This is a genomic window from Flavobacterium sp. MR2016-29 (genome assembly GCF_015350695.1).
Classification (GTDB): Bacteria; Bacteroidota; Bacteroidia; order Flavobacteriales; family Flavobacteriaceae; genus Flavobacterium.
Window position 1 is genome coordinate 288356 of record NZ_JADKPU010000001.1, and the last position, 57671, is coordinate 346026.

The 57671-nt window shown below is 33.7% G+C and carries 48 protein-coding genes (2 of these 48 running past the window's edge); 25 read left to right on the forward strand and 23 right to left on the reverse strand.

All coding sequences use genetic code 11. The annotated features are described in order from the left end of the window. The 6 genes in view from IR010_RS01355 to IR010_RS01380 are tightly spaced (at most 18 nt apart) and all read left to right on the forward strand, a layout consistent with a single transcriptional unit that may run on beyond the window. A protein-coding gene (locus tag IR010_RS01355) for a methyltransferase domain-containing protein (RefSeq protein WP_194600907.1) crosses the window boundary here: on the forward strand, nt 1–440 show its 3' portion. Its footprint begins 274 nt before the window's first position; the window shows 440 of its 714 coding nt (coding positions 275–714); its start codon lies beyond the left edge, outside the window; its stop codon occupies nt 438–440. After that, nucleotides 437–1489 carry a type III polyketide synthase gene (locus IR010_RS01360; RefSeq protein ID WP_194600909.1) on the forward strand — a complete coding sequence of 351 codons (1053 nt, stop codon included), beginning with the start codon at nt 437–439 and terminating at the stop codon, nt 1487–1489. The genes IR010_RS01355 and IR010_RS01360 overlap by 4 nt, the downstream gene beginning before the upstream one ends. Before the next feature lie 18 nt (nt 1490–1507). Beyond that, a complete protein-coding gene (locus tag IR010_RS01365; RefSeq protein WP_194602422.1) occupies nt 1508–1945 on the forward strand; it encodes a 3-hydroxyacyl-ACP dehydratase FabZ family protein in 438 nt (145 codons plus the stop codon). Further along, a complete protein-coding gene (locus IR010_RS01370; RefSeq protein ID WP_194600912.1) occupies nt 1942–3216 on the forward strand; it encodes a beta-ketoacyl-[acyl-carrier-protein] synthase family protein in 1275 nt (424 codons plus the stop codon). The genes IR010_RS01365 and IR010_RS01370 overlap by 4 nt, the downstream gene beginning before the upstream one ends. Nucleotides 3217–3223: 7 nt before the next feature. Next, a complete protein-coding gene (locus IR010_RS01375; RefSeq protein WP_194566284.1) occupies nt 3224–3478 on the forward strand; it encodes an acyl carrier protein in 255 nt (84 codons plus the stop codon). Continuing rightward, nucleotides 3475–3981 carry a 4'-phosphopantetheinyl transferase superfamily protein gene (locus IR010_RS01380; RefSeq protein WP_194566286.1) on the forward strand — a complete coding sequence of 169 codons (507 nt, stop codon included), beginning with the start codon at nt 3475–3477 and terminating at the stop codon, nt 3979–3981. The genes IR010_RS01375 and IR010_RS01380 overlap by 4 nt, the downstream gene beginning before the upstream one ends. A gap of 86 nt (nt 3982–4067) precedes the next feature. Here IR010_RS01380 and IR010_RS01385 read toward each other — a convergent pair whose 3' ends face one another. The 7 genes from IR010_RS01385 to IR010_RS01415 form a co-directional block, all read right to left on the reverse strand. After that, entirely contained in the window at nt 4068–5495 is a 1428-nt protein-coding gene (locus tag IR010_RS01385) for a glycosyltransferase family 2 protein (RefSeq protein WP_194566288.1), read from the reverse strand. A gap of 4 nt (nt 5496–5499) precedes the next feature. After that, the gene (locus tag IR010_RS01390; RefSeq protein ID WP_228515049.1) at nt 5500–6375 is read right to left on the reverse strand and encodes a hypothetical protein; all 876 of its coding nucleotides are present in this window, start codon (nt 6373–6375) and stop codon (nt 5500–5502) included. Continuing rightward, nucleotides 6323–7537: a YaiO family outer membrane beta-barrel protein gene (locus tag IR010_RS01395; RefSeq protein WP_194600919.1), complete on the reverse strand. Its 1215-nt coding sequence runs from the start codon at nt 7535–7537 to the stop codon at nt 6323–6325. The genes IR010_RS01390 and IR010_RS01395 overlap by 53 nt, the downstream gene beginning before the upstream one ends. Continuing rightward, the gene (locus IR010_RS01400; RefSeq protein ID WP_194600922.1) at nt 7534–7902 is read right to left on the reverse strand and encodes a response regulator transcription factor; all 369 of its coding nucleotides are present in this window, start codon (nt 7900–7902) and stop codon (nt 7534–7536) included. The genes IR010_RS01395 and IR010_RS01400 overlap by 4 nt, the downstream gene beginning before the upstream one ends. 79 nt (nt 7903–7981) lie before the next feature. Next, entirely contained in the window at nt 7982–9970 is a 1989-nt protein-coding gene (locus IR010_RS01405; RefSeq protein WP_194566296.1) for an ATP-binding protein, read from the reverse strand. A gap of 264 nt (nt 9971–10234) precedes the next feature. Next, nucleotides 10235–12508: a catalase/peroxidase HPI gene (katG, locus tag IR010_RS01410; RefSeq protein ID WP_194600924.1), complete on the reverse strand. Its 2274-nt coding sequence runs from the start codon at nt 12506–12508 to the stop codon at nt 10235–10237. Nucleotides 12509–12721: 213 nt separating this feature from the next. Next, a complete protein-coding gene (locus IR010_RS01415; RefSeq protein WP_194600927.1) occupies nt 12722–13744 on the reverse strand; it encodes an LLM class flavin-dependent oxidoreductase in 1023 nt (340 codons plus the stop codon). Between the two features lie 321 nt (nt 13745–14065). Here IR010_RS01415 and IR010_RS01420 point away from each other — a divergent pair, with 321 nt between their 5' ends. Then, nucleotides 14066–14293: a hypothetical protein gene (locus tag IR010_RS01420; RefSeq protein ID WP_194600930.1), complete on the forward strand. Its 228-nt coding sequence runs from the start codon at nt 14066–14068 to the stop codon at nt 14291–14293. Nucleotides 14294–14368: 75 nt separating this feature from the next. Here the strand turns inward: IR010_RS01420 and IR010_RS01425 are convergent, their stop codons facing one another. Next, entirely contained in the window at nt 14369–15877 is a 1509-nt protein-coding gene (locus IR010_RS01425; RefSeq protein WP_194600933.1) for a DEAD/DEAH box helicase, read from the reverse strand. A 273-nt stretch (nt 15878–16150) separates the two neighbouring features. On the opposite strand from IR010_RS01425, the gene IR010_RS01430 reads away from it, so the two are divergent. After that, the gene (locus IR010_RS01430; protein ID WP_194600936.1) at nt 16151–16732 is read left to right on the forward strand and encodes a TetR/AcrR family transcriptional regulator; all 582 of its coding nucleotides are present in this window, start codon (nt 16151–16153) and stop codon (nt 16730–16732) included. A gap of 54 nt (nt 16733–16786) precedes the next feature. Then, nucleotides 16787–17266, forward strand: coding sequence for an acyl-CoA thioesterase (locus IR010_RS01435; RefSeq protein ID WP_194600940.1), 480 nt, complete (start codon nt 16787–16789; stop codon nt 17264–17266). A 298-nt stretch (nt 17267–17564) separates the two neighbouring features. On the opposite strand, the gene IR010_RS01440 is transcribed toward IR010_RS01435, so the two are convergent. Continuing rightward, complete coding sequence (locus tag IR010_RS01440) at nt 17565–18545, reverse strand: YheT family hydrolase (protein ID WP_194600943.1); 981 nt, start codon at nt 18543–18545, stop codon at nt 17565–17567. A 160-nt stretch (nt 18546–18705) separates the two neighbouring features. Continuing rightward, a complete protein-coding gene (locus tag IR010_RS01445; protein WP_317174411.1) occupies nt 18706–20067 on the reverse strand; it encodes an MFS transporter in 1362 nt (453 codons plus the stop codon). A 337-nt stretch (nt 20068–20404) separates the two neighbouring features. Between IR010_RS01445 and IR010_RS01450 the strand changes: the two genes are divergently transcribed. From IR010_RS01450 to IR010_RS01495, 10 genes are all read left to right on the forward strand, one after another. Beyond that, nucleotides 20405–21145, forward strand: coding sequence for a transporter (locus IR010_RS01450; protein WP_194600948.1), 741 nt, complete (start codon nt 20405–20407; stop codon nt 21143–21145). Between the two features lie 11 nt (nt 21146–21156). Beyond that, entirely contained in the window at nt 21157–21309 is a 153-nt protein-coding gene (locus IR010_RS01455; protein WP_194566310.1) for a hypothetical protein, read from the forward strand. A 149-nt stretch (nt 21310–21458) separates the two neighbouring features. Further along, a complete protein-coding gene (locus IR010_RS01460; protein ID WP_157494962.1) occupies nt 21459–21749 on the forward strand; it encodes a hypothetical protein in 291 nt (96 codons plus the stop codon). Nucleotides 21750–21854: 105 nt separating this feature from the next. Then, complete coding sequence (locus tag IR010_RS01465) at nt 21855–22343, forward strand: hypothetical protein (protein ID WP_194566312.1); 489 nt, start codon at nt 21855–21857, stop codon at nt 22341–22343. 153 nt (nt 22344–22496) lie between these two features. Then, complete coding sequence (locus tag IR010_RS01470) at nt 22497–24080, forward strand: FAD-dependent oxidoreductase (RefSeq protein WP_194566314.1); 1584 nt, start codon at nt 22497–22499, stop codon at nt 24078–24080. Nucleotides 24081–24132: 52 nt separating this feature from the next. Further along, nucleotides 24133–24615 (forward strand): STAS/SEC14 domain-containing protein, encoded by a 483-nt coding sequence (locus IR010_RS01475; protein WP_194566316.1) that lies wholly within the window; start codon nt 24133–24135, stop codon nt 24613–24615. Nucleotides 24616–24726: 111 nt separating this feature from the next. Further along, entirely contained in the window at nt 24727–25275 is a 549-nt protein-coding gene (locus IR010_RS01480; RefSeq protein ID WP_029270012.1) for a DUF421 domain-containing protein, read from the forward strand. Between the two features lie 333 nt (nt 25276–25608). After that, nucleotides 25609–27567, forward strand: a complete 1959-nt coding sequence (locus IR010_RS20035; protein ID WP_228515051.1) for a PAS domain-containing sensor histidine kinase — start codon at nt 25609–25611, stop codon at nt 27565–27567. 9 nt (nt 27568–27576) lie between these two features. Further along, nucleotides 27577–28017 (forward strand): response regulator, encoded by a 441-nt coding sequence (locus IR010_RS01490; protein ID WP_194566320.1) that lies wholly within the window; start codon nt 27577–27579, stop codon nt 28015–28017. A gap of 40 nt (nt 28018–28057) precedes the next feature. Further along, entirely contained in the window at nt 28058–29338 is a 1281-nt protein-coding gene (locus IR010_RS01495) for a hybrid sensor histidine kinase/response regulator (RefSeq protein ID WP_194566322.1), read from the forward strand. 167 nt (nt 29339–29505) lie between these two features. Here the strand turns inward: IR010_RS01495 and IR010_RS01500 are convergent, their stop codons facing one another. Further along, nucleotides 29506–30930, reverse strand: coding sequence for a SusD/RagB family nutrient-binding outer membrane lipoprotein (locus tag IR010_RS01500; protein WP_194566324.1), 1425 nt, complete (start codon nt 30928–30930; stop codon nt 29506–29508). An 11-nt stretch (nt 30931–30941) separates the two neighbouring features. Then, nucleotides 30942–34118: a SusC/RagA family TonB-linked outer membrane protein gene (locus tag IR010_RS01505; RefSeq protein WP_194600952.1), complete on the reverse strand. Its 3177-nt coding sequence runs from the start codon at nt 34116–34118 to the stop codon at nt 30942–30944. 579 nt (nt 34119–34697) lie between these two features. Between IR010_RS01505 and IR010_RS01510 the strand changes: the two genes are divergently transcribed. Further along, nucleotides 34698–36305: a class I SAM-dependent methyltransferase gene (locus IR010_RS01510; RefSeq protein WP_194600955.1), complete on the forward strand. Its 1608-nt coding sequence runs from the start codon at nt 34698–34700 to the stop codon at nt 36303–36305. Nucleotides 36306–36456: 151 nt separating this feature from the next. Here the strand turns inward: IR010_RS01510 and IR010_RS01515 are convergent, their stop codons facing one another. The 11 genes from IR010_RS01515 to IR010_RS01565 form a co-directional block, all read right to left on the reverse strand. After that, entirely contained in the window at nt 36457–37902 is a 1446-nt protein-coding gene (locus tag IR010_RS01515) for a serine hydrolase (RefSeq protein WP_194600958.1), read from the reverse strand. Nucleotides 37903–38180: 278 nt separating this feature from the next. Beyond that, nucleotides 38181–38633, reverse strand: a complete 453-nt coding sequence (locus tag IR010_RS01520) for a hypothetical protein (protein WP_029270001.1) — start codon at nt 38631–38633, stop codon at nt 38181–38183. 121 nt (nt 38634–38754) lie between these two features. Further along, on the reverse strand, nt 38755–39510 hold the full coding sequence (locus IR010_RS01525) for a hypothetical protein (protein WP_228515052.1): 756 nt from the start codon (nt 39508–39510) through the stop codon (nt 38755–38757). Nucleotides 39511–39792: 282 nt separating this feature from the next. Beyond that, on the reverse strand, nt 39793–40314 hold the full coding sequence (locus IR010_RS01530) for a DUF3347 domain-containing protein (protein ID WP_194600961.1): 522 nt from the start codon (nt 40312–40314) through the stop codon (nt 39793–39795). Further along, nucleotides 40311–42752, reverse strand: a complete 2442-nt coding sequence (locus tag IR010_RS01535; RefSeq protein ID WP_194600964.1) for a zinc-dependent metalloprotease — start codon at nt 42750–42752, stop codon at nt 40311–40313. The genes IR010_RS01530 and IR010_RS01535 overlap by 4 nt, the downstream gene beginning before the upstream one ends. Before the next feature lie 5 nt (nt 42753–42757). Next, a complete protein-coding gene (locus IR010_RS01540) occupies nt 42758–44182 on the reverse strand; it encodes a RagB/SusD family nutrient uptake outer membrane protein (RefSeq protein WP_194600967.1) in 1425 nt (474 codons plus the stop codon). Nucleotides 44183–44186: 4 nt separating this feature from the next. After that, nucleotides 44187–47831, reverse strand: a complete 3645-nt coding sequence (locus IR010_RS01545; RefSeq protein ID WP_194600970.1) for a SusC/RagA family TonB-linked outer membrane protein — start codon at nt 47829–47831, stop codon at nt 44187–44189. 135 nt (nt 47832–47966) lie between these two features. Next, complete coding sequence (locus IR010_RS01550; RefSeq protein ID WP_194600973.1) at nt 47967–49097, reverse strand: FecR family protein; 1131 nt, start codon at nt 49095–49097, stop codon at nt 47967–47969. A gap of 194 nt (nt 49098–49291) precedes the next feature. After that, nucleotides 49292–49861: an RNA polymerase sigma factor gene (locus tag IR010_RS01555; RefSeq protein ID WP_194566336.1), complete on the reverse strand. Its 570-nt coding sequence runs from the start codon at nt 49859–49861 to the stop codon at nt 49292–49294. A gap of 251 nt (nt 49862–50112) precedes the next feature. Beyond that, nucleotides 50113–52137 (reverse strand): M56 family metallopeptidase, encoded by a 2025-nt coding sequence (locus IR010_RS01560; RefSeq protein WP_194600976.1) that lies wholly within the window; start codon nt 52135–52137, stop codon nt 50113–50115. Continuing rightward, complete coding sequence (locus IR010_RS01565) at nt 52134–52496, reverse strand: BlaI/MecI/CopY family transcriptional regulator (RefSeq protein ID WP_029269983.1); 363 nt, start codon at nt 52494–52496, stop codon at nt 52134–52136. The genes IR010_RS01560 and IR010_RS01565 overlap by 4 nt, the downstream gene beginning before the upstream one ends. Before the next feature lie 241 nt (nt 52497–52737). Between IR010_RS01565 and IR010_RS01570 the strand changes: the two genes are divergently transcribed. From IR010_RS01570 to IR010_RS01590, 5 genes are all read left to right on the forward strand, one after another. Then, entirely contained in the window at nt 52738–53130 is a 393-nt protein-coding gene (locus IR010_RS01570; protein ID WP_051662678.1) for a hypothetical protein, read from the forward strand. A gap of 254 nt (nt 53131–53384) precedes the next feature. Then, nucleotides 53385–54122, forward strand: a complete 738-nt coding sequence (locus IR010_RS01575) for a hypothetical protein (RefSeq protein ID WP_194566340.1) — start codon at nt 53385–53387, stop codon at nt 54120–54122. 427 nt (nt 54123–54549) lie between these two features. Then, on the forward strand, nt 54550–56091 hold the full coding sequence (locus tag IR010_RS01580; protein ID WP_194600979.1) for a hypothetical protein: 1542 nt from the start codon (nt 54550–54552) through the stop codon (nt 56089–56091). A 106-nt stretch (nt 56092–56197) separates the two neighbouring features. Continuing rightward, nucleotides 56198–56827, forward strand: coding sequence for a DNA-3-methyladenine glycosylase (locus tag IR010_RS01585; protein ID WP_194600982.1), 630 nt, complete (start codon nt 56198–56200; stop codon nt 56825–56827). A 649-nt stretch (nt 56828–57476) separates the two neighbouring features. Then, nucleotides 57477–57671: the 5' end (the start) of an ATP-binding protein gene (locus tag IR010_RS01590; RefSeq protein ID WP_194600985.1), read on the forward strand. Its footprint extends 1311 nt past the window's final position; only the first 195 of its 1506 coding nucleotides appear in the window; its start codon is at nt 57477–57479; its stop codon lies off the right edge, out of view.

A 57671-nucleotide genomic window follows, 5' to 3' on the forward strand; every position in this document is an offset into this window, starting at 1 on the left:
TTGGTATAGATGCTAATGATTTTACGATAAATTATGCGACGAAATTATCAACAGCATATCCCAATATCGAATATCAATGCGTAGATATTTTTAGTGAAAATTTTAAAACTATGAAATTTGATATTATTTTATGTACGCTGACCCTGCACCATTTTACGAATGAGCAAATATTAAATATAATTACTATCTTTAGGAATAATGCAGAAACTGGCATCATAATAAATGATCTGCATCGAAGCAAACTGGCCTATCGGCTTTTTGAATTGATCTGTATTATTTTTAATCTGAATAGAATGTCGCGTGAAGATGGACTAGTATCTATCTTGAGAGGATTTAAGAAAAAAGAACTCGAAGAATTCTCTAAAAAACTAAATTTAAAAAACTATACCATAAGCTGGAAATGGGCTTTTCGCTACCAGTGGATAATTACAAACAAATGAGTGTAAAAATAGTAACAGTTGCCAAGCAGCTACCACAATATTCCCGCGAAACAGCCGATATACTTCCAATGCTGGAAGTATGGCTGGAAGGGCAAGATGATCGTTTTATAAAAAAAGTCAAAAAGATATTTGAAGGCGCGGCTGTAGACAAACGGTATTCTATAATGGATCCCGCAGAAGTTTTTACTGCCACATCATTTGAAGAAAAAAACGATATTTATTCTCACGAAGTTATTATTCTGGGTGAACAGGTGCTAAAAAAAGCACTCGAAAAAGCAAATTGGGATCCGCAGACACTGGATTACATTATCACTGTTAGCTGTACCGGAATTATGATTCCCTCTTTAGATGCTTATCTTATCAATAAAATGAACCTGAGACAAGATATTGTTCGGCTTCCGGTAACGGAAATGGGTTGTGCCGCTGGAATTTCGGGTATTATTTATGCGAAAAACTTTCTGAAGGCAAATCCTGGGAAACGAGCTGCAGTAATTGCAGTCGAATCTCCAACGGCGACATTTCAGCTTGATGATTTTTCGATGCCAAATATTGTAAGTGCGGCTATTTTTGGAGATGGATCTGCCTGTTGTTTGTTATCTTCTTACGAAGAGGATAAAGGTCCGGAAATAGTAAATGAAGAAATGTATCATTTTTACGAAGCCGAGCATATGATGGGTTTTAAACTTACAAATACAGGACTTCAAATGGTCTTAGACATCGAAGTTCCAGATACTATTGCCTCTCATTTTGGAGACATTATTCACCCTTTTCTTCAAAAAAACAATTTACAAATCAAAGATATAGATCACATGATATTTCATCCAGGCGGAAAAAAGATTGTTACTACTGTTGAAGCACTTTTTTCTGGTTTAGGAAAGAATATTGAGGATACAAAAGAAGTCTTAAAACAATACGGAAATATGTCGAGTGCAACAGTACTATACGTTTTAGAGCGAATTATGGATACAAATCCAAAAGAAGGTGAAAAAGGATTGATGCTCAGTTTCGGACCTGGATTTTCAGCACAAAGAGTTTTATTGCAATGGTAATTTTTTAGAAGATAAATGATGAAACTGACCGATATTACAGCACAGTTACCTTACAGCAAACCTTTTTTATTTGTAGATGAGCTGCTTCACGTTGATGAAAATAGTGTGAGCGGTACTTATACTTTTAATGAAGATCTTGATTTTTATAAAGGTCATTTTAAAGATAATCCGGTAACTCCAGGCGTTATTTTAACAGAAACAATGGCACAAATTGGAATGGTCTGTCTTGGTATTTATTTATTAGGTGATGCTTTTAATAGAGATACTGTAATTGCTTTTACTTCAGCGGATATGCAGTTTTTAAAACCCGTTTATCCTAATGAAAAAGTAACGGTAACTTCTCAAAAATTATTTTTCAGGTTTGGAAAATTAAAGTGTGATGTCATTATGAAAAACGAAGCCGGACAAGAAGTTTGTAAAGGCATTTTGGCTGGCATGATTACGAATAAATTATGAGCAAGCGAGTTGTTATAACAGGTTTAGGCGTTGCTGCTCCAAACGGAGTTGGAATTGAAGCGTTTAGCCATTCCATAAAAAACGGAATATCAGGAATTCGGCATGATGCACAGCTGCAGGAATTGCAGTTTTCTTGTCAGATAACAGGTCAGCCTCAAATATCTGAAGAAATTAAAGCACAATATTTTACAGAACTTGAACTGCGCGGATTCAATAGCACAGGTATTTTGTACGGTGTTATTGCAGGAATGGAAGCCTGGAACAATGCTGGATTATCAATAGAAATTAATGACGAACCCGATTGGGACAACGGCGCTATTTTTGGAGCTGGTACTTCTGGAATAGATAAATTCCGAGAAAGCATTTATAAAATTGACGAATTACAAGTAAGAAGATTAGGCAGTACTGTTGTAGCACAAACTATGAATAGCGGTATCAGTGCTTATCTTGGCGGAAAATTGGGACTTGGAAATCAGGTTACTACAAATTCGTCTGCCTGCACCACAGGAACAGAAGCAATACTAATGGCCTACGATCGCATACAGGCCGGAAAGGCAAAAAGAATTTTAGCAGGAAGTACCAGCGATAGCGGTCCTTACATTTGGGCAGGATTTGATGCGCTTCGTGTCTGCAGTTCAAAATATAATGATAATCCCGAAGCAGGTTCACGGCCTATGAGTGCAACAGCTGCTGGTTTTGTACCAGGAAGCGGCGCCGGAGCATTAGTTATAGAAGATTTAGAAAGTGCCTTAGAACGAGGCGTAACCATTTATGCAGAAATATTAGGAGGTGATGTAAACTCGGGAGGTCAGCGCGGCAATGGAAGCATGACTGCTCCTAACAGCACTGCTGTTCAACGCTGTATTACAAATGCAATTCATAATTCAGGTATTTCGCCAGATGCTGTTGATGCCATAAACGGACATCTTACTGCAACCACAAAGGACAGTCTTGAAATTGAAAATTGGACAAAAGCTTTAGGCCGAAAAGGAACTGAATTTCCATATATTAATTCTTTAAAAAGCATGACAGGTCACTGTTTGAGCGCGGCAGGAAGTATTGAAAGCATCGCAACTGTTTTACAGCTTTATGAAGGTTTTATATTTGGAAACACAAATTGTGACGATCTTCATCCTGATATTACGGCGCTTATCGATTCTTCAAAAGTATCTTTAAAAACAATAAACAGTAATCCTGCTATAATTGCTAAAGCCAGTTTTGGCTTTGGTGACGTAAATGCTTGTATAATCTTTAAAAAATTTGAAAAATAATCCTATTATGAACAAAGAAGAACTTATCGCTAAATTAAAATTAATCATCAAACCATATACTACAAATACAGAAGCATATGACAACCTTACTGAAGATACTGATTTTATTAATGATTTGAGTATCAACTCGGCTAATCTGGTAGATATTGTACTTGATATCGAAGAAGCTTTTGATGTTGTAGTTGACAATACAGATATGGAACGAATGCTTGACGTTAAGACCGCTGTAGAAATCATCGAAACCAAATTGGCACAAAAATGATTGGTAATGACGTGATAGATATTAAGCAGTCACGCGAAGAAAGTAATTGGCAGCGAGAAGGTTTTATAGAAAAAATATATACTCGTGAAGAACAATTGCTTATTTCTAACGCATCTAATCCTGAATTTATGGTTTGGATTCTTTGGAGCATGAAAGAAGCTGCTTATAAAATTTATAATCGTCAGACAAAAGTTAGAGAATATATTCCTAAAAAACTGATTTGTTTTATTGAACTGCACAACAAAAATTTTATAATTGGGAAAGTTAGTTGCAACGAAAACATATACTATACAAAAACAACGCTCTCAAAAGATGAAATTCATACGGTAGCGGTCAGCAACTTAGAGGATTTAAAAAAGGTAATCGAAATTGAAAAAAAATCTATTTTAAAAGACAACGACAATATTCCATATTTAGATACTTCGTTACAAAATACAATTGGGGATGTTTCTGTAAGTCATCACGGAAGGTTTGAAAAAGTAGTAACAATTATGGCATTTTAATTTTAAAATATACTTTTTAAAGCCGGATTGATTTGTTCAACAATTGGAAATTAACCTTTAAAAAAGCAATATAATATCTATTAATATTATTTGCTAAAACCTTTGCGTGTCATCTCACCCCAGCTATTAGTGCCCTTAATTTTTTCTTTATAACCAATTAAAGCAGCATAAACTGAAATAGGATGAAAATAAAATGGCTCTATAAAAGCCGCTAAAAGCAATTTAAAGAAATCCGTTTGTTTTGGGTATTTGTGGTACGTTCGTTCTTCACTGTATAAAGCAATTACCGAAAACATTACAGCAAAAAAGTAAACAAAAAGTACAAGTAACAAAAAAAAATGCCAATTAAGCAATCCAAATATAATAAATAGGAAAGTTAGTAAAAGACCTGTAAATTCTATAGCAGGCGCCAGAAATTCAAATAATGCCCAATACGGTATACTAAGCATTCCCAACATTTTATACTTTGGATTTAAGAACATTTTTTTGTGAAAAATCAATGTTTCAATTGTTCCTCTCATCCATCGGCTTCGCTGTTTTTTAAATATTTTAAAATCTTCAGGTGCTTCTGTCCAACACAATGGGTCAGGTATGTAGGAAACAGAATAAGGGATTTTATTCTCTAACATATACCGACGCATTCTTACTACCAGTTCCATGTCTTCACCTACAGTTTTTGTATTATACCCTCCTGAAAGCAATGCTATTTCTTTATCGAATGCTCCAAATGCTCCGCTGATCAGCAATAGACCATCAAGCCTTCCCCATGCCATCCTGCCGAGTAGAAATGCCCTTAAATATTCTAAAACCTGTATTCTTGGCAACATAAGATCGGGAATGTTTACCTCAACCAAACGACCATTTTTAATAACGCATTGGTTTGCAATCCTTACAACACCGCCAGTAGCAATAATGCGTTTTCCATGAGATTCAAGAAAAGGTTTTGCGAGTTTAAGAAGTGCGTCCTTATCAAGAATACAATCAACATCGATACATACAACGTAAGGATTGTGCGCAATATTTAATCCTACATTAAGAGCATCTGCCTTACCTCCATTTTCCTTGTCAACTACAATTAATTTTTTATATGCAGCATTTCTAGAAGTATAAATACCCTTAATTTTTTTTGTTTCAATTTGATGATGAAAGTTAAGGTCAGTAAGCAACAGGTCGTAGGTTTTAATAAGTATTTCCATGGAATCGTCTTTACTGCCGTCATTTACAACAATTACCTGGTAGTTATTATAATTTAGTGAAAGTAGGGATTTTATATTCTCTTCAATAGTAAAACTTTCATTATAAGCAGGCGCAATTAAAGAAAGTCCGGGTGCAAATTCACTTGTAAGCAATACATCATAATCTACAAAACTATTTTTTTTAAGATATTCTCTTAGTTCTCTAACAGAGAGATGAGCCAATAGTAGGTAAGAAGACATAATCAGGATGGCATACCCAAGAATGAGGATCATAAAAATATGAGAGAATATTGTTAGTTCATTATTTAAAAAAGTCATTTGCTTAAGCTCTTAAAGTTTGCAATACATGTTGGGCTTCATATTTTAAAACTGCATTTGGCGTTGTATCAGACAAATGAGCTACAAATGGCATTTTTTGTGTAAGCTTCAGTTCTCTAATAAGTTTTAGCCCCAGAGTAACTACTGTTGTATTTTGTGATTCGAGTAAAAACTCAACACCTTCAGTATCTCCTATGTCATGTTTTTTAAAAGCATTTATAATATTAACCTGAGTCCAGTCATCAATAGGGTAAGAATGCTCTGTGAGATGAACAATACCTTTTACTCCGGCAAGTTTAATACACGCGTTTAAAGCCGTTATTTTTAAAGTTTTGTTTTGTGCTTTAGAAATTGTAATAATGCTGTCAAAAACTTTAGTAATATTCATTTCTGCAAGCTCAGTAATTCCTTTGCATTTTATTTCCCATTTAGAGCTTCTGAGTTTTTTGAAAGAATCTTTTATTAGTCCTGATTTTTTATAGAATTGTTCAAGTCTCTTTGCATAAATGCCTTCGTAGTTTTTGTGCAGATTGATAATCGACTTGGTCATTACCTGTCTAAATAAAGTATTATTAATGAGTCTTTTAAAATCTATATCTTCTTTCGTTTCTGCTATTGTAGTTTCCTGAAAAATAAGAGCGAATATTATTTTTTCAGTAATGATCTCATATTCAATGGTTCGTCTTTCTTTTTTTATATTCCTGCTTCGGCTGGTAATAATCAACAGGTAAAGTATAAAACACACTGCTATAAAAACTCCTATCGACACAATTAGGAAAGATTGCACCCATACACCACTTTTATAAAACTCCCAGACCTCTTTCATATCAAAAACGTTTAGTAATAATAAGCTGTGCGCTAAACCTGTTTCTGTATTCATCAGGCAAATATTCTTCATACTCATAAAGAAAAACAGGACGTACAAAAAATGAACCGCCAAAACGATTCTGATACTGTATTCCTACTCTGTATGCCTTTAAAGGAGTAACAAAATTATTGTAGAGATAAAGGTATGGCACATTACCATATTGAAATTCCAGCCTTATTAAACTCTCTTTTTCTTCATTACTAGTCTGTACACTTAAAACATGAGAAAATAATTCGTTTGATGTATCATAAAAAGGTCTATAAGCTAATGTATAACTACCTGCACGATATCCAAGCTGTCCTGTAAGCAATGTTACATCGTCTGTTTCGAAATGCATATATTTAAATCCCAGAGAATAATCAAATCTTTTACGAGGAGCAAAAAAATACTCTGCACCAGCTTTTGCGACAGGAAATATGGTTTGACCGGTTGAAACGCCTCCATTTACATACAAGTAATTTCTTTTTGAAAAGGTCTGATAATAATCTGCTTCAAAAAGCATTTGCGTATCATTATTGGCATAACCTAGATTTGCTCTTCCTACAAGTGCCGATTTGGTAAATTTATGAGAATACTCAACATAGCCATAATGAAGCGGCGATTGTCCGGGATTTGAAGTAGAAACATTTAAATACGAAAAGGCCATTGCATTTTTTGCCTTTCGACCAATAAGTGTTCGAAGACCTGTAATAGCCTGAGTGCTATTATCAGTAACAGATACTTTGTCTACAATTGCCAATGCTTCTTTATCGCGACCCAACTTTTCAAGACATTTTGCCTTCGTTATTATAACGTCTGTTGAATTGGGTTCAATTACTAAATACTGGTCACAATATAAAATACATTTATCAAACTGCTCTGACCAAAAATAGGTGTTAATAATTGCCAATAAAGCATCAGGGTTTGGATTTGTTCTATCTGTTAAAGGGGTCAGTATATCTATTGACTTCTTGTATTCTTTTTTCCAGCTGTATACCCGGCCTGCAAAAATTTTCATCTCTTCATTTTCAGGAAATCCAACAAGCAGAGGCTGAATAAGTGATAACGCTTTGTCGTAGTTGCCTATCTCAGCTTCATGTCTGGCCTCGGACATTCTAGTATCTAAATTAATTTCCTGTCCCAAACAAGTCTGGGAAATAAATAACAGTAAAAGTAAGTAGTATATAAACTTCATGAAGGGCGTATATTTAGCAGTTTGTTAATTCTTATTAAAAGAACAGCGGGACTGACTGGTTTAGCTATGAATTCATTTGCTCCAATATCAAATGAATCCAATTCAGTCTGTTCTATTCCTGAAGAGGTAAAAATAATTATCGGAATATCAGAACCCATTGCTTGTCTTACATATTGTGTAATTTCCATCCCGCTTATTCCGGGCATATTGATATCTGTCAAGATTAGATCATAATTGTTTTTTTCAATAGCATCTAATGCCTCTTTACCATCCGAAAACTGATCAACGGTAAATCCTTTAGACTCTAAAAAAAAAGATAATGATTTACGCAGGATATCATTATCTTCTGACAAAATTATTCTCATAGGTTAGATATTTAATTGAAAATAACTCAATTTTATAAAATTAAGTACATAAGTAAAGCTAGCGCATATTTATCTTTTATCATAGTTCATTCAAAATTTTAACTATTTCAGCAATTTGATAATCGAGTGTTTTGATTTCACTTTGAGTTCTAGAAGTAAGTATTCCTCTTTTTGCTTCATCTTCAATAATAGATAAAAAATTAGAAAGATCTTCTAATAGAAACATATCTAAACTTGATTTCATGTTATGCGCTAATTTCTCTAACTTCTCTAAGTCATTATCATTAAATGCTTCTTCTAGCTTTGTTACTTCACTTGGAATTTTTGCTATAAAAAGATCAATCATCTCTTTCTTAAAGTTTAGATTACCACACGAAATTTCGTCTAAATATGATAAATCTATACTTCGTTCGTGTAGCTGTTTATTATTTTTAGTTATTGCGGTTTTTATAGCTTTTAAAAGTGCCGGCTGTTTAAAAGGTTTTGGAACATAACCGTCCATCCCTACAGAAAAACAATGTTCTTGTTCTCCTACAAGAGAGTGTGCTGTCATGGCAATAATAGGAATACTTAGTTTCATTTCGTTTCTAATATACTCAGCAGTTTGATAACCGTCCATTACAGGCATCTGAAGATCCATTAATATTAAGTCGTATGCATTTTTTGATAAATAGTTTATCCCTATTTCACCATTTTCAGCAACGTCTAATTCAAATCCGAAGCTGTCCATAACACTTTTAATAAGCTTCTGATTTAATATGTTGTCTTCACAAAGAAGTATTTTAAGTTTACCTAGATTTTCTACCGGTGTTTTCTCTGCTAGGGTTTCAGCATAATTTACTTTTCTGTAATTAAATACAAAGAAAAATTCTGAACCCCTTTCTTTTTGGCTTTTTACATGAATTTCGGCACCGTGCAATTCTACAAGCTGTTTTACAATGCTAAGGCCAAGTCCTGTACCGCCAAATCTTCGTGTAGTACTTTCTTCGGCTTGTGTAAATCGCTCAAAAATAGTTTTAAGCTTATTTGATGGTATTCCTATACCTGTATCCTTAACTGAAAATCTTAGTGAATATTGATCTTCTGTCTCGCCAACTTTTTTGACTGAAATTGTCACTTCACCTTCTTCAGTAAATTTAAGCGCATTGCCGGTTAGGTTAACCAATATTTGATTTAATCTTCCTTGATCACCAATAACAATTTCAGGCATATCGGCATCCAGAAAAAGATTAAATTCTACATTTTCAAGAGCCTTAACTTTTAAAAGATCATAAATATGTTTAAGTGTTTTTTTTAAATTGAATGGCTGATCTTCAATAGTCAAATTACCAGATTCTATTTTTGAGAGATCTAGAATATCATTCACGATCAAGAGTAAATTTTCTCCCGCTACTTGCACACTGTCCATATAATCACGCTGAATTCTATCAAGTTTTGTCTGTGCAAGAAGATCTGTAAACCCAATTATAGCATTTAACGGCGTCCTGATCTCGTGACTCATATTGGCTAAAAAACTATCTTTTGCCAAAACTGCACGATCAGCAATTTTTTTCTGAGTATTAAGTTCTATATTTTTTGTTCTTAATTCCAATTGATTTATAACGTGCTTTGCAACAATCGAAAGTGCATTTCTCTGATTTTTATCTAGTTTTTTACTTACATGATCTGCGGCACATATAGTTCCTATGTTATAACCATCAGGTGTTGTAAGAGGTACACCAGCATAGAATCTTACTTTAAAACCACCTTTAACATTGGGATCATCTTTTAACGTTTCATGTACGTGAGTATCTTCAATTTCAAGCATTTCCGATTCCATTATAGTATAACGGCAAAAAGAAATTTCTCTCGGCACTTCAGATACACCCACTCCAATTTCAGATTTAAACCACTGTCTGCTTTCATCTATAAATGATATATGAGCGATAGGTACACTACATATGTACGAAACTAGCCTTGTTGCGTCATCAAAAGCATCCTCAGGAAGCGTATCTAATATATTGTAGCGCTTTAGCGCTGCGAGTCGTTTTGTTTCGTTGGCTGGTATTGGATTGTCTAGACTGCTCATTTTTTCAAAGTATATCTATAAATGTAAGAAAATGCATTAACTAAATTAAATATATTAGCATTTTTTTATAATTGCATTTTGTTTGTTTTTCGAGCTATGGGATCAAAATTAAAATAGTATAGGAAAAAATATCAAACCATTATTTTGAAGATATTTTAAAAATTGATCTCCAAAATACCTATTAAAAAGAACAACCTCCAAAACTATTTTTTCTGGAGGTTGTTTTCAATTATTTGAAATGTTTTATTAACTATATAGAAATTATTAAACTAAATCAAATCTATCCAAATTCATTACTTTATTCCATACAGCAACGAAATCATTTATAAATTTCTCTTTTGCATCAGCACTTGCATAAACTTCTGCGATCGCTCTTAGTTCTGAATTAGAACCAAAAACAAGATCGGCACGCGTTCCTATCCATTTAGGCTGTCCAGTGTTACGATCGTTTCCTGTATATAATTCTTTATCATTAGAGACAGCCTGCCACTGCGTATTCATGTCAAGAAGATTTATAAAGAAATCATTGGTCAACTGGCCTGGTCGATGCGTAAATACACCATTTTTTGTATGATCAGCATTAATATCTAATACGCGCAATCCACCTAAAAGAACAGTTAATTCTGGTGCAGTAAGAGTTAGTAAATTTGCTTTATCAATAAGAAGTTCTTCTGTAGAAACTGTTGATTTTGTTTTTCTGTAATTACGGAAGCCATCTGCTTTAGGTTCTAAATAACCAAATGACTCAACATCAGTCTGCTCAGCTGATGCATCCATACGGCCTGGAGAAAATGGTACTTTTACTGAAAATCCTGTTTCCTTAATTGCATTTTCTACCCCAACAACTCCTCCTAAAACAATTAAATCTGCCAATGAAACTTTTTTGTTTTGTGACTGTGATGCATTAAACTCTGATTGAATGGTCTCAAGTTTGTCTAAAACTTGTTTAAGATCTGCAGGATTATTTACCTCCCAATCTTTTTGTGGCGCCAACCTTAAACGTGCACCATTAGCGCCACCACGCTTATCCGATCCTCTAAAAGTAGAAGCAGATGCCCATGCTGTTGCAACTAATTGTGATATTTTTAATCCAGAATCTTGTATTTTTTCTTTTAATTGGTTCGTATCGTTTTCATCTATTAATTCATGATTTACTTCTGGAATTGGATCTTGCCATAACAACTCTTCCTGCGGAACATCTGGTCCTAGATAACGTTCACGAGGTCCCATATCACGATGTGTTAGTTTAAACCATGCACGTGCAAAAGCATCCGCAAATTCATCAGGATTTTCAAGGAAACGACGCGATATTTTTTCGTAAACAGGATCTAATCTTAATGACAAATCCGTGGTAAGCATTGTTGGCAGGTGTTTTTTTGAACTATCAAAAGCATCTGGAATAATTGCTTCGGCATTTTTAGCGACCCATTGATGTGCACCAGCTGGACTTTTAGAAAGTTCCCATTCAAATCCAAATAAGTTTTCGAAAAAATTATTGCTCCATTGCGTTGGAGTTTTTGTCCATGTAACTTCAAGTCCGCTTGTAATAGCATCAGTTCCCTTTCCTGAACCAAAACTATTTTTCCAGCCAAATCCCTGCAGTTCTAAACCAGCTGCTTCAGGTTCTTTATCTACGTGATCAGAAGAAGCTGCACCGTGAGTTTTTCCAAATGTGTGACCACCAGCAATTAATGCTACTGTTTCTTCATCGTTCATTGCCATGCGGCTAAACGTATCTCTTATATCTTTAGCTGCTGCAATAGGATCAGGATTTCCATCAGGACCTTCAGGATTCACATATATAAGTCCCATTTGCACAGCTGCTAGAGGTTTTTCTAAATTTCTGCTATGAATATTTCCATCAGCATCATCATCTGATGATACTACTCCATGATTTTTAGGAACACCTTCAGATCCATCATCATAACGTACATCTCCACCAAGCCATTCCGTTTCTGAACCCCAATAAACTGACTCATCCGGTTCCCAAACATCAGCTCTTCCTCCTGCAAAACCAAATGTTTTGAAACCCATAGATTCGAGAGCTACATTACCTGTCAATATCATCAAATCAGCCCAAGAAATTTTTTGACCGTATTTTTGTTTTATTGGCCACAGTAATCTTCTGGCTTTATCAAGACTCACATTATCAGGCCAGCTGTTTAAAGGAGCAAAACGTTGCTGCCCTGCACCTGCACCACCACGACCGTCATACACTCTATATGTTCCCGCACTATGCCAAGCCATTCGAATAAACAGACCTCCATAATGACCAAAATCTGCAGGCCACCACTCTTGCGAATCAGTCATTAGTTCGTGCAGATCTTTTTTTACTGCTTCAAGATCAAGACTTTTAAAAGCTTCTGCATAATTAAAATTCTCTTTTAAGGGATTTGATAGTGCTGAATTCTGTCGTAAGATATTTACCTTTAGCTGTTTTGGCCACCAGTCACGATTTTTTGTGCCTGTTGCAGCTTCGTTGTTCATACTGCCGTTATGAAAAGGGCACTTGCTGATGTCATTTGATTGATTATCCATAATTCCAAATTTAATTTTGATACTAATTTACAAAGTAATTAAAGAGAAAGTGATTAGTATTGATAATAAATAATTTTTAATTGATAGATAAAATCTATCAATTCACTTGATTAAGCTTTAGAATAGAACGATAACCTTGATTCTATAGAATTTAAATTGAAGGAAAAAAGCCTCCTTACTAAAAGGAGGCTTCATTTTATTTATTTTAAAAAATTATCGCCAACCCAGTGCTGGTGCAATATGTTCTAATATAGACGACAGTATGTGTACATTGTAGTCAACACCTAATGTGTTGGGTATTGTCAGCAGTACTGTATCTGCTTCCTGAATAGCTTCATCCTGAGCCAACTCTTCAATGAGTTTATCTGGTTCAGCTGTATAACTCTTCCCAAAAATTGCCCGTTTATCAGTTTCTATATTACCAAAACTATCAGAGCCTTTACCTTGATTTCCAAAATAATATCTGTCCTGATCGTTGACCAATGCAAAAATGGAACGGCTTACTGAAACACGTGGTTCGCGCTCATGTCCTGCTTTTCTCCAAGCTTCTTTATACAATCGAATCTGTTCTACTTGCTGAATATGAAAAGGTTTACCATTTTCATCATACTTCAAGGTAGAACTTTGCAGGTACATGCCGTTTTCGGCAGCCCAAATAGCGGTCGCATTAGACGCTGCTCCCCACCAGATTCGCTCTCGCAATCCTTCGGAATGAGGCTCAAGTCTTAATAAACCCGGCGGATTTGGGAACATAGGGTACGGATTTGGCTCTGCAAAACCTTCACCCTTAAGCCTCTCTAAAAATTCTAAAGCTTTTTGGCGTCCCATATCTGCATCTGTTTCACCTTCATTAGGTTTATAACCGAAAGAACGCCAGCCGTCAATGACCTGTTCTGGTGATCCTCTGCTGATTCCTAATTGCAAACGTCCGCCTGAAATTAAATCTGCGGCGCTGGCATCTTCCACCATATATAGTGGATTTTCATATCGCATATCGATTACACCTGTACCAATCTCTATTTTGCTCGTTTTAGCACCAATAGCCGAAAGTAGCGGAAAGGGTGATGCCAGCTGTCGTGCAAAATGATGGACTCTAAAATAAGCACCATCTAACCCAATTTCCTCTGCAGCCACAGCCAAATCGATGGACTGCAAAAGAGTATCGCTTGCTGTACGAGCGACATAGGAAGGATGATCAGCCCAATGGCCAAACGATAAAAATCCTATTTTCTTCATAGATAGTTTTAATAGATATATTAAATTGCAATTATTAATACATAACAAATGCAAACAAGAATTTATTAAAGATATAAAAAACTTAATTAACATTCTTCATCTTAATGTTAAATGCATTTGTGAGTTTACCAAATCATATGTTATTATCCCCTAGAAAAAATAAAGTTTTTCATTGCTTCAGCCTGATTAAATCTTTGCACTATTAACATGATATTTGAAAGTCCTCGAGTGTAAATTTGATAAAGGAATTTCTTTTTCTTATAAAATAAATTCATGTTATAAAGTTAATTTTATTTCTATAAACAATTAAAAATTAGCATAATGGGAAATTTACAAAATTATACGAGCGAAGAACTTCAAAAATGCCCATACCACAGCCAGATGAACACAGCTGCAAAAAATGGTAAATCTGGAGAGGATGCCAATACAGGAGACTGGAATGAAGAGCGAGAAGATGAGGCAGGCACAGATCCTGATCGTAACGAACAAGGCGGCAATGACAACTCTGGAGGCTCTGGAAGCAGCGGAAGCGCAGCTACAAACAGCTAAGAAAAAATACTTTACTAAACAAAACAGCAGGCTTTATTTAAGCCTGCTGTTTTGTTTAGTATTAAACGACAATAATTATGCAGCATTCATTTTTGGGAACAATTTTGTAATAAGTACTTTAAGGCGCTGCTGATAATCCTCAATCAGCCATTGTTTGTAATTGGTGCTGGCGTTTTCCAGACATTTCACGTACTGCTTCACTCTCCACTCAATTTCTGGTTTCAAAGCTTCAGCTAGTGATAAAGCTTCTGACAGTGTTGCCGCATTATCCAGACACATCTTTGCTTGCTGTCTTATAGACTGTTGAATAACTGTTTTAGGTTTTTTATCTGTGTGATGGGCTTCTTGATAGTGCTCTTCAATATCAAAAGTCATTTCAAGAGTGTTGGGAAACTTCGCACGGAGTTCTGCTGAAAATCCATGAGATTGTACAGCTGATGTTCCGCCTGCCTGATAGTGAAGCTGTTTGGCAAATACATCAGGATGTTCAAACACATGCTGCCAGTCAACAGGTTCTTCCCAATTTCCAAAACGCTGGATATTGTTGCCAAGATCTATAATTCGAAAGCTTTTTTTGGACGGAAGCCTGCGTGCTCCTCTTCCTACCATCTGATGGTAAAGCGTTATCGATGTTGTGGGGCGATTAAGAATAATATTCTCAACCGTCGGCTCATCAAATCCAGTAGTCAAAATGGAGACAGATGTGAGAACAGCATCTTTTGTCTTTTTGAACCACTTTAAGATTTCTTTTCTATCCTGATCTGAAGTCTTATTGTCCAAATGCTTAATCGAAATACCGGCTGCAGTAAAAGTTTCATATACTTTTTGCGAAGCAGTAATTCCATTATTAAATATAAGAGTCTTTGTTCCCGCCGCATGCTCTCTATAGGCATTTAAGAGCAAATCCTGCATGACTTGCGAACTATAAAGATCATTAGAAGAACTGACCGTGTAATCTCCATGCAGACCCGTTTTCAACGAGTTCAGTTCTACTTCATAAACATAAGATGTTGGTTTGGCCAGAAAACCTTTCTCGATAAGGCCTGCAATATTTTCTCCAGTAATTAAAGATTTGTAATGTCGATTCATCGGTTTGGTTATATCAGAGCTGAAAGGTGTAGCTGTAACGCCAATGATAAAAGCTTTTTTAAAGCTGCTCATCAATTTTCTGAACGAATTATGATGTGCTTCGTCGACAATGACAAGACCTATGTCTGCAGTTTTTATTTTTTTTGATTTAATTCTGTTTCGGAGCGTCTCCACCATAGCAACATAACAGTCGCAATCTTCTTTTATATTGCCGCTGGTACTATTTATAACACGGTTTTTGACACCGATATTTTTTAGCGTTCTGGAAGTCTGTGTGCATAATTCTATACGATGGGTAAGGATTATTACCTTTTTGCCGAAGCGCACCATAAATTGTCTTGCGATTTCTGAAAACACAACTGTCTTCCCTCCTCCTGTAGGCAACTGATATAAGAGTTTCAGGTTCGAGGCATTTTCCATCTGGTCCAGTATGTTTTTAATATCTTTCTCCTGATAAGTGTAAAATGCCTTAAGAGGCTTTGTAGTAGTTTCCATTTTATCTTTTATTATGTTTATGCGAAAGTGTTGCTCTCCTTACTAGTACTAAAATTAATATTTAAGGCATAAGCATGTTTACAAAATTGCACGGCTTTATTATATTATTCTGACGTGCAAATAGGAAGCAATTTCAAAAAATGCAAAAATTCTGAAAGAGATCTTATCATTTCTCATTTGAAACTATTATAAGTTGCAATTAAAAAATATTATTTTTATCAAATACCGATCGGTATTTATAGTATATTTGTTCCTGAATTTATATTAAAACCAATGAATACTACCGAATTTATACTAGAAAGAGTAGCTCCTATTTTTAACAAACAAGGATATGTAGGTACTAGTTTAACTGATATATCAAATGTCACGGGACTTACAAAAGGTGCTATTTACTGCAATTTTTCTAATAAAGAAGATTTGGCTTTAAAGTCATTTCAATACAACATAAATGCAGCCATAACTCCATTATTCGAACTAGTTGCTGCTACGAAAGGAAGCTTAAATAAATTGCATGCTATAACAACTTATCAGCGTAGTTACTATGACTTAGTTAAAGACAGAGGCGGATGTCCCATGTTACGTGCAGGAGTTGATACAAAATTTATCAATCCGATGTTGTTTAAAAGTGCTCAAAAATTATCTCAAAAATTCACTACTGGTTTAACTAATATTATTAACGATGGTATTGTCAATAATGAAATTAAAGAAAATACAGATTCGGCTCAGTATGCAAAAATAATTTTATCCCTAATTGAAGGAAGTTCACTTCTCGCCTTTACCCATAATGATCAAACATATATCAGCACAGCAATGGACTTTATAGATACTTCTATTATCGAAAGCATCAAAAAATAAAAAAATTTTAACTCTTCAAATACCGATCGGTATTTGATGTAATACTATAGAAAAATGGAAAAAGTTTTAAAAACAAAAAGAAAAATCAGATTTCAGGATTGTGATCCTTTCAACCACTTAAACAACTCAAAGTATTTAGAATACTTTATTAATGTTCGCGAGGATCAAATTGAAGAACATTATGGCCTTGATATATTCAAATATTTAAAAACAACAGGATTAAGCTGGGTAGTCGCGTCAAATCAAATTAGTTACATGAAACCTGCTTTTACGATGGAAACTGTAGTAATTGAATCTCAATTGATACAATTTACCAACAATATGCTGCTGGTTGAAATGAAAATGTGGAATGAAAATGAAACCGAATTAAAAGCAATTTTATGGATAAAGTTTATTCACTATAATGTTCAAACAAAAAAAGTGGCTGATCATTCTGATGATTTGATGAAACTATTTCAATCGGTTGTAATACCGGTAGATGAGACTATTTTTGAAAAGAGATATATAGAAATTATTCAAAAATCTTATATTTAATTTAAAGCTATGCCCTATTTAAATCGGGCTAAACTAAATTCCTATTTCTTAAGAAATAGGAATTTTTTATGCTTTATTTCTGCAGAAATTATTCTTTCAAGAAAAGCGTAATCATAATTATCCACAAATCTTTTTCAATGCAAATCAAATAACATACTAAATCCTACTTACTTGTGTAGAGTATTTTTTTCAATAAAAAGGTTGTGACAATTTTAAAAAAAAATAAAAGGCATAGGAATGTAGGCAGAAAAGTTCTTGAAAGTAAATCAATTTCGCTTTCAGAATTAGTTTTACATTATTAAGAATTAAGAATGGCTGCAGGCTTGCAGGATTTAAAAAATTCATAAGCTCTTTTCTCTGCATAAGAATGCGTTGAATCACGGAGTGGAAAAGCGCAATGTCCTCCATACTTTGGGGTTTCGAGATACACATATGCGCTGTCTTGAGCTATTGCTTTAGGATAGCATCTTTCGCCCAAAAAAGGATCATCTAAAGAATTAATAATTAAAACTGGAGTCGTAATATTTTTAAGGGAAAATTCTGGAGAAACACGCTGATAATAATCGTCTTTGCTCGCATAGCCATGAAGTGGTGCGGTAAAATATTGATCAACTTCATCAAAAGAAGTGATTTTATCAATTTGATCGCGATTTATAAAATCAGGAAACTGCGCTGCTTTATGATTCAGCTTCTTTTTAATATCAATTGTAAAATTCTTTAAATACACTCTGTTGAAACCTTGTTTAAGTACCGCTGCACTTGTTGCAATATGAGTTGGTACAGAAATACAAACGCCGGCTTTTATGCGCTCATCAATTTTTGTCCAGCCAAAATAATTCAGCAGCTGAACACCACCCATGGAATATCCAATCAAATAAACCTCTTCAAATCCTTTTTGTAAAACAAACTTGACTACTTCATCAAGATCATCAACTGCGCCGTGATGATAAAGTCTTGGCAGGCGGTTCATTTCTCCTCCACAAGTACGATTGTTCCATGCGAAAACCGAAAAATCTTTTTCCTGAAAATAAACCGCACAGCTATTATTGTACGTTCTTCGGGAATCTCCTTCTAAACCATGACAAAGTATAACTGCTTTTTTAGGATCATTTAAAATAAAATCGATATTGATAAAATCTCCATCATTTAGCTCATGTTTCTCTCTTGTATATCTTGGAGCATCAAACCTTTTAAACAAAGCCGCATAAATAGTAGAGACATGCCTGTTGCGATGAATAAAAGAAGGAAAATTATATTCTGATTGTTCAATTACTGGCATAATACGAAATTCTTTAGTGGATTATACAAATCTAAGAAATCAATCAATATGTAATCAAAAACTGTCTTTTTATTTTACTTTAAAAATAGCCTTGATCAGAGAACAAATATGATGTTTTTTAATCAATACTGATCAGAAAATGTTAATTCATTATTAATAATTACTCGGTATACTCTTCGCCATCCGTTTTGTTGAGTCTAGAGAATGTAATACTTGATAAAATAGTAAAAACGGCAAGCGTTATAAAAGTATACTGAAAAGCACGCGCGGTATTCATTTCAAAAATACCGGTTTGAAACAAAGAAAGTACCAAACTTGCCACCGATACCCCAAAACTTACAGACAACTGCTGCATAATAACCAGCATGGTATTGCCACCGCTGGCAGTGTCCTGATCAAGATCGGCCAGCGTTATGGTATTCATTGCAGACATTTGTATAGAGGTAAAAATGCCGTAGAAAACCATCAATATAATATAGTAACCAAGCGGTGTATCTTTTTGTACAAATCCAAGAATTATCAATATGATACCCAGCATTATAGTATTGCTTATCAATACATTTCTATAACCCATAAATTTAATAATACGAACCATAAAGGGTTTAATTGCAACATTAGACAAAGCAGACGGCAAAAGCAAAAGACCTGATACCGATGCTGAGTAACCAAAACTCGTTTGAAGCATAAGAGGCAACAGCAACGGCAGTCCGCCAATGCCAAGTCTGGTAATCAAACTGCCGGTTAATCCTATTTTTAGTGTTCTTATATTTAGAAGACGCAAATCAATAATTGGTTTTTCTGTTCTTTTATAATGAATAAAATAAAACACTGAGAGCAGTCCAGCAAGAAACAACAATCCCATAATAAGCATAATGTGCATTCGTCCTCTCCCTACAAGTTCTAAAACCATAGTAATTACGATCAAGGCAAGACTAAAATAAACAAGTCCCCTGAAATCAAATCTGCCAACAGCATGCTTAAAGTTTGGCATGATTCGGTAAGCCATTGAAATTCCAATTAGTCCAATTGGAACATTTACTAAAAAAATCCAATGCCAAGAAAAATTATCAGAAAGAAATCCGCCAAGACTTGGCCCTATCACCATACCCAGAAGACCAAATACGGTTATAAAATTCATGGTTTTTAAAAGTTCCTTTTTGGGATACTGATATAAAATAGCAAGTCTTGCTACAGGAACCATCATTGATGCGCCGATAGCCTGTACAACTCGTGCAAGATTAAAAGTTGTTAGATCAACAGAAAGTGCACAAAGCAACGAACCGGTTACAAATAACCCTACAGCAATCATAAACATGGTTCTGGTTCCAAATTTATCAGCCAGCCATCCTGATAAAGGGATAAACATAGCCAGCGTTAGCGTATAGGTAACAATAACAGAATGCATCTGTGTGGGAGAATATGCCATATCGCGTGCTATCGAAGGCAATGATGTATTTAAAATAGTACCATCAAGGGACTGAATAAACATTGCCACAGCAGTAACCCATGGCAGAAGATGCACAGCATTCTTCTCTTTTTGCTCTGTTTTATTTGTCATATTGTAATTAGTAGCCGAATTTTAATTTAACCCGGCTATGTTGCCGTTATCAAAGTTTTAATAATTCAAATATAGGAATACTGATAGTTTTGGTCTTTTATTTAAATCCGAAAATTTTATAGAATTTTCTTTTAAAATGCAATTGAATTATATAACGTAATCACCCTAACATATAATTTATTAGCAGTATTTCACTTGTAATTTTATTCTGCTAAAAATTCAGGAGTAAACAGTTATTAAAATAATAAAGCTGTTTCCGACTTATAATAGAATAGACAACAAGGATTTAAAATTAGTGAGAATGAAAAAAATTACAAAATTACTGACCTTCATTTTGTTTTGTTTTGCCTTTACGGCTAAAGCACAACAAATACAAACAGACAGGCCTAATGAAACAGAGAGTCCAACAGCCATAAAAGTTCATCATTTACAAATAGAAAGCGGTTTTTCTTATGAAAAGCAAGATGATGAAAAAACTTTTGAAATTCCACAGGCAGTGTTTCGTTACGGACTTTTTAAAAATGCTGAAATAAGAATTGAAACTGCTTTTAAAATAAATGAAGAACAACAGGATAAGCACGAAGGAATTGATCCTGTAGTAATCGGTGCGAAATATCATCTTATTGATCATAAAGGTCTTATGCCAGATCTTGCCTTACTGTCGCGCGTTAGTATTCCGTGGATGGCTGATAATGCTTTTCAAGAACCGAAATACAGTCCAGAAATTCGGATGCTGGCACAACATGAGCTTTCAAAATCCTCACATGTAGGTTATAATATGGGAATAAAATGGTTAGCAGAAACTGCTCACCCAGAATATATTTATACACTATCTGCCGATCATGCGCTTACTAAAAAAATCAAATTAGTAGCAGAAGCTTATGGTTTCACTGAATCACATCATCATGCTCAAAACAGTGCTGATATTGCTCTCTTATATGTTCTTAAGAAAAATATGCAATTGGATATCATGTGCGGATCTGGAATTATGCATTCTCCAAAAGAGAAATATGTGGAGATAGGACTTTCTTATGTATTATAAATAAAGAAAATATGACAAATCTAAATCATAAAAATACTGGAGCGAGTTCGCGAACTTCCGACAAAAAACCGGCAATTAAACCGGCGTCGTCACGCACGAACGAAAAATTTAGCAGTGAAATAAAAAAATCAGTATTGCCTGGAAATATTTCTGAGCATTATTAATATAAATTTACTAATCGAACATTAAAAATGAAAATTTGACAATGCTTCGCGAAAATTATATAAAATCACTTGTCTCTTAAAATGTACCTTTAAAATAGTCTAATTGAAGATTAGGCAATTACTATGTTATTAATTTAAAACTCATTTATATGGAATTCGAAAATTACTTTTATTCGTCTGAAGAAACTGCAAATGATATGACATCTTATGAAGAACAGCTGCTGCTAAATTATGATGATTATCTTGAAGGCAGTTTTGCCGCTGCACTAAAAGCCAGCAACCACTACAACTTAGAACTTGGAGAGTTAGAAGATAATCTTGAAGATGATTTTGATTCTGAATATGACGAAAATGACTGGGAAGAAGAAGATTCAGATGACTCTGCAGGAGAATATGATAAAAATGAGGAAGAGCCTGGAACTTTTTTGATGAAAAATTGAAATTTTAATTTTTCTAAATAAAATCCTCAATCCTTAATAATTGAGGATTTTTAACATGCGCCAACAAACCATCTCAAAACTCAAATGCTTCCTAAAAATACTATTATGAAAAACCTTTCAATGCTTTTACTATCCATTTTCTTTTTTTCATGCCAGCAAAAAGAAAGTAAGAATCCTTCTGTTGAAATCTCAGATTCAATTGTTACAAATAAAAATAAGCAAGAAATTAAATATGAAAGTAAAAAGGAAAACAAACAAATAGGCGATACTATAGTCATGAATTTTAAGAATGAAGAAGGTTTGTTAGTAGCTGAAGGCTCTTTAGATTCTATTCATCCGAGAGTATACATCAAATTTAAAGATGAAGATTTGGGAGAATTAAAGGGACTGATTATTCCAACTACCGGAAAAGGAAACATCCGTTTCAATCAAATTATTTTTCCAGACCAAACGTCAGACGGACCCTTTGGAATGGATCTGACAATACCCCTTAAACAAAAAGGAAATTATATTTTAGTAATTGGACATTCTCAAATGGCTGATAATCCGTTTTATGGTAAATTCAAAGTACAGCTTGAGAATAAAAAAGGATAAGCTCGAAATTAAATGAACGATCACTTCGTGTACTTTTCATTCAATTGGAGACAAAGCAACTGGCAATCCTATAAATTCTGATGTTAAAACTATAATAAACAGCACTTTACATTTTATAGCTTTGATGATTATTAAATTAATTATCAAACTAATATGGATTCATCTAGAGATAAAATTAAAAGTTCCAGTATTACTTCCGGCGATACAGTATCGTTTTGGATTGACACTACTTCTATAATTTCATATAATAAACCAGATCAGGACGTCAACACCGAAGTACTTATCATAGGTGGCGGTATTGCAGGCTTAACAACTGCTTATAAATTATTGCAGGCGGGAAAAAAAGTAGTTCTCGTAGAAGATGGTTTTATTGGAAGCGGTGAAACCGGCCGTACTACAGCACATCTAACTTGTGCACTTGATGACCGGTATTACTTTCTTGAAGAGACCTTTGGGGCAGATGCCACAAAACTTGCTGCTGAAAGCCACAAGGCCGCAATAGACGAGATTGAACAAATCATTACTACACTAAATATAGACTGCTCTTTTAAAAGGGTTAACGGCTACTTATTCCTTGATCCAACAGATAAAGAAGAAAATCTAGATAAAGAATTTCAGGCTACACAAAAAGCAGGAATTGCTACTTCAATATTACAGGGAACTCCAGCTGTTGCCAATGGCGAAAATCAAAGATGTTTGGTATTTAATGATCAGGCTCAGTTTCATATTCTTCATTATTTAAAAGGGCTTGCAGAAGCTGTAATTGCTCTTGGTGGCATTATTTACACAGAAGCTAATGCAAGAGAAATTACCAAAAAAGGAGCAGAAGTAAATGGTTTTACTTTTTCTGCAGACCAAATTGTGGTTGCTACTAACAGTCCGATTAATGATACTCTAACAATGCATACCAAACAACATGCTTATAGAACGTATGTAATTGGAGGCAAAATTCCAAAAGGACAACTGCCCTACTCATTATGGTGGGATACAGGCAATCAGGAATCAAAATGGGTTTCGCAGCCGTATCATTATGTGCGCCTCGAAGAATACGATGAACATTATGATATATTGATTTCTGGAGGAGAAGATCATAAAACCGGTCAGGAAGATGAGGAAAATATTTCTCAAATGGAACGCTATGACAGGCTCGAAGCATGGACGCGTAATTATTTCCCAATGTTAGAAGATGATCTTACCTACAGATGGTCAGGACAAGTAATGGAACCTGTAGATTCTCTTGGTTTTATGGGCAAAAATCCCGGAGATGACAACATTTATATTATTACAGGAGATTCAGGAAACGGTATGACACATGCTACTATTGGAGCCATGATCATCAGCGACAGCATAAATGGCAGTAAAAATAAATGGGAAGATTTATACAGTCCTTCGAGAATTACTTTAAAAACGACTGGAGATTTTATTAAGGAAGCCGGAAACATGGCATCGCAATATCTCGACTGGATAAAAGGATCTGACTTAAAAAATACAGCAGACTTGCCGGCAGGAGAAGGTGGTATAATTTCTTCGGGATTAAAGAAAATTGCTGTTTATCGTGATTATAACAATACTTTGAAAGCATTTTCAGCAGTATGCCCGCATTTAGGCTGCATCGTTCAGTGGAACAGTGATGAAAAGTCATTTGACTGCCCATGTCACGGTTCACGATTTGATACAGAAGGCACAGTTATAAACGGACCATCTCAAGACGATTTGCCAAAAATTCATATCAAATAAAATCTCTATGAATTTAAAAGCCTTCAAATAATATCGATATAATAATTACAAGATGATACAACAAATAAGTGCACCAGAAAATACAGTAGCTTTTAGAGCTATTGGAGAAGTAACAGCAGAGGATTATAAAATGGTTATTGCACCTGCAGTAACTGCATTAGCAGAGCAAATTAACGAAATCAATTTTTTGTTTCTGATTGATACTGAACTCGAAAATTTCAAAGCTTCAGCTTGGCTTGAAGATGCTTTAATTGGGCTTAGAAATCTTGGGAAATGGAATCGCGCCGCAATTGTAACCGATTCTGAAAAAGCGATTACTTTCACTAATGGATTCAGTTATATCGTTCCCGGAGAATTTCGCGGTTATAAAAAAGAAAAATTTCAAGAAGCCTTAAACTGGGTTCATGGAAGTGAAATACTCAATAACGATGCAAAGCAAAATGAACCTTATATTGATCCCGATGATTTAGGAGAAGAAGATCTTTCTAATGGCTATTCAGACTCAGATGATATAGATTATAATTACAAAGAATAATTAATGATAAGTCCTAGATACAAGGACTGAAGATTTTTACAAGACAATATTATGTTTTTCATTTTTTTATAAATCTTACAAATTGATTGACAAACCGTTTAATAAAATAATATGGAAGAGCTTTTTTTTAAAGATTGGAAAAGTATAGAGCACGTTATCCTTGCAACCTTTATAGCATTTATAACATTATTTTTTTTCGTAAGGATTTCAGGTAAACGCACTCTGGCGAAACTTAATGCATTCGACTTTGTGGTAACTGTGGCATTAGGATCAACATTATCGTATATGATGCTGGCCATTGTTCCCATAATTGAAGGTGCTATTGTTTTATTTCTCATTATTCTATTGCAATATATTTTTGCATGGACAGCGCGTCTTTCAAGAAAAATGGAAAGACTTATAAATGCTGTTCCGAGTCTTATATTTTATGATGGAGAATTTATAGAGAAAAATATGGCAAGAGAAGCTATAACTAAAGGCGAAATATTTTCAACAATCAGAAACTCCGGAATAGACCAAATTGACGACGTAAAAGCTGTTGTAATGGAATTAAACGGACAAATTACAGTAGTAAGAAAATCAAAAGGTAACGGAACCAGTTCATTAGATGATATTAAACCTTTAGAAAAAAGATTAAATACAACTCTTAAGAAAATTTAAAGACTGAAAGCCCTGCTCCTTTTTCATTCAATTTTTTCATTAAATTAAAAATTTATTTGTCTTATTGAATATTTTAATTCATTTCAATTCACTGCTGAATAACCAATATTTTTTTTAAAATTATACTGATAACCGCTCTTTTAATATAGAAACAAGTAATTTATTCAGTATTATTCATTACATTCGCGCACTACCGCACATACAAGCTAAGTATATTATATGTTAAGGTAAACATTACATCATTATTGAATTTCAATGTTACATAACTAATAAAATATAGGTGCTTTTCCAGCAAATTACCGCCGTTATTTTCTAAATACCATTTCGCTTTATATGAGCAAAGAAGAAAAAAAAGACGGAAAAGAGCTGTATACTACAAGCAAAGCAAAACCGTTTAATTCCGAAAAAGAATACCAATACGTCGAGGAGCTAAACATAGCTAAAAAAGAACTGCTTTTTCAAGATGGTGAAAAACAGAAAAGAGCAGCGGAATTAATCATTGCCAATATAGAACTCGATTATCAAAAAGATGAAAAAGAAAAAAGAGCAGATGAACTTCTTATAGCAAATAAAGAGCTTATTTATCAAAATGCTGAAAAGGAAAATCGAGCCGACGAACTTATCATCGCCAATAAAGAACTTATTTATCAGAATACTGAAAAGGAAAATCGCGCATCAGAATTAATTATTGCCAATAAAGAGCTTGCTTTTCAAAATAAAGAAAAGCAAAAGCGAGCTGATGAACTTATCATCGCCAACAAAGAACTTATCTATCAAAACACTGAGAAAGAGAATCGGGCCTCAGAATTAATTGTTGCCAACAAAGAGCTTGCTTTTCAAAATGAGGAAAAACAAAAACGTGCTGATGAATTGCATCTTATAAACGAACAGCTGAGAGCCAAAGAACAGCAATTAAACAATCATATTAATGCAATAGCGGTCTCAAATGCTTCTATAGAATTTGATCTTGAGGGTAATATCTTAAACGCTAATCAAAACTTTCTTGAGATTATGGGATACACTTTCGATGATCTGGAAGGAAAACACCATAGCCTTTTTGTAGATAAAGTTTATGCTAAATCTTCAGCTTATAAACAATTTTGGAATAATTTAAAGAAAGGGATTTACCAAAAAGATGAATTCAAACGAATTGGAAAACAAGGACAAATGATTTGGCTTCTTGGTAGTTACAATCCGATTTTGGATATTTCTGGAAAACCGTACAAGATATTAAAACTTGCTACTGATGTAACGTTAGCAAAAACACAGTTCCTTCAGTTAGCATCGCAAGCAGGAGAAAAAGAAAAGCGTGCTGCTGAACTCATCATAGCTAACAAAGAACTGGCTTTTCAGAATATAGAAAAAGAAAAACGCGCCGCAGAACTTATTATCGCTCATAAAGAGCTAGCAATAGAAAGCATAGAAAAAGAAAAGCGTGCCGCTGAACTTATTATAGCAAATAAAAAATTAGCCCTAGAGACTATTCAAAAAGAGAAAAGAAAAGCAGAGAAAGAAAAAAGTGCCGCAGAGCTTATTGTAACAAACCGAGAATTGGCTTATCAAGAAAAAAGAGGAAAAGAACTCTTTTTGGCTAACAGCGAACTCAAAAAAGCTCAGGAAGAGTTAGAAGGCTTCTCCTACTCTGTCTCTCATGATTTAAGAGCACCTATTCGTGCTATTAATGGTTATACGCAAATTTTAGTAGAAGATCACGCCGCAGCTATTGATGAAGATGGTCAAATGGTACTGAAAGCCATTATACACAACTCCAGAAAGATGGGACTTTTAATTGATGACCTTCTTGCTTTTAGCAAGTTAGGCCGTAAACAAGTAAGTACCGAGTCTATAAATATGAGATCTTTATTAAATGGAATCATTAGTGATATTGTGTTTGACAATGGTGATAAAATTCCAATATTTGAAATAGAATCGATTGAACCTGCTACCGGAGATCCTGCTTTAATCAAACAAGTATGGATTAATCTTATTTCTAATGCTATTAAATACTCTAAATATAAACCTGAAATCCGCATTAAAATTAGCTCATTTGCCAAAGAAGACAAGATTGTCTACTGCGTACAAGACTTTGGTGCCGGATTCGACATGGAATATTACGATAAACTGTTTGGTGTTTTTCAGCGTCTGCATTCACAGGAAGAATTTGACGGCACAGGAATTGGCCTTGCTATAGTACAAAAAATAATAAACCGTCATCACGGGACAGTATGGGCAGAATCAGAATTAGATCATGGATCGACATTTTATTTTAGCCTTCCAAATATTAATCTTTAAATATAAAAAATGAATTACGACGACGTTGAAATATTATTTGCCGAAGATAGTCTGGATGATGCTATGCTGACAATACGAGCATTATCAAAAAGCGGTTTTACAAACAAACTGCTTCATGTAAAAGACGGCGCAGAAGCACTTGACTTTATTTACTGCCGTGGCATATATGCAGATAGAAATCCTAAAGCATATCCAAAATTATTTCTTTTAGATCTTAAGATGCCAAAGGTTTCAGGTATGCAGGTGCTCGAAAAAATTAAAAGTGATCCTGAGTTTAAATCAATTCCGGCAGTAATATTAACTTCTTCACAAGAAGATCCGGACATTGCTAAATGTTATGATCTGGGTGCTAACAGCTACATTGTAAAACCGGTTGACAGTAATAACTTTTTCAATGCTATAAAAGAAATGGGCATGTACTGGATGATCCTGAGCCAGCCTTCACTCTAAAATTACAGTGGCTGCTTCTCACCTTATACTGTCTAATAAAATGAAGAAACAAATTAAGATATTGATTCTTGAGGATAACAGCTCAGATGCAGATTTGATTCTGCGACAGCTCCACAAATCAGGAATGAACTTTTTATCGAAAACTGTCGAAACACGAAAAATGTTTGAAGAGGCATTGGAAAATTTCTCTCCGGACATTATTTTGTCTGACTATTCTTTACCAACATTTGATGCTGTATCAGCTTTTGGTCTGCTTAAAAACAGAAAACTTAATATCCCATTTATTATAATTTCAGGAACTATTGGCGAAGAAAATGCTGTAGAGCTTTTAAAAGATGGAGTAACTGATTTTGCTTCTAAAAACAACCTAAGGTCATTACCGCAAAAAGTAATTAGGGGACTTAAAGAAGCTGAAGAAAGTCTTGAAAAAAAAGAAATTTTAGAAAAATTAAAAATACAAACTGCTGCACTAGTTATTGCAAATGAAGAACTTCGATTTCAAAATAATGAAAAAGAAAAACGAGCTATAGAATTACTAAATGCGAACAAAGAACTATTGGCATTTAATTTTATCTCAAGCCATGATCTTCAGGAACCGTTGCGTAAAATCCAAACTTTTATTTCAGTAATTATGTCGAATGAGGCAAAAAACATGAGTGAAGCTGGTAAGAACAATATGGAACGCATACAAATAGCTGCAACCAGAATGAGACAGCTAATAGATGATTTATTGGCTTTTTCACGTGTAAGCAGTACGGGCCGCAGTTACGAAATGAATGATTTAAAAGGCATAATTGAAGATGTTCAATCAGATTTGAAGGACACAATTAAACAAAAAAATGCTACGATAGATATAATCGCACTCGTGCCGGTGAATGTAGTTACATTTCAGTTTAGACAACTTATTTATAACTTAATAAGTAACGCGCTTAAATTCTCCCATCCTGATTTGCCTCCGCGTATTAGCATAGAAACCAGTATTTTAGAATCTACACATTCTAAACTGAACGAACTAAATTCTAAAGTATTAAACTGTGATTATTGGAATCTAAGTTTTCAAGACAACGGAATTGGTTTTGAAACTGAATTTAATGAACTGATATTTGTAATGTTTCAAAGGCTTCATCATCGTCATGAATATGCCGGTACTGGAATTGGGCTTGCCATTGTAAAGAAAATTGTGGACAACCACAATGGGATTATCACTGCAAACGGCATCTTAAACAAAGGAACTACTTTTGAAATTTTTATTCCTATACAGGAAAAATTAACTCCTAAAGCTGTAAAAATTAGGAGAACTATTCTGCCAATGCTAGTTTAATATAAGTATACATATGCTTTTATTTCAAGTTTTATTTTTTAAGGATTAACTACTTTAGTTGAATAGAGGAAAAATTCAGGTGAAAATCATAAAAAAAGCTAAATCGAAAGATTTAGCTTTTTGTTTTTTATCTCTAATAGCAGTTTAGATATGTTTTGAAATCGATCTTACTTTGCATCAAACCATAGTTTTGTAGTAAGCAAATCTTTTCCTTGAGCGGCTACTGCAGCTTGGTAGCTCACTCCGTTCAATGATTGCTCAGTTCCTGGATAAAAGAAACGCAAAGGCAGTTGTCCGTCTAAAACTGTAGCTGGACCGGCTTTTAACACCGGATAATCGAGTCTTCTCCACTCTACAAAAGCATCAAGACCTTGTCCGTAAAAAGCAATCCATTTTTGAGTCCCTATAGATTTCGCATAATTTGTTGCATCGTACTTCACAGTTGCTTGATTAACATAATTTGAAATTGCTGTTGCATCAGTAATACCAAATTGATTTAACGATGCTGTTATTGCATTTTTATAAAGCTGTTCTGCATCTCCTGAAATATAACCACGTGCCACAGCTTCAGAAAGATTAAATAGCGTTTCAGAATAAGAAGCAATTACTGCTGGCGATGTTGAGGTTAAAAAGTATGTACCCGGTTTTGATGTCTTAGCAAATCCTTGACTATTGGCATCACTATTTGATAATCCATTAGCACCTCCAACGTATTTTCCTACGGTTGCATCTGAAGGTAATTGCGCATAAACAGGCAAACGCGGATCTGACAATGCATTTAACTGATCCACCATTGTTTTTGAAATACGAAAATCATCACGGGTTTCAAACCAGGCAGAAGCTGGATTTTGCTGAGGTGAACTGATGTAAGTAAACTTAAAAGTATCGTTATTACTGCTGATTAATCCTCCAGCATCAGTGGTTGCATCAATCGCAGCTTGCTTAGCCAAAGCAGGTTCTTTGTCTGAAATTCTCAATGCTATACGCAAACGAAGCGAATTCACAAATTTTTTCCATTTTGCAATATCTCCTTTATAAACTAAATCACCTGTTACAGCACCATTTGCCGTATTTAGCAAAGATTGAGCTTGTTTTAAATCTTCTAACAATCCAGTGTATACCTCTTTTTGTGTATTATATGCCGGAGTTACTTTTAGTCCTGCTTCTTTATAAGGAATACTTCCGTAAGCATCTGTCAATAATAAAAAAGTCCACGAGCGAAGGGTCAGTGCAATTCCTTTATAATTTGAATTAGCCTGCTCTTCTGGAAAATTCAGAATAGTGTTTAGATCTGTAATCAAAGTGGCATATCCAGTATTCCACAATGATGTGAAAGATGTATTAGACACATCGTATCTGTCCGGTTCAGTATATTGGATTTTAGCCCAATGCTGTACAAATAACAAAGACGAGTTAAAATTATTGTCTGATCCCCAATATAAGTCGGCTCCCTGCTTTAATGTTCCTGTTAGCAGGTAAGGTGCCAATGGTGTTTCAGTTGCATTTGGATTTTTATTAATATCATCCAAAGTATCACTGCATGAAGTCAGTGATAATGCAAATAGAGTTATATAGGCTATTTTTTTTAGCATGATTCGTGTTTTTAGAATTTAAGATTTACATTAAGGCTAAAATTTCTGGTAGTTGGCAAAGCTAAACTTTCCAGTCCTTGAGCGTTTCCAGTGTTGAAAGCTGTTTCAGGATCAATATTTGGTGCATCTTTATAGATAAACATCAGATTACGGCCTACAGCAGTAATACTTGCAGCCTCAAATCCCAGTTTCTTAGCAAATGACTTATTAAAATTGTAAGCCAATTTTACTTCTCTAAGTTTTACAAAAGTTGAACTGTAGATATAAGCTTCACTAATATTGTATGAAGCTTTGTAATATTCCTGTGCACTAATCACTTGATTGTTAGGAGTTCCGTCGGCATATACTCCTTTAAAAATCATTCCATCATCATAAATCGCTGCTCCAGCTGGAGGCGTTCCGCTCGGAAGCAAGATTTTGTTAGTACCAGAATAATAGTAATTTAATCCGCCATTTGCTGCATCACGGCCTGGAAGCGTTTGCGCTAGCACACCCGTATAATTACCTGTTCTGTTCGTTCCTGAAAAAAGCTCTCCTCCTACACTTGCATCAACAAGAAATGACAATTCAATATTTTTATAGGTCAGCGTGTTTGTAACACCTGCTAAATAGTCTGGAGTATAATGTCCTAGAACTTTCTTAGTCGGATCAGCTTTTGGCAATCCGTTAGCGCCTACAACTATATTTCCACTTGCATCACGTTCGTAAGCTGTTCCATAAAGTGCTCCGTAAGCCTGTCCTACAGATGCCAATACGTCAACACCTCCTGAAGAACCAATAGTGTAGTTTTGAATCTGTTTTTCATAGTCAAGAATCTCAACTTTGCTTATATTCTTTGAATAATTTACACCTACATTCCATTTGAAAGCTTCAGTTTGAATAGGGCTTCCATCTAATTGAATTTCTATACCGCGGTTGTTTATTTTTCCAGCATTGATTAATTGCGAATTATAGCCACTAGAAGCTGTTGTTTTTATCTCCAGAATCTGATCAAAACTATTGGTATTGTAATATGCTGCATCAAAATGCAGTCTGTTTTTCCAAAAAGAGGCTTCTAGACCAATTTCGGTAGATCGTGTTGTTTCCGGTTTTAGGTTCTCATTTAGTTTTCTTTGAGAAGAAGTTTGTATAGGATTTCCGTCGAATGCAGTTAGAAAATTATAAACTGTAGACAATTGATATGGATCTGCATCATTACCAACTTCAGACCATCCGCCACGTAATTTTAAGAAATCAAGCGTGTTGCTTTTCAAATTCAAAGCTTCAGATAATACCAAACTTCCGTTAATAGAAGGATAGAAATAAGAACGGTTACTGCTTGGCAATGTCGATGACCAGTCGTTACGAGCTGTAAGATTTAAATAGGCATAGTTTTTATATCCCAGTTGTGCTGAGGCATAGGCACTATATACTCTCAATCTTGATAATGTATTTGATGACGTTAACGGATCTCGCGAATTGATCAATGTATATAAATCAGGTACTGCCAAACGTGGTGCTTTTTGATAATTGTTAGCATCACTGTGGTTGCGAATATTAAATCCAGCTAAAGCATCTAAACTAAAATCATCATTCAGTTTCTTAGTATAAGTAAAAATACCTTCCGTATTTTGCTCGTTTACAGTGTACGCATCTTCAGCATAAGACCCAAAAGGAGTTCCATTTGTACCATATTTAATCTCGTATTTTCTGCGATCGTTATAATAGTCAACTCCAGTGCGGAATTTAAAATTAAGTCCATCGAAAATCTTGGCATCCAAATGAAAATCACCAATTAAACGGTTGCGTTGCTGACTTGTTGTATTATAATATGCATTCCAATACGGATTGCTGTAATAGCTATTATTCCAGTTTCTAGTCCAATCATTACTAAGCTGATTAATATCAACCTGACGTCCGAACCAAAGAAACTGCAGCATCACACCGGCTGCACGTCCGCCTGATGGACCACCCGGCAGTGCTGGAGCATTAGTAACAATATAGTTGCCTGTTACCCCTACTTTTATATTTTTGGATATTTGATAATTAGTATTAATAGTAAAGTTTGTTTTGTTTACTTCACTGTTAGGCACTACTCCTGTTTGCTTTTGATTGTTTACTCCAATACGAAAATCTGATTTATCATCTGATCTGGCCACAGAAACACTATTATCAAAAGTAAGCCCTGTATTAAAGAAATCTTTCACATTATCTGGATGAGCTACAAAAGGAACTGCCTCACCATTTGAGTAAAACTGAGGAATAAGACGTCCGTCTAATTTAGGACCCCAGCTTTCATCAACTCCGTCATTAATACCGCCTCCTTTGCCATCTACATAGCTGAATTTTCCGTTTGAACCTTGCCCAAATGAATTTTGATAGCTTGGCAATGTAGCAACTTGAGAGATCGTTATACCTGAACTAACGCTTATGCCCAGTCCTTTTTGACTTTTTCCTGATTTTGTAGTTATTAAAACAACACCATGCGCGGCACGTGACCCATAAAGTGCAGCGGCATTAGGTCCTTTCAGCACAGTTAATGTTTCAATATCTTGTGGATTTAAATCGGCAATTGCATTTTTAAAATCGCGCGTAGCTCCTCCAGCGTTAAGCTGTGAGTTATCTACTGGAACTCCATCGACCACAAATAACGGCTGATTATTTCCTGCTATAGATGTCTCACCACGAATAATAATACGTGAAGATCCCATATCACCCTGTGAATTAGTAATACGTACTCCGGCTAATTTACCAGTAAGACTATTCAGAAAATTAGTTTCTTTTGTATCTGCTATGTCCTTATTCTTAAGTGATTGAGTAGTATAACCTAAAGATTTTTTTTCTTTTGTAATACCAAGCGCTGTAACTACTACTTCTGACAACACATTTTGTTCTTCAATAAGACTAATAACAACTGCATTTGCAGTAACAACAACTTCTGTTTTTTTATAACCCAAATAACTTATTACCAGTGTGTAAGGGAATTTTTGTCCCGTTTGGAAATAAAACTTTCCATCTAAATCTGTTGAAACTCCGTGTGTAGTGCCTTTTATATTTACTGAAGCACCAATTACTGGTTCTTTTGTAATAGCATCAATTACTGTTCCTTCGAGTTTGGATTGTATTAAGGGTTTGGTTTCTTGAGCTTTAATCCCAATTGAAATCAATAAAATACATAACCAAATATATCTATTTAATTTTTTTTTCATTACTTTGTTTTAGTTTAAAAAATAAGGCTAGCCGAAAACGGATTTAATCCATTATCGCTTTCCTTACAGAGATCTACAATTTCTTTAAGCTTCGCCATTTCTGCTGCAACAGAAATGGTTTTTTTTTTAGCCGCAGCACATTCGTTTTTTCATTTTTATTTTTTTTGATTACTATTATTTGAATTTGTCTTTAAAATTCAATCCTGAAATTAGGATCAATTCTATTAAAATTTTTATGATTTAGAGATTGAAGAATTTTAACTGGGAAATTATAAGACATCCAGTGTCAAATAGTTTCTCCTTAATCAGAAATTAAATGCCTGACAGCCTTTAAATCTGGAGTTAATTTTATATTCTACTAATTTGATAGAACAAAAGTATATTAAAATTATTAACCTCAAAAGTTAAATCGCTTTTTTTGTAAAAAAAATGTTAATTAAAATTTTAGTAAAATTTTAAATTACTAAAAATAAGATCTTTAATACTATCATCCCGTTTACTACGGTGTAAGAATTTTTCTAAACAGAAAGCATCTTAGTTAAAAAAATCACTATTTTTATTATACTTTCATTCATTACTATGACAAATATATCAGAACTAAGAAGCTCCATTTTCAGACATCTTGACGGTTTGGCTGTAGCACCAGTAGCAATAGCACTCAAAAACCAAGGAGTTTTAAATTTTATCCTGCAAAAAAAGCAAACACAATTAGCAGAGCTTGCTACTGTTTTCAGAGCAAACGAAGGTTATCTGAATGTAGGTTTGAGAATTTTGGCTTCTCAAGGTTTTTTAGATTATAAAGTCAATAACAGTACACAAGAAATTATAATTTCAGAAAATGAAAAGACAGAAATAGCTTTTTCTATGTTTCATCTTTATGAAGATGTTGTTGATTTGCTTCAGTTTTCTGTACAGTTTCATTCACGATTATTTGAAGATGCACCCTTCGAAAAGCTCAATATTATTTTTGAAAAATATAAAATGAGTTACGGAATTATACCTACCGATAATATCTTGATTAATAGTATTCAAAACCAGATTTTAAAACATATAGAAGGTTATTTGATTGGACCGACAATAGTACGTTTGGCAATGAATGGAATGTTTCACAAGTATTTTATGGAGACTTCTTTCAGACCCGAAGAGTTTCATAAATCTCCTGAAAATTTCAAAAAAATATTAGACTTTTTTGTGCATCTTGGATGGTTCTTAGAAAAAAATGGCAATTACCAATTTACAGAAGTCGGTTTGTTTTTCGCTAAAAGAGCCAGTGCATATGGCGTTACGGTTTCATATTTGCCAACATTTGCAAAAATTGAAGAATTAATTTTTGGTGATCCAGCTGTTTTAAGAATGATAGCCGATGGTGAAAACGAAATTCATGTTGATCGGGAAATGAATGTATGGGGAAGCGGTGGCGCTCATGATACTTATTTTAAAGTCGTCGATGAGATTATCATTAGCCTTTTTAACTTGCCAATTGAAGAACAGCCTAAAGGAATCCTAGATATGGGTTGTGGCAATGGTGCTTTCCTACAACACATTTTTGAAGTAATCGACAGACAGACATTACGCGGAAAAATGCTCGATGAATATCCACTATTTTTGGTTGGAGTAGATTATAATCAAACTGCTCTGAAAGTAACCAGAGCGAATCTTATAAAAGCAGACATTTGGGCAAAAGTAATTTGGGGAGATATTGGACGACCAGATTTACTTTCGAATGATTTGAGAGAAAATTATAATATTGACCTAAAAGATTTGCTTAACGTAAGGACTTTTTTAGATCACAATCGAATTTGGACAGATCCGAAACACATTAATCAACATCGAATCAGTAAATCTACTGGTGCATTTGCCTATAGAGGAAAAAGAATAAGCAACAATCTGGTAGAAGACAATCTCTTGGAACATTTGCAAAAATGGTCGCCTTATGTTTGTAAATTTGGTCTGCTTCTAATTGAATTACATACTATAAATCCAAAACTTGCAGCTGGTAATTTAGGAAAAACACCTGCAACCGCTTATGATGCCACGCATGGCTTTTCTGATCAATATATTGTTGAAATAGATGTGTTTAATAATATAGCTGCAGAAGCAGGATTATTTCCAGATAAATCAATTTTTAAACGATTTCCAGATGCAGATATAGCTACAGTTAGTATTAATTTATTGAAAGGAAACTAAATACATTCCTACTCTATTTTTTCATAATAACCTCTTACAAAAAACCGAAATAAAACGTTTTAAATAAACTTCGCTTAAAAATGTGTTAGACCAATTTAATAAAAAATAGCTTTAACGAAACAGATTTTTGGCTAATAGAAATTTCTTTATTCTAATTCGAATATAAACGCTCTAGTATTTTTCTCCCGCTTTCATTGTTAGGATTCAACTCTATTGATTTTTTATACATCTCAATTGCTTTCTTCTTATCTCCTATTTTCAATAATATTTCACCATAACTGTCAAAAGCATTTGAGCTTTCTGGAAACAAATGGGCATTTAACTTTAAAATTTCTAAAGCTTCATTATTTTGCCCTTTGGCCATCATACGATACGCCCATTCATTAATTTCAAATTCATTAGGGATAAACAATGGATTATTTTTTATTTCCTTCTCTGAAAATGGAATTGCATTCTCAAAACCAATCTTCCTCAAAGTCGTACGGAGATTTGTTATTGGGTCAGCTTTGGGTATACTTGGAATATATATGCCTGCAATTTCTTCTAAAAAATCTTCTGGATAACTTCCTCCAAGATTTGTCAGGATTATTACAGCCAAATTATCATCTGGATATATCAAAAATGCAGATCTTCCTCCTCCGGACATTCCAACAGCACGATGTTTATTCCGAAATTTATTCATTCCCCAGCCTAAACTCCAAGGTGTATTCTTGCCATTGTTAAAAACTGAAGGTGTCCACATTTCCTCAAGTAACGATTTAGATTTCAGCAGTTTGCCACTTTGTAAAGCAATCACCCAATTTGCCATATCTTCTGAGGTACTGTTTAATCCTGCTGCGGTTCTTCGAAAATACGGAAATTCATAATAGTTATTAATCAGCTGGGGACTTTCTAATGCGCGTCCGTCAGTACTTTTTCTCCAGAAATAAGTCGGTGCAAAATGCGTTATTATATCGCGGGAGTCACCAAAAACAGTATATTTCATTTGTGCGGGCTTAAATTGCAGATCCGTAAAATTTTCAGTAAAAGGTTTTTCTGATAATTTATCTACGAGTTTCCCTAGTAAGTAAGCATTGGTTTGATTATAGGCAAATTTTTCTCCTGGAATAAAATCCATCGGCATTGTTTTTAGTTTTTCCCAAACTGCTTCTTCTGTTTTCAGAGCCCCTACACCACCTGTATTTGGATCAAGAATTTTTAGTAAATCTGGAAGTCCAGAAGTATTTGTAAGCAAATGTTTTATTGTAACTGATGCATCCCATTTTTTTGGAAATATATCTAAATAATGAGATACGGGCAATGAAAGATCTAATTTTCCTTTTTCGGCCAATTGCATTACCGATACAGCAGTAAAAACTTTTGTAATAGAATTGAGAGCAAATACAGTTAGATTTGTTACTGCAATACTATCTTGCACATTTGCAATACCATAACTTTTATTTAAGACAATTTTTCCATTTTGAACAACGGCAACTTGCAAACCGGGTATTTTACGTTCCTGCATTTCCCTAAAAATAATAGCATCTACATCTTTCTGTTGACCAGTCATCTGTAAAGTAAATATCAAAACGGTTATAAGAGAAAGTATTTTTTTCATTTGCTGTTAATTTAGAAGGTATAATTGAAGTTTAGATAAATAAAAAAATAAAAGGTTTAATGGTTCCTTCTAACAATATTTTAATAAATAAATATTCTGCATTAAACATCGTAATTAGCTAACATCAAGTTAATTTTAAACGAAAAACCTCCAAAATCAAATGACTTTGGAGGTTTTGTTTTTACAGGTGGTTTCGAATTCGAAACCTAAATGATATTTTCTATTAATTACTACCGTTCAAAATGAATCAGTGTAACGCTTAGAAAGTATATTATTTATTACATTTCGTTCAAGTCGTTGAACTCGTGTAAAGATTTTAATGTGCTTTCGTAGAATAAGATTGCAGCTATTAGATTTCCTTTATCTGAATAAGGCATCATTTTTCGCTGAAAGTCTACTGTTGTATCTAAAAATGCTGTTGTACCTACTGCCTGAGCATCTAGTACTTTTTTGTGCTCACTATCGTCTGGAATACCTAAGTCTGCCATTGTAACACCTGGTTTAGTAACCAAAGCAATATAAGGGAGAGTTTTTACCAAAACTTTAATACGCTCAATGTACAATTCCAAAAGTTCTCCTTTTTGCATACCACTTAATTCTTTTTGATCGTGGTATTTACGAATTAGAGCTGTTGTACTGATAATACTTCTTGGAGCATTTTTTGCCTGTGCTGAAATAGCGCCAGTTGTCAAGAAGAAAAGGAAACTTAGTAAAATAATATTGCTCTTCATTTTATTATTGTTATTGGTTATTGATTGAAACAAAAATATATAAATTAACTTAAATTGCAACTTTATTATCATTTTTTTTTAATGTAATAATAGCAGTATTTTATTTTTAATGTCAGGCAGGTTAAATACTGCTGTCACTGCTTACAAAACTAGTAGCGGTATTCTTAATTTTAGGAGTAGTACTTGCCTCTTGCTGTGACTTAATATCGACTTCTTGCTGTGGTTTGATATTTACTTCTTCCTGCGATTTTATTATTCTAAAGCGTCCAGGATATTTTATCCATATGCTTTTTTTATTTCCATAATAGTCCATAAATTCTTCGCAAACAAAAACGGCATGTGCTGTTGACCAGGCAACAACGCCACAAAATTCACTTCCGGACTGTCGTTTTAGCTTTTGTATTTGTTTGCCTTTTCTGAATCCTAAATATTTATAAATTGTTGGAGTATAAACTGCACCGTCTTCTAAATCCTCTAATGCTTTATCAAAAGTAGACTCGTTGTCTATAATTTGCTTGTATTTTGCCATTACTGCATATGTCAATACTGCATATTCTGTAATTTTTTCACTTTCCAGATTATCTTTTATATACACAAAACCAGCAGAAAATTTAGCTCTGTCTATTTCGGCTTTTTTTAGATTAAAAGAGGCGTTATTTTTTAATGTTATTTTGTATAAACTGTCATTTACATGTTCCGTTACAAAAAGATTATCTAATCCATACACGTTTAAAGAAGCTTTGATAAAAGCAATTGAGGAACAGTTTGTACGTTCTCCTTGTTTAAAACTTTCGAATATTTGATCTGAGCTTAATTGCGCATAAGAAGTGGAACAAATAAACATGAAAAATAAAAATATTGAAGTAACAGATTTCATTGTCTTTAGATTTTATAATTGTTTCCCAACTGATTTTAGAAATATACAGATTTTACAAATCTATAAAAAATCAATTCATAGTCGTTTTTTACCTCTTAACTTTTTTAAAAAATTATAAAAGATACTCCAAATATAAATCTTTTAGATATGACAGAATGAAATGAACAACTTTTTTTTTACTAACAGTTTATGATTGCACATTTATTACAAAAATTATAATAAAAGACAAATACGGCTCCTTTTCAGAATACCGTATTTATCAAACTAATTCAACTTAAATTTTTACAGACTTGCTTTTACCACACCGCAAGTCAGCATATTTTTTGGGTAGTACGGATTTTTAATTTCTTTACTGTCACTTACCCACTCTGCACTCGTCATCGGACACATTTGTAAATGAAGATCTGTATCAGCGGCTTTGAATTTAGGTGCCAGTTCCCAAAATTTTACAGAAAGTGATTGAAAAATTCTACGTTGCTTATTGATGTTTTTAGTTGATGTAACCTCTGCAGCAAGTGCTATTATTTCCTTTCTTGTTTTCGCAGCCTCGTTCATTTGTTCCAGACTTAACTTTTTAAATCTGAAGTTTTTTAATGAATTTTGCAAGGCAGTGGCATTTGTAATAACTGCCAAACTATCTGAAGCTATAAGGTTATTTTTTAAAGCAAGGTAATTGCTTGTGATTTCCTTTTTTTGCGCTTCACGTTTTGCTGCTAATTCTGGGGCAACTTCTTCTTTTGATGTTAATTGGGCTTGCGCCAAAGCGGTGATGCAAACAAATACTATCATTAATAATTTTCTCATATATCCGTTTTATTTAGTTTTGAAATGATTTTGTCTATTTCTATCAAAATGCCTTCGTAATGTTCTTTATTAAGTCCGGTTGTAACACTCATTAATTTTGTAACATCAGTTCTTAATTTTAAAAGATGCTGCTTAGCATACAATCTAATATCACTTCTCTGTGCTGCATTTAAAGCTTTGCCTGGCTCTACTTCTTTAGGCAATAACAGCATGTTTAGTTTGTCGATATAACTGCGTTGCAGGCTTCGTCTGTAAAAATCTAATTTTTCGTCACCACTAAATTTTACCCAAACAGTTTGCTGCAAATCATTTAAAAATTCAGGAACAGTGTAAGCTCCTTCAAACTGCATGGCTTTAAGACTGATGTTATAAAGCATTCCAGAGCTAAGCAGCATATTTAATACCTGATTTTGCTGATCTGATATTTGATCTTCTGTTTTTAACGAAATCATTTGACCAATATCTTGAGGATACATCCAGAGAGGAGCTACAAATAATTGTCTTCCTACATAATCTACAGCTGCTTTAACTTTTGCTTTAGGAACAGGCTGATATACCAAACCTTTTTCATCAACAGTTCTTTTGGTTACATAATTATTCCCAATATATTTTAGCACATGATACAAATACAAGCCGTATTGCTTTACAACCGCTTTATGCATATCTGATAAATTATCATATGCATCGTTAGGCTCGTAAGTCCATTTAATAAGGTTTGGTACAACACGCTTTAAATTTTTAATTCCATAATCACTGGCAAGAACAGCGTCATCGCCAAGATCTTCTGTTTGGCTTCGAGGATCTTCTTCTTTTCCTTCTCCACCAAACCATAATTTAGGATTAGCAGTCAAACTATCAGTAGCTAGTTTGCTGAGTATTTTTTCTTCCTCAAACTCATCTTTAGATTTTGGAAAATAGCTATACCCCCACTTTACAGCCCATTTATCGTACATACCAATACGCGGATAAATACCTTCTGGACTAATATTATCTTCTGGCTGTGCAACATAATTAAGTCGGGCATAATCCATTATAGAAACGGTATGACCATTTGCTTCAACCCATTTTTTATCTCTCAGTTTTTCTACAGGAGTGGCACTGCTGGCTCCCATATTGTGGCGTAACCCAATAGTGTGCCCAATTTCATGAGAAGAAACAAAGCGGATTAATTGGCCCATAACCTCATTATCTAAGTGCATTTTTCTCGCTCTTGGGTCTAGAGGACCTACCTGAATCATATACCATCTTTGCACTAATTTCATCACATTATGATACCACCCTACATGGCTCTCGATGATTTCTCCACTTCTAGGATCGCTTACGCGTGGTCCATAAGCATTAGGCGTTTCTGATGCATAATAGCGTACTACAGAATATCTTGCATCTTCCAGACTCATTGTTTTATCATCTTCCGGCCATTCCTTGCCAACAATAGCATTTTTAAAACCAGCAGCTTCAAAAGCCTTCTGCCAATCGTTAATTCCAGCAATTAAATATGGTCTCCATTTTTTTGGCGTTGCCGGATCAATGTAATAAACAATTTGTTTTTTTGGTTCAACCAATTCGCCATTTAGGTATTTCTTAATGTCTTTATCCTTTGGCTCCAGACGATAACGCTGAATAATGAACTTCGTTTGTGCCCGCTGTTCATCATCATCAAACAAAACATATTTATTAGCAAAATATCCCACTCTTTCATCTGCAAAACGTTTGCGCATTGGTGTTTTTGGCAACAATACAATTGAGGTGTTTAATCTCAAAGTTATGCTTCCGCTGCTTGCTGTGGAATTAGTATAGGTTTTCGTTGTTTTTATTTCAATGTTAATAGGATAAGTATCTATTGTTTCGATAAATGATTTGTCATCGGCAAGAGAGGTCAGCTTTTTTTCTGTTTTCTCTTTATTTTCTATAGAGAACATTGGATTATCTTTCTTGAAAACATCCGTTACATCGATGACAACATTTCCAGTATCAGGATTTGTTGTTTTTACTGGAAAAGCAGCAACTATTGGATTTTCATTACTACCTGCTAATGCTTTTGCCAACATCGAATCTGGATTACGCACATCTTGCCTGTAATGTAATGATCTTAAAAAAACGGTATTGTTTGCTCCTTTTTCAAAATAAACAGTCTGCTCATTAGCTTTCTCACCACCAAAAAGCCCTATGCCTTCTGGAGTAGAAAGATATCGAGTTACCACCAACATATAGCTGTTAAACAAACTGTCCGGAATTTGGAAATAAAATTTATTATCGACAAGATTAACTGTAAAAAGACCCAATTTGCTTTTAGAGCCGTCTTTAATAATTTTATTATAAGGCTGTAAGGCTTTAGTCTGGGTACTTGTACTATCCGCTTTTTTTTCTGGTTGCGTTTGTGCAAAACCATGCTGCTGTAGCGTAAGCAGCATGATTATTAAAATAAATATTTTTTTCATTAGAATTAAAATGGAACTTTTTCGTCTGTGTTCAAAGTAAGTTTAGGATTCTTTTGCAGAGCAGATAAAGGAAATGGTATAATATATAATCTTGAATTAGGCAGTAAAGTATATGTTTTTTGAGGCACAGTCTTATTCACTATTGGAAACACTCTTGTAACCGTTTTTGCATAGTCAGCTTCGTTATTTAATCTCTTAAGGTCAAAAAAACGATTAAAACCTAAAAGCAACTCTTTTCTGCGTTCGTTTATAACAAGTTCCATCGTTTCTTTTCTGGTTGTTGGAACGGTTAAATTGACAGTACCTGACAAAATACGTTTTGCTCTTAATTTATTTAAAACATCGACTGCATCGCTATATTTGTCTTCTCTGGCATAGCATTCAGCCAACATTAAATATACTTCAGTTGTTTTCATTCCAACTGTAGAGTAAAAAAACTTTGTATATACAGTTGCCCAATACGCTGTATTTGAACCCTGATCTAGATTTGTTGTGCTTGTAGTATTGAAAAACAAATTAAAACGTGCATCATTTGTACCAAATAAAGTTCGCAGCTCCGGGCTTATGATATATTGATAGGCAAAGTTCATTTCATTATAGCCTGTCATGTACTGATAGCTCAGTACCTCTATATTATTTGCTGCTGGTACGGCGACTACGTTTGGTCCGCCTTGTTTATTGTAGGCTACCATATCAAATATTTGGCTATTATAGGTTAGCGACTTTTCTGCAGCTTCTTTAGCGCTTGCAATTTCGCGCTTAAATAAGTGCACTTTTGCTTTAAAAGCGTAAGCAAATGCAAGTGACGGATGGTAAATATCAAGAGGTTTTTCCTGAAGATAAGGAAGTGCATCTTCTATATCCTTCTGAATAAAATCATACACCTGTGCTACGGTAGATTTTGAAGGCTTCGCTTCTAAATCAAATTTATCCATAATACAAATACCACCATCAGTGGCAGCAGTTTGCGGATCATAAGCCTTTGCGTACGTATTCACTAATAAAAAGTGATCGTAAGCTCTATAAATTTTAGCTTCTGCCTTTGCTAATTGTTTTGTGCTTTCTTCTCCTTTGCTTTCATCAACTAATGAAATAATAGTATTCCATCTGTTGATATAAGTATAAGCCTGATTATAAAAACTTGAACCTGTTAACAAGGAAACTCTGTCTGTACTTTCATCAAAAGTAAAATTAATGATGTCAATATTTGGAGTTTTCCCAATTACGTTTGCTTCTTTCATCCATTGATCGTCTGATAAATACTGAAAGTTATTAATAGGATAACCTCTGTTTGGCAGAGATACCATTTCATGAAATTGCGTGGCAGTTTCTATAACTAATGCTCCTTTAGGAGTAATGTCAGTGTAATCTTCGCAAGATGCCACTGTTAACAGTAACAGCGACAGTGTTATAGTATATAGGTGTTTCATTTTATTAAAGAGTAAGATTAAAGCCGAATAAGAAAGTCTTAGGCAATGGTAAATTACGTGTGCCAGAGTTAGCCGAATAAACTTCTGGATCAATATGATTTCCAGCAGCACTCCAGTACCAAAGATTATTCACTTGAAAAGTAAATTTAGCCGATGCTATTTTAATTCTATTTGCAAATGATGTTGGCAAATTATAACCCAATGAAATGTTTCTCAGCTTGATATAATCGCCGTCTACCACATTTGCACTAGAATTTCGCCATTGACTGCTGATCGTTCCTGCATAATTTCTGATACTTTCATCAAAATCTACATATAAACGTGTATTGCCATTTTGGTTCGTATCTGTATAACGATCAGCAATACCTGAAAGTGTTACAGCATCAGAATCCATAGCTATAGTTTCTTTACGCATTACATTTCCGCCAGAAAAAATAAACATGAAATTTAAGTCAAATTGCTTATAAGAAAATCGTTGTGATAAGGACCCCGTATATGTTGGCATTAAGCTTCCCATATTAACTAAAGCATCAGGATTTGTAACTGTTTTAATACTAGTAGATATTGGATTTCCATTTGCATCAAAAGTGATCGACGGATTTCCATTTTCATCTAAAATATACGGGTAGCCATTAGTGGTTCCTCCATATTTATAGGCATATAAACTATTATATAACTCATTTTCTGAAAAATAATCTATTGGAGAACTTACATATACCGAAGCTATTGATTGAGCTCGTGTAACTTTTTTAACAGTTGTTCTATTGAAAGCCAGAATTGCATTAGAAGCAATACGGAAATCTCCATTATTATACCATTCAGAACCAACACTAAATTCAACTCCTTTATTAAGCAAAGCTCCAGCATTAATTCTTCGTGTCAATGCACCAACTGTAGGATCTAAATCTGTATTTGCTAATAAGTCGCTGCTGTATTTGCGATAAATATCAATGCTACCATTTAACTTAGCTCTAAAAAGACTATAATCTATACCAAAATTAGCACTTTGAGTTTTTTCCCATCTTAACATAGGATTAGGCTGCGCTGTAATATTTATATATTGCAAAGACTGATATAAGTTATCGTTTTTTCTAGTAGCCGTTATATAAGGAGTTGTACTCTGATCTATATTTCCGTTAATACCGTAGGTTGTTCTCAATTTCATCATGCTGATCCATTTTATTTCTTTCATAAAATCTTCATTGCTGATATTCCATCCTAAACCTGCAGACCATAATGGGCGATTTTTATACTTAGGATCTACACCAAACAAATCTGCCCTGTCAACACGATAACTTCCTGTTACATTATATTTTGATAAATAAGTATAACTAGCAGTACTAAAAACTGAAAAATAACGGTGTAAAATTTCTGTTTGTGTTCTAGATAAAGCACTAAGCGTTCGGTTATTTCCATAAATATAGCTGGCAACTCCCGTCTGGCTCATAGCAAGGCTATTCATTACTGTAGAAGTTAATGTTACAGGATCATAACCATATCGCACCTGTTCAATAGTCCTTGGCAAATAAGTTTCACGCATTTCAATACCAGCTAAAGCATTTACAGAATGTTTTCCATCACCAAAATCCTGAGTAAAATCTAATTGATTTCTAAAAGAATAATTACTGGCTTGATTGCTTGATTGTGCGTAACGCCCACCTGCAGATAATCCCTCTGGATAAGTATAAGCATTCGTAGTCGCATTATATCCTGTTAATGCATTAATAGCATAACGCATTTTGTATGAGTCGACAGCATAATACTGCTCATTATCGTTTCTTTTTAATTCATATTGAAATTGCGTACTATAGCTTAATCCTCTCCATAGTTTAGCTTTAACGTTTGCAAAAGCTCTTAAGCTTAATGAATTTTGATGTTCTATACCTTCTTGAAGCGAATTTAAAACATTAAAACTCATAGATTTAAAACCGCTTAAAGCTGCTAATTTTTCAGCTACGGCTGGGTTAATAACACTGCCTGAAGTAAAACCATCGCTAATACCTACAAATGGTGATATTACAAGATTTCCGTTGTCATCAGTAATTCGCTCGTATCTTTTTTGAATATCATAAGTACTGAAACTAGGATCAGTAACATCTTCATTGCTATAGGTTCCGTTTATTCCAAATGTAGCATTCAGCCAGTTATTAACCTGAAAACTGCTTTTTGCATAAAGATTAAAAGCACGGCTTGTGTTGTATTTAACACGATCTTTTGATTCATCATAATTTAACGAAACATACGTATTTTGCTTGCTTGTACTGCCAGAAAAAGCAATATTATAACGCTGTCTCATTTCGTTTTGCCACACATTATCACGATAATCTTTTATATAATCATTCTTTCTCCATTGTGCAATTGTGCTGTCATAATCAGAATTGGTAATTTTTCCTTCTTCCAGATTTCTGTTAAGCTGATAAAGAGGACTATAGTATTTCATACTGCTGCTTCCTATATCTCCATAACTGTTAAACATAGAAGCTGTATTGGTAAATCTCGCTCTTTCTCTATTGTATACTGACTGCTCAAGATCAATTAAATCGCTTGTAGACGCATAATTCATATCTCTTAAATTAGGCTTGTCTGCAATAAATAAATCAGAATTTACAGTTACTTTTAATTTACCATTTCCTTTTTTGGTAGTTAAAACAATAATACCGTTTGCGGCTCTTGAACCGTAAATAGAAGCTGCTGCTGCATCTTTAAGTACATCAACACTTTCAATATCATAAGGATTAATATCATCTAAAGTCAACTCGGTTGGCAAACCATCTATAACCAAAAGCGGACTGTAACCAACTTGATCAGAAGAAAAAGTACCGATACCTCTTAATATAGGTTTATCTGACCCAATTCCAGCCACATTTTTTTGAAACATCAAACCTGAAACACGCCCTTCAAGTGCACTTGATAAATTAGAATTGATGTTTTCATTTAAGGTTTTCTCGTCTACTTTAGCAATTGCGCCAGTAAAATTACTTCTGGCAATAGTTTGATACCCCGTTATTACCACTTCTTTCATTGCAGAAATTTTGTCTTCAACGATAAGTGTTACTATGTTTCTTCCGTTAATGGCAAAAGATTTTTTTTCAATAGTCAATCCTGTACATTCGAGAATGCCGTTCTCTGGAACATCATCAAAAGTAAAACTTCCGTCAAAATCGGTTATGCTGGTTCTGTTTGTTCCAGAAAGAATCACAGTTACTCCGGGAAAAGGCTCATTTTTATTATTTAATACTTTTCCGCGGATATCGATTAGACCGTTTCCCAAATTCTCCGCTTTTTCTTTTACAGCAGTTACCACAATTGTTTGATTTGTAAGTGCGTACTTTAGATTTTGAGCATTAAAAATTTGATTAAGCGTTTCTTTTAATGTCGAATTCTTAACGTTAACAGATACAGGTTTCGAATCTTTGAGTAATTTCTGGGTGTAAAAAACTTCATAATTTGCCTGTTTCGCCACTTCTTTCAAAACGGTTTCAAGAGGTGCATCTTTAAAGCTTATGGTAATGTTTTGTGCCTGCCCGGAAAAACTGCAAAGCAGTAAAAAAAGAGCACTTATCATCCATAAAGGAGTAGAAAAATCAAATCCGGGAATCTTTTTTTCAGTTTTTTTGTAAGGTTTTTTTTGTTGTAAATTAAATTTCATACATTTACATTTGGTTATAGTTAAACAATAGGTGGACAACTTATACTGGCTATAAACTTTTATAACAACCAGAAGCATCGCAACTGCTTCTGGTTTTTTAGTTTATATACTCAGTATAATCGGGCAAATTTAAAATCAGGGATATACAATAATCGTTTTTCCTTCAACCTTAAATTTTATATTGCTAAGCTCAAGTACTTTCAATACTTCAGACAAATTTTTATTCATAAATGTACCTCCATTAAACCTGACATCAGAGACATCACCCTGGTACTCTACTTTTACTCCATACCAGCGTTCCAATTGTCGCATTACTGTTTTTAGATCTGCATTGTCAAATTTAAATCGGCCGTTTTTCCAGGCAATTGCGGCTTCGGTATCCACTTCTCTAATTTTAATATTATTATATTTATCAGATACATTAGATTGCTGTCCGGGTTTTAAAATTGATTTTTGATTTTTATAAGAAACTGCTACACTTCCTTCTAATAAAGTAGTTTTTACAACAGATTCATTCGTATAAGCATGTACATTAAAATGAGTTCCAAGTACTTCGATAGACTGTTCACCAGATTTTACTATAAAAGGTTTGCTCTTATTTTTGGCAACTTCAAAATAAGCTTCACCTTCTAGCTCTACAATTCTTTTGTCTCCGTTAAACTGGGTTGGATATTTTATAGAAGAAACTGCATTTAGATACACTTTTGTTCCATCTGCCAAAACAATATTATATTGCCCGCCAGTTGGGGTTGAAAGTGTATTAAACGAATTTTTATTTTCTTTTGAAGCCGCATCTGGATTTATGATATAAGTAACAACCCCATTTGCATTCATTTTAATTGTAACTTCTTCTCCTTCTTTGGCAATTGTATCTTTTGCAGAAATATCAGAAAGTACAATCTGTTTTCCGTTAGAAAGTGTCAAAATACCGCGATTACCTCCGGGCGCAACATCGTGAGGTTTTTCAGCAACTTGAATAGGTTTATCCTCTGGGTTTGTAAAATAAAAAATTCCTGTTCCTAATAATAAAGCGATTGAAGCAGCAACAGCAACACGCGGCCAAATACGAATTACTTTTGTTTCCTGCTTTAAAGGTAATTTTGCTTTTAGATATTCGTAACTATCTTCAAGTTCGTACTCGTTAAGCTGTAATTTGCTGTTAGCTGCTTTGTGCAAATACCATGCATCTAGTTTTTCCTTATCTGCATTAGATAAAGTATCTTCCTGGTATTTTTTAAGCAGCGCTAAAATTTCTTTTTCATTCATAAATACAACACGAAATTTGGTCCCGTTTTAAATAAGACAGTTAGGAATAAGTTTTGTCATAGACAAAAACAAAAAAAATTAAAAAAATATTATTATATCATTAACAAAGTAAGAAGAGTATTATTTCTTCTTTATCGATTAAGACGATATGCGTAGATTTTGATACAAGAATTAACAAAAACGCAACGATTTATTTACCAAACAAAAACACCCATGAAATCCTTGAGTTTTTCTCTTAGTATTTTAAGGGAATTGTATACTTGCTGCTTAGCTGTTTTATCAGTAATATTGAGCTGAATCGCGATTTCTTCATACGACAAGTCTTCTACTTTTCGGAGTAAAAAAACTTCACGCATTTTAGCCGGAAGAAGATCTATTTCTTTTGCAATAATAGCTTCTAATTCTTCTTCCCTAAGTTTAAAATCTGCCAAAACGTAATCATCTTCGATAAAGTTTGAAATAGATTCAGCATATCGCGAAACCACTTTTTCATGGGCGATGTGATTCAATATTCTGTTTTTTACAGCTTTGTATAAATAAGAAGAAAGTGATCCAGTAATAATCAATTCATAACGTTTGTTCCAGATAGACAAAAATACTTCCTGAACAACATCGTTTGCTTCATCTTGATCGCCAAGTATTTTATAAGCGTGGTTAACGAGAAGTTTACAATACCTTTCAAAAATTTCTGTATACGCTAACTGATCATCTTCTTTAAGAAGATTAAATAGAATATGATCAGCATATTTGCTATAAACAGGCATTATTTAATAAGGAATTGTGGGTCAAAAAAGCAATATTAAACATTTTTTATGTTAAAAACTAAAAGATGATTCAGTTAGAAAAACTACATCGATTTATAGCTATTATTTTCTTACAGAATTATATTACGCATCGAACAGAACTACAAAAAACCAATACTAATAAAAAAGCCCACTCCTATTGGTTTGGGCTTTCTAGTCATTACAATTCCATTTATTTTTAAGACTAATTCAAATAAAATTAGTTGTTTTTTTTAATTATCTGCAAGTGCTTTCAGTGCAATATACCTATCTAAGCTTTTAAAATCATGTCCTTTTGCTCGCATTGACTTAATAAAAGATGGCGTAGCACCTGTTGCTTTTGCACCAACAACTTCTTCTAAGTCTAAATTATCAAATCCAAGTTTTTTATATTCTTTTATTAACTCAGGTGTTACATTTTGTGATTTCAAAGCAATTAGATTTTCTGCCTGAATGTTTTTAAAACCTGCATTTTGAAAACTCTTTATATATTCTGCCGTAACATCTAGCGATTTCATAGCAATAAGATCACTATTTGAAAGATTATTATATCCAACGGCTTTAAAAGAATCAATAAAAGCTTTGTCAATGTTTAATGATTTAAAAGCAATGATATCATCATCATCGTCATCGTTGTCATCACTATTATTGCTAACGTTGTTTTCATCGCTATTATTTTTAGAAGAACTGCGGAAATCAGTAATATATTTTGCATCAATTCCTTGTGATTTCAATGCTATTATATTACCCGGACTAACATCTTTGTATCCAGAATTACGTATTTCTTCAATAAAAGCTTTATCAATCCCTAATGACCTGAAAGGAACTAAATCATCCAAATCAATATCTGGAATTGCTTTTTTAATTGAAGCAATATAAGCTTCGTTTACATCTAAAGCAGCAAGCGGAATAACTTGATCTTTATCAATTTTGTCATAGCCATTTTTTTTAAGCATTTGTACATAAGAAACTTTAATGTTGATCATAAAGAAAACCATAAGATCTTCATCGTTTTTAAGATCAATACCTTCTTTAGCCATTGCAGTGCTGTACGATGCATTTGGGGTAAATTTATAAGTTCCCATTCCTTTATCACCTTCAAATTTTCCTTTAAAAAGCATTGTTCCTGCCTCGCGTGTTAAAGTAAATTCTCCTTGCTTATCTCTCGGAAGACTGCTAATCTCGCTCAATTGAAAATTACTGGAAGAATTATCATTCTCGTCGCTTTTAAAGGTAATCTCTATGGTATTGCCTTTTATTACAGCAAACCAGTTTCCGTCTGTTTTCATTCCATTTTGAATGCCTGCATCCTCTTTCGATTCTTCTTTAGAATTAAGAGTTTGACTTTGCGCAGCCGGTTGATTAAAAAGGCAGGCAAAAAGTACCATTAGCGGTACAAGGAAAAAATATTTCCAAGTAGTGTGAACATTTGATTTTTTTGAGTTCATCATGATGATTCGTTTTTTTAATAATGATTGATTATAATTGGTTGTAAGACTCAAAGGAAATTGTGGTGCCGCTACCTTAAGCAGGCTAAACTGATAACTTTCTTTTTCTACAGTATCTTGCTGCAGCATTTGATCATCAGTCAAAAATTCAAGATTAATTTCTAAGGCTTTTCGCCATTGCCAAGCAAAAGGATTAAACCATTGAAAAACAAGAACCATCTCTGCAAGCAGAAGATCAATAGTGTGTTTTTGCTCAATATGAATTTTTTCATGAAGCAAAATCTGATTATAGGTTTCCCATTCGTATTTTTCAGGATTGATGAAAATATTATTTCCAAAAGAACAAGGAGCTTTGTCGCCGGTTATCTCAACAATACGAAACTTGCCATCTTGAATTACTGTTGTAGAATAGGCTCTAAACAATAATATAACGGCTTGCATCAAAAAATTAAGAGCAAAAACTATTACTCCAAACCAGTATAAATAAACCAGACACTTTAGTAAGACATCCGCATTGATTAGCTGTTTAGTCTCTTCAACAAGCGTTGGCTGAACTGGCAATTCTTTTATAACGGCTGTTTCAGTTTTATTTGATGGAGCTTTAGAAATTGTAATATGATTTTTTACAGGAATTTTTCTAAATGATAATTGCTGCGGAACTGGAATCAGTGGCAAAACAAACGCCAATAACATACAAGACAGCAATACATATCTGTTTAAATGAAAAAAAGTTTCTTTCTGTAAAAGCAGTTTATAAAACATAAGACATGCCGAAAGAATAAGTGCCGCATACAAAATATAAGGTATCATATTTTATCTTTTTTAATGATGTTTACTATCTCATCTAATTCTTTTTCTGAAAGTTTTTGTTCTTTTGCAAAAAAGGCAAGCATTCGAGGATAAGAGTTATCAAAATATTGGCTAACAATATCCTTCAGTGCAAATTGCTGGTACTCTTCTCTGCTGATAACGGGAAAAAAACAATGCATATTCCCGGCAGTTTCATGATTTAGAAATCCTTTTTCTTCTAATATTTTTACTATTGTCGCCACACTATTGTAATGTGGTTTCGGATCTGGTAACTGGGGAATTATATCTCTTATAAATGCTTTGTTTAAATCCCAAAACACCTGCATGATCTGTTCTTCTCTTTTTGCTAGTTTTATCATAGTTAAATATTTTAGTGCAAGATACTACTAATTAATTAGTAGACAAACTAATTTGTTAGTTTTTAAACTAATTAATTAGTAAGTACTTGAAATTACTGAGATACCAAACGCTAACAACCTATAAATTATACAAGTAAAACTGGTTTTTCTGTAATAATTTCAATTGATGTCTGGGCTAAATTTGTAAAACATGATCCTTAAAATGGATTTTTGCTAAAAATTAATTTAAAAAAACACTATCATGGAAAATCAAATCAACCACGATTATGGTCAAACAGATCCTGATTTTATAGATCAAAATACTCTTATAGATGGTCATCATATCGAAAACAATGATCAATTTCAAAAACAGCTTCATACTGAAAATAAATCTGAATTTGGAGAAAGCGATCCTGATTATTTAGAACAAAATACTCTCGTTGATCATGATAATTACGCCAGAGACGAAGATCCCTATGAGGCTAAAGAAGAATTTATTGAACAATTTAAAAATCCTGAAAGCGATTTGAATGTAGAAAACAAATCGGATCAAGAAGAAATTACAAATACAGATGAAAATCTTGAAGAAGAAAATAAAAAAGAATCTAATCCTGAACCAGAAACTTTTGCTGACGACGGATATAAAATAGATTAAGAATAAAATTAACTAAATTATAAATCCCATTTTTTAAGAATGGGATTTTTTATGCACTATTCTCTCCTGAATTTTAATCTTTAAGTGAAAAGTGTCACAAAAACAATGAATTAAACGGAATGTTTCTTTAATTTGTCTTTTTGTAAAACTCTTGGGAAGTTTAAAAGCCCTATATTTACTTTTTTGGCTTACAAATTATATTGTATAAAGATTTATATCCTGCAGTATAAGCCAATAAATTTTAAGCAGTCAAAATGGAAAATTATACAGTATCACAAGCTTCATTGCCTCTGGTTGATAATCCGATACCGAATACTCAAATAAAGAAAGCCGATTTATTGCCGGATGCAGAATCTCGACTAGATTCTATGGAAATGAAGGAAAAACCAATTTTGGACTCCACTATTCCATTTAGAGATTTAACAAATGCTGAGAGTAAAAAAGAAAGCATTCACAGACTTATTAATAAACTCGATGTTGAGACAAATCTAAGATACCAAAGAACTGTAGAAGATACCTATTGCAATGTCTACTCGTATGATTTTTGTTATTTTGCTAAGGTCTATCTTCCAACGGTTTGGTGGACAGATGAATCTCTTCAAAAAATAGTAAAAGGCCAGGAAATTGAACCGGTGTTTGAGCAAAGTGTAGATCGTATTTACTCAAGTGCCATACACGATTGGTTTTTAGAATGGGGAGCCAGTTTTGGCTGGAAAAGAATGTTTACTGCTGACGAAATTCAAAATAAAGTAAATGCTGAGGGTGGAATCGGAATAATTTGTGCCAAAAGAAAAATAAAAGGACTTTCTGGACATATCGTTCCAGTTGTTCCTGAAACAGATTTACATAAAGCGTATCGAGAGAATGGCGTTGTAATTTATCCACTGCAGTCACAGGCAGGAAAACTGAATTATAATTACTTTGCAGAAGTTCGAAAAGACTGGTGGAAAGACGAATTATACTCCTCTTATGTGTTTTATTACCATGAATAAATCAAACAATTCGCCCAATTGTTTAAACTCTTAAAAAAAATATTGATTTTCAACAAGTTAACTACTTGTAAATAACATAATAAAAAACTACTTTTGCAACTTGGAAAAAACAAGGACCGCAAAAGTTACATTTTGGCTGTTCATCTGCTTAAATTATTGATATAAAAGGCTTTAACAAAATAATATTTTATAACCCAATTGTAAAATCTTACTTTTTTTATCAATTATTCAGTCGATATAAAGTGCAAAATTCCTAAGACCAAATTATAACCTACATTTTAAAAGTAAAATAAACTATTAATGGAAAACAATTCTGTTTAATCCATTAAGTTTTCGTCTCTGATTCTAAACAGATTAGATTCGCGTTTTCGAATAAAAATAATGACTTTAAAATTATAATCAACCTAAAAAAAGAAAGTAAGTATAAATGAAAGACAATCAGACAAAAAAATATTATTGGGGAATTGGATTAGAAAACGAAACCTACATGCAATTTGAAGAATCCCTAATAGTTTCTGGTGAGTTTATACAAGAAAAAATTGGTTTTGAGAAATATAGTATTGACTATAGAAAATGCTACAAACCAGAAAGCTTGGCCCCTATTTTGAAAAAAGCTTTTGACTTAAACGAAAATTACAAAGTAAGCCGAATGATGAACAGTCATTCGCTTGAAAAACTGGATATCAATTATCAGCATAAAACGTTATCTCCAGTAAAGCCATTAATTGATACAGAAAATGGTGAAGTAAGTGCGCAGCCAGTTGAAAATCCTGAGTATCTTGGAAAATCAATTATGGAGCTTTTTCTTGAGGATCAGCCGTACAACATTCAAAGTATGATTACCCAAAGAAACAAAACAATGGGTTCTGTACATTTTGACGGAGACTCTATTGAATTTGTAACCAAATATTTTGAGAATCGAACCATTGCTGATTCTTGCAAAGAATTAAAAGCAACCAAAAAATTATTTCTGGATAAAATCAATGAATCGTCTGTTTTGGATGGAAAATTAAATTTTCCGGATTACAATAACGGACTTAATATGTTTATGACCAATCAGGAAAATCTGGTGTTGTTCAATAACGGAACATATCATTTTCACATTACTTTGCCATCATTAACAGAAGACAGCAGAATTGTTGATTACAATGAATTTGAAAAAACTCATGCCAATGCTATTTATTTACTGCAATGGTTTGAGCCTTTTTTCATTGCAACGCTCGGAAGTCCAGACATTATGGGTGTGATTAGCGACAAATACAGTTTGGATAAAAAATTTACGCTAGGTTCTATGCGAAATGCAATGTCTCGTTATATTGGCGTAGGAACGTATAACAAAGCAATGCCAAAAGGTAAAATCTTAACGTATAATGTAGATGATTTTAGAAAATTGCTGCAATTTGAAAAAGAAGAAAACATTTGGTGGAGAGATCAAATCGAAGCTGATATGGAATATGAAATGCTTTCAGAAGTTGGTCTTGATTTTAATCAGGAAAAAATGTACCAGAGCGGATTTGAATTCAGAAGTTTTGACGAGTTTCCTGCAGAATACTTAAATGATGTTCTTTTTTCTATCATTCTAATTTGCGAACATTCTTTAAATTTGCCTGATGTTCAGTGGGGACACGATAGTAAAGCTTGGAATAATTTGGTTTTTAAAACCTTAAAAATGGGTTATTCAACTGAAATAAATAAAGAAGAAAAGAAAGAGGTTTTAGATTTACTTCAATTATTGAATCCATCAGATGCAAACTATAATACTTTAAAATCTGAATTTGACGCTATTGTAATGCTGGATGAATTTTTCTTTAAAATTCTTGCTGTGCTCCATGACAAATACAAAGACAATAATGTTTGCCTTGATGCGATGTACGGACAAAAAACAAGTTCTCCTCCAAAATGGGATAACTTTAATAAATATCAGACAGAAAGGCATTTACAACAAATTGGCTCTTTTTGTGACAATTAAATAGTACTAAAAAAATCCCATTTCTAAACGAAATGGGATTTTTTGTTTTGTTGAATTCTTATCTTAAATTTAATTAATTTTAGAAACTAAAATTGAAAACTCAACAATGAAACCCTCTAATAAAGAGCCACGCAAATTACAACTCTCCTATTTTCTTAATAATGATGTAATTTTTCTAGCCAAAGACCTTTTAGGAAAAGTACTTTTTACTCAAATTGACGGAAAAATAACTGCAGGCGTTATTGTTGAAACCGAAGCCTATTTTGGAGTTCAAGATAAAGCTTCTCATGCCTACGGAGGACGACGAACTGATAGAACTGAAATATTGTACAGCCAAGGAGGCATTTCGTATGTGTATTTATGTTATGGCATTCATCATCTTTTTAATATAGTGAGTTCCGTCGAAGGCGAGCCACATGCAGTTTTAATACGAGCAGTTGAACCTCTGATTGGTAAAAACATAATGGAACTTAGAAGAAATATGTCTGCCGATAAAGCCGCTATTTCATCTGGCCCAGGTTCTGCAGCTAAAGCTTTAGGAATCGATCGTAGTTTTAATAGAAAAGATTTAAATGGTGATGAAATCTGGGTTGAAGATCACGGTTTAAGATACGCTGATAATGAAATTACAGCAGTACCTCGTGTGGGTGTAGCTTATGCGCAAGAAGATGCTCTTTTGCCTTGGCGATTTTTTATTAAAGGAAATAAATATGTAAGCAAACCCAATAAAATATAAATTCAAAAAGCCCATAAAAGCAATATAGGCTTTGAATTTTACTGATCAGTTATAAAACTGAAAATTACTTATTCTCTTTGTTTTTATCCAAATTTATCTGCTCTTTGTGTTCCAAATTTTTCCCTTCAAGCAGTATTTATTATCATTTTTACAAAAATAAAAGTCCACTTAATATAAGGACAAATGCAATTATTGTTAGTGTTTTCATATTATGTCTTTTTCTCTTTAATTTTTTGCAAATTTAGAATCATAATTAAACTTTTTTCTTACATAATTACCGTAATATTTTATAAAACATACGTGTGAAATAATAGTTTAAAGAAAAAACAAAAATAGAAACCGATAAAATAGAATTATTATTTCGTCAGCTTAAAAAGTCAAAAGCAAATATGAGATAACCTTTATTAAATTTAATACACTACAGTATCCTTTTTTTATAAATTATATTAAGATGTTAAAAAACAGTAATTGTTTAACTAAATTTTCAAAATAATAAACAGAATAAAATTTATATAATTAATTTAGCTATGCTTATCAAGTCATTTGCAGTTGGATTTCACATCGTAATTGTGAAACACTAACTTAAAGTAGTATAACGATCTCATATTAAAAATAGATAGCTTCGCAACTATAATTAATTCAATTCGCTATGTGCCAAAATATTAGCTTCTTTAAAGATATAGTGAACAATACTCCTTCACCTATTGCAGTTTATACTGGGGATAATCTCAAAATAGAACTTGCCAATACGGCCATGATTGAAACTTGGGGAAAAGGCGATCAGATAATTGGAAAAAATTATCTTGATGTGCTTCCTGAAATCAAAAAAGAAGTTTTTTTTCAG

What these genes read in the sequence shown, in the direction of transcription:
- IR010_RS01360 (WP_194600909.1), top strand. Translation starts at nt 437, where the DNA reads ATGAGTGTAAAAATAGTAACAGTTGCCAAGCAGCTACCACAATATTCC.
- IR010_RS01580 (WP_194600979.1), top strand. Translation starts at nt 54,550, where the DNA reads ATGAAAGACAATCAGACAAAAAAATATTATTGGGGAATTGGATTAGAA.
- IR010_RS01500 (WP_194566324.1), bottom strand. Translation starts at nt 30,930, where the DNA reads ATGCTAAAAAAAATAGCCTATATAACTCTATTTGCATTATCACTGACT.
- IR010_RS01585 (WP_194600982.1), top strand. Translation starts at nt 56,198, where the DNA reads ATGAAACCCTCTAATAAAGAGCCACGCAAATTACAACTCTCCTATTTT.
- IR010_RS01520 (WP_029270001.1), bottom strand. Translation starts at nt 38,633, where the DNA reads ATGAAGAGCAATATTATTTTACTAAGTTTCCTTTTCTTCTTGACAACT.
- IR010_RS01375 (WP_194566284.1), top strand. Translation starts at nt 3,224, where the DNA reads ATGAACAAAGAAGAACTTATCGCTAAATTAAAATTAATCATCAAACCA.
- IR010_RS01530 (WP_194600961.1), bottom strand. Translation starts at nt 40,314, where the DNA reads ATGAGAAAATTATTAATGATAGTATTTGTTTGCATCACCGCTTTGGCG.
- IR010_RS01455 (WP_194566310.1), top strand. Translation starts at nt 21,157, where the DNA reads ATGACAAATCTAAATCATAAAAATACTGGAGCGAGTTCGCGAACTTCC.
- IR010_RS01490 (WP_194566320.1), top strand. Translation starts at nt 27,577, where the DNA reads ATGAATTACGACGACGTTGAAATATTATTTGCCGAAGATAGTCTGGAT.
- IR010_RS01415 (WP_194600927.1), bottom strand. Translation starts at nt 13,744, where the DNA reads ATGAAGAAAATAGGATTTTTATCGTTTGGCCATTGGGCTGATCATCCT.
- IR010_RS01425 (WP_194600933.1), bottom strand. Translation starts at nt 15,877, where the DNA reads ATGGAAACTACTACAAAGCCTCTTAAGGCATTTTACACTTATCAGGAG.
- IR010_RS01405 (WP_194566296.1), bottom strand. Translation starts at nt 9,970, where the DNA reads ATGAGCAGTCTAGACAATCCAATACCAGCCAACGAAACAAAACGACTC.
- IR010_RS01505 (WP_194600952.1), bottom strand. Translation starts at nt 34,118, where the DNA reads ATGAAAAAAAAATTAAATAGATATATTTGGTTATGTATTTTATTGATT.
- IR010_RS01560 (WP_194600976.1), bottom strand. Translation starts at nt 52,137, where the DNA reads ATGATACCTTATATTTTGTATGCGGCACTTATTCTTTCGGCATGTCTT.
- IR010_RS01525 (WP_228515052.1), bottom strand. Translation starts at nt 39,510, where the DNA reads ATGAAATCTGTTACTTCAATATTTTTATTTTTCATGTTTATTTGTTCC.
- IR010_RS01435 (WP_194600940.1), top strand. Translation starts at nt 16,787, where the DNA reads ATGGAAAAAGTTTTAAAAACAAAAAGAAAAATCAGATTTCAGGATTGT.
- IR010_RS01470 (WP_194566314.1), top strand. Translation starts at nt 22,497, where the DNA reads ATGGATTCATCTAGAGATAAAATTAAAAGTTCCAGTATTACTTCCGGC.
- IR010_RS01365 (WP_194602422.1), top strand. Translation starts at nt 1,508, where the DNA reads ATGAAACTGACCGATATTACAGCACAGTTACCTTACAGCAAACCTTTT.
- IR010_RS01395 (WP_194600919.1), bottom strand. Translation starts at nt 7,537, where the DNA reads ATGAAGTTTATATACTACTTACTTTTACTGTTATTTATTTCCCAGACT.
- IR010_RS01550 (WP_194600973.1), bottom strand. Translation starts at nt 49,097, where the DNA reads ATGAATGAAAAAGAAATTTTAGCGCTGCTTAAAAAATACCAGGAAGAT.
- IR010_RS01420 (WP_194600930.1), top strand. Translation starts at nt 14,066, where the DNA reads ATGGGAAATTTACAAAATTATACGAGCGAAGAACTTCAAAAATGCCCA.
- IR010_RS01515 (WP_194600958.1), bottom strand. Translation starts at nt 37,902, where the DNA reads ATGAAAAAAATACTTTCTCTTATAACCGTTTTGATATTTACTTTACAG.
- IR010_RS01385 (WP_194566288.1), bottom strand. Translation starts at nt 5,495, where the DNA reads ATGACTTTTTTAAATAATGAACTAACAATATTCTCTCATATTTTTATG.
- IR010_RS01565 (WP_029269983.1), bottom strand. Translation starts at nt 52,496, where the DNA reads ATGATAAAACTAGCAAAAAGAGAAGAACAGATCATGCAGGTGTTTTGG.
- IR010_RS01480 (WP_029270012.1), top strand. Translation starts at nt 24,727, where the DNA reads ATGGAAGAGCTTTTTTTTAAAGATTGGAAAAGTATAGAGCACGTTATC.
- IR010_RS01570 (WP_051662678.1), top strand. Translation starts at nt 52,738, where the DNA reads ATGGAAAATCAAATCAACCACGATTATGGTCAAACAGATCCTGATTTT.
- IR010_RS01495 (WP_194566322.1), top strand. Translation starts at nt 28,058, where the DNA reads ATGAAGAAACAAATTAAGATATTGATTCTTGAGGATAACAGCTCAGAT.
- IR010_RS01555 (WP_194566336.1), bottom strand. Translation starts at nt 49,861, where the DNA reads ATGCCTGTTTATAGCAAATATGCTGATCATATTCTATTTAATCTTCTT.
- IR010_RS01430 (WP_194600936.1), top strand. Translation starts at nt 16,151, where the DNA reads ATGAATACTACCGAATTTATACTAGAAAGAGTAGCTCCTATTTTTAAC.
- IR010_RS01510 (WP_194600955.1), top strand. Translation starts at nt 34,698, where the DNA reads ATGACAAATATATCAGAACTAAGAAGCTCCATTTTCAGACATCTTGAC.
- IR010_RS01370 (WP_194600912.1), top strand. Translation starts at nt 1,942, where the DNA reads ATGAGCAAGCGAGTTGTTATAACAGGTTTAGGCGTTGCTGCTCCAAAC.
- IR010_RS01380 (WP_194566286.1), top strand. Translation starts at nt 3,475, where the DNA reads ATGATTGGTAATGACGTGATAGATATTAAGCAGTCACGCGAAGAAAGT.
- IR010_RS01450 (WP_194600948.1), top strand. Translation starts at nt 20,405, where the DNA reads ATGAAAAAAATTACAAAATTACTGACCTTCATTTTGTTTTGTTTTGCC.
- IR010_RS01400 (WP_194600922.1), bottom strand. Translation starts at nt 7,902, where the DNA reads ATGAGAATAATTTTGTCAGAAGATAATGATATCCTGCGTAAATCATTA.
- IR010_RS01545 (WP_194600970.1), bottom strand. Translation starts at nt 47,831, where the DNA reads ATGAAATTTAATTTACAACAAAAAAAACCTTACAAAAAAACTGAAAAA.
- IR010_RS01465 (WP_194566312.1), top strand. Translation starts at nt 21,855, where the DNA reads ATGAAAAACCTTTCAATGCTTTTACTATCCATTTTCTTTTTTTCATGC.
- katG (WP_194600924.1), bottom strand. Translation starts at nt 12,508, where the DNA reads ATGGATAATCAATCAAATGACATCAGCAAGTGCCCTTTTCATAACGGC.
- IR010_RS01390 (WP_228515049.1), bottom strand. Translation starts at nt 6,375, where the DNA reads ATGAATACAGAAACAGGTTTAGCGCACAGCTTATTATTACTAAACGTT.
- IR010_RS01535 (WP_194600964.1), bottom strand. Translation starts at nt 42,752, where the DNA reads ATGAAAAAAATATTTATTTTAATAATCATGCTGCTTACGCTACAGCAG.
- IR010_RS01540 (WP_194600967.1), bottom strand. Translation starts at nt 44,182, where the DNA reads ATGAAACACCTATATACTATAACACTGTCGCTGTTACTGTTAACAGTG.
- IR010_RS01475 (WP_194566316.1), top strand. Translation starts at nt 24,133, where the DNA reads ATGATACAACAAATAAGTGCACCAGAAAATACAGTAGCTTTTAGAGCT.
- IR010_RS01575 (WP_194566340.1), top strand. Translation starts at nt 53,385, where the DNA reads ATGGAAAATTATACAGTATCACAAGCTTCATTGCCTCTGGTTGATAAT.
- IR010_RS20035 (WP_228515051.1), top strand. Translation starts at nt 25,609, where the DNA reads ATGAGCAAAGAAGAAAAAAAAGACGGAAAAGAGCTGTATACTACAAGC.
- IR010_RS01440 (WP_194600943.1), bottom strand. Translation starts at nt 18,545, where the DNA reads ATGCCAGTAATTGAACAATCAGAATATAATTTTCCTTCTTTTATTCAT.
- IR010_RS01460 (WP_157494962.1), top strand. Translation starts at nt 21,459, where the DNA reads ATGGAATTCGAAAATTACTTTTATTCGTCTGAAGAAACTGCAAATGAT.